The sequence below is a fragment of the Mesorhizobium sp. LNJC391B00 genome (genome assembly GCF_000502535.1).
Lineage (GTDB): Bacteria > Pseudomonadota > Alphaproteobacteria > Rhizobiales > Rhizobiaceae > Mesorhizobium.
Window position 1 is genome coordinate 114,527 of sequence record NZ_AYWI01000014.1, and the last position, 54,861, is coordinate 169,387.

Annotated in this window: 61 protein-coding genes and 1 pseudogene; 32 read left to right on the plus strand and 30 right to left on the minus strand. The window is 63.3% G+C overall.

The window, feature by feature from the left end:
- The first annotated feature begins 122 nt into the window (after positions 1-122).
- Positions 123-2,808, plus strand: a pseudogene (gene alaS / locus X750_RS01000000163375) (alanine--tRNA ligase).
- A 112-nt stretch (positions 2,809-2,920) separates the two neighbouring features.
- Here the strand turns inward: alaS and X750_RS139030 are convergent.
- The 3 genes from X750_RS139030 to X750_RS139020 are packed head-to-tail and all read right to left on the minus strand — an operon-like array spanning position 2,921 to position 5,356.
- Complete coding sequence (locus tag X750_RS139030; RefSeq protein WP_023748563.1) at positions 2,921-3,505, minus strand: demethoxyubiquinone hydroxylase family protein; 585 nt, start codon at positions 3,503-3,505, stop codon at positions 2,921-2,923.
- A gap of 14 nt (positions 3,506-3,519) precedes the next feature.
- On the minus strand, positions 3,520-4,134 hold the full coding sequence (locus tag X750_RS139025) for a glutathione S-transferase family protein (protein ID WP_023748564.1): 615 nt from the start codon (positions 4,132-4,134) through the stop codon (positions 3,520-3,522).
- A gap of 10 nt (positions 4,135-4,144) precedes the next feature.
- Positions 4,145-5,356: an NADP-dependent isocitrate dehydrogenase gene (locus X750_RS139020; protein WP_023748565.1), complete on the minus strand. Its 1,212-nt coding sequence runs from the start codon at positions 5,354-5,356 to the stop codon at positions 4,145-4,147.
- A gap of 217 nt (positions 5,357-5,573) precedes the next feature.
- Between X750_RS139020 and X750_RS139015 the strand changes: the two genes are divergently transcribed.
- The 3 genes from X750_RS139015 (at position 5,574) to murI (ending at position 8,046) form a co-directional block, all read left to right on the plus strand.
- A complete protein-coding gene (locus X750_RS139015; RefSeq protein WP_023684872.1) occupies positions 5,574-6,422 on the plus strand; it encodes an RNA methyltransferase in 849 nt (282 codons plus the stop codon).
- A gap of 81 nt (positions 6,423-6,503) precedes the next feature.
- Complete coding sequence (locus tag X750_RS139010; protein ID WP_023690201.1) at positions 6,504-7,112, plus strand: DUF805 domain-containing protein; 609 nt, start codon at positions 6,504-6,506, stop codon at positions 7,110-7,112.
- Between the two features lie 145 nt (positions 7,113-7,257).
- The gene (gene murI, locus X750_RS139005) at positions 7,258-8,046 is read left to right on the plus strand and encodes a glutamate racemase (protein WP_023748566.1); all 789 of its coding nucleotides are present in this window, start codon (positions 7,258-7,260) and stop codon (positions 8,044-8,046) included.
- Between the two features lie 88 nt (positions 8,047-8,134).
- On the opposite strand, the gene X750_RS139000 is transcribed toward murI, so the two are convergent.
- Positions 8,135-9,517, minus strand: coding sequence for an RNB domain-containing ribonuclease (locus X750_RS139000; RefSeq protein ID WP_023739393.1), 1,383 nt, complete (start codon positions 9,515-9,517; stop codon positions 8,135-8,137).
- Positions 9,518-9,678: 161 nt separating this feature from the next.
- Between X750_RS139000 and X750_RS138995 the strand changes: the two genes are divergently transcribed.
- Entirely contained in the window at positions 9,679-9,867 is a 189-nt protein-coding gene (locus X750_RS138995) for a DUF3008 family protein (protein ID WP_023684876.1), read from the plus strand.
- Between the two features lie 83 nt (positions 9,868-9,950).
- Here the strand turns inward: X750_RS138995 and X750_RS138990 are convergent, their stop codons facing one another.
- Entirely contained in the window at positions 9,951-10,151 is a 201-nt protein-coding gene (locus X750_RS138990; RefSeq protein WP_023690200.1) for a hypothetical protein, read from the minus strand.
- Between the two features lie 386 nt (positions 10,152-10,537).
- Here X750_RS138990 and rpsD point away from each other — a divergent pair, with 386 nt between their 5' ends.
- The 4 genes from rpsD to X750_RS138970 all read left to right on the plus strand — a co-directional run bounded on the left by rpsD (position 10,538) and on the right by X750_RS138970 (position 13,460).
- On the plus strand, positions 10,538-11,155 hold the full coding sequence (gene rpsD, locus X750_RS138985) for a 30S ribosomal protein S4 (protein WP_023669107.1): 618 nt from the start codon (positions 10,538-10,540) through the stop codon (positions 11,153-11,155).
- Positions 11,156-11,262: 107 nt separating this feature from the next.
- Positions 11,263-12,150 carry a tRNA 2-thiocytidine(32) synthetase TtcA gene (gene ttcA, locus X750_RS138980; RefSeq protein WP_023706452.1) on the plus strand — a complete coding sequence of 296 codons (888 nt, stop codon included), beginning with the start codon at positions 11,263-11,265 and terminating at the stop codon, positions 12,148-12,150.
- Positions 12,140-12,967 (plus strand): inositol monophosphatase family protein, encoded by an 828-nt coding sequence (locus X750_RS138975; RefSeq protein ID WP_023684879.1) that lies wholly within the window; start codon positions 12,140-12,142, stop codon positions 12,965-12,967. Before ttcA ends, X750_RS138975 begins: the two co-directional genes overlap by 11 nt.
- A gap of 85 nt (positions 12,968-13,052) precedes the next feature.
- Positions 13,053-13,460, plus strand: coding sequence for a hypothetical protein (locus tag X750_RS138970; protein WP_023706454.1), 408 nt, complete (start codon positions 13,053-13,055; stop codon positions 13,458-13,460).
- A gap of 57 nt (positions 13,461-13,517) precedes the next feature.
- Here X750_RS138970 and X750_RS138965 read toward each other — a convergent pair whose 3' ends face one another.
- Positions 13,518-14,786 (minus strand): multidrug effflux MFS transporter, encoded by a 1,269-nt coding sequence (locus tag X750_RS138965; protein ID WP_023684881.1) that lies wholly within the window; start codon positions 14,784-14,786, stop codon positions 13,518-13,520.
- Positions 14,787-14,904: 118 nt separating this feature from the next.
- On the minus strand, positions 14,905-15,240 hold the full coding sequence (gene grxD / locus X750_RS138960; RefSeq protein ID WP_023669102.1) for a Grx4 family monothiol glutaredoxin: 336 nt from the start codon (positions 15,238-15,240) through the stop codon (positions 14,905-14,907).
- A gap of 160 nt (positions 15,241-15,400) precedes the next feature.
- On the opposite strand from grxD, the gene X750_RS138955 reads away from it, so the two are divergent.
- Complete coding sequence (locus X750_RS138955) at positions 15,401-16,210, plus strand: phosphodiester glycosidase family protein (protein WP_023724201.1); 810 nt, start codon at positions 15,401-15,403, stop codon at positions 16,208-16,210.
- A 12-nt stretch (positions 16,211-16,222) separates the two neighbouring features.
- On the opposite strand, the gene X750_RS138950 is transcribed toward X750_RS138955, so the two are convergent.
- The 3 genes from X750_RS138950 to purL form a co-directional block, all read right to left on the minus strand.
- Positions 16,223-16,456 carry a BolA family transcriptional regulator gene (locus tag X750_RS138950; RefSeq protein ID WP_010909092.1) on the minus strand — a complete coding sequence of 78 codons (234 nt, stop codon included), beginning with the start codon at positions 16,454-16,456 and terminating at the stop codon, positions 16,223-16,225.
- A 99-nt stretch (positions 16,457-16,555) separates the two neighbouring features.
- The gene (locus tag X750_RS138945; protein WP_023706458.1) at positions 16,556-17,080 is read right to left on the minus strand and encodes a hypothetical protein; all 525 of its coding nucleotides are present in this window, start codon (positions 17,078-17,080) and stop codon (positions 16,556-16,558) included.
- On the minus strand, positions 17,077-19,308 hold the full coding sequence (gene purL / locus X750_RS138940; protein WP_023706459.1) for a phosphoribosylformylglycinamidine synthase subunit PurL: 2,232 nt from the start codon (positions 19,306-19,308) through the stop codon (positions 17,077-17,079). The genes X750_RS138945 and purL overlap by 4 nt, the downstream gene beginning before the upstream one ends.
- A 188-nt stretch (positions 19,309-19,496) precedes the next feature.
- Between purL and X750_RS1000000166550 the strand changes: the two genes are divergently transcribed.
- On the plus strand, positions 19,497-19,661 hold the full coding sequence (locus X750_RS1000000166550) for a hypothetical protein (protein ID WP_023669098.1): 165 nt from the start codon (positions 19,497-19,499) through the stop codon (positions 19,659-19,661).
- Between the two features lie 30 nt (positions 19,662-19,691).
- Here the strand turns inward: X750_RS1000000166550 and X750_RS138935 are convergent, their stop codons facing one another.
- Entirely contained in the window at positions 19,692-21,101 is a 1,410-nt protein-coding gene (locus X750_RS138935; RefSeq protein WP_023748567.1) for a PLP-dependent aminotransferase family protein, read from the minus strand.
- Between the two features lie 93 nt (positions 21,102-21,194).
- Between X750_RS138935 and X750_RS138930 the strand changes: the two genes are divergently transcribed.
- Positions 21,195-21,440, plus strand: a complete 246-nt coding sequence (locus X750_RS138930; protein WP_023748568.1) for a DUF1127 domain-containing protein — start codon at positions 21,195-21,197, stop codon at positions 21,438-21,440.
- A gap of 12 nt (positions 21,441-21,452) precedes the next feature.
- Here the strand turns inward: X750_RS138930 and X750_RS138925 are convergent, their stop codons facing one another.
- The 5 genes from X750_RS138925 to purC form a co-directional block, all read right to left on the minus strand.
- Complete coding sequence (locus X750_RS138925; protein ID WP_023748569.1) at positions 21,453-22,097, minus strand: Pr6Pr family membrane protein; 645 nt, start codon at positions 22,095-22,097, stop codon at positions 21,453-21,455.
- Positions 22,098-22,101: 4 nt separating this feature from the next.
- Complete coding sequence (locus X750_RS138920) at positions 22,102-22,512, minus strand: hypothetical protein (RefSeq protein WP_023697575.1); 411 nt, start codon at positions 22,510-22,512, stop codon at positions 22,102-22,104.
- A 41-nt stretch (positions 22,513-22,553) separates the two neighbouring features.
- Complete coding sequence (gene purQ, locus X750_RS138915) at positions 22,554-23,222, minus strand: phosphoribosylformylglycinamidine synthase subunit PurQ (protein ID WP_023711489.1); 669 nt, start codon at positions 23,220-23,222, stop codon at positions 22,554-22,556.
- 1 nt (position 23,223) lies between these two features.
- Positions 23,224-23,466, minus strand: coding sequence for a phosphoribosylformylglycinamidine synthase subunit PurS (purS, locus tag X750_RS138910; protein ID WP_023669092.1), 243 nt, complete (start codon positions 23,464-23,466; stop codon positions 23,224-23,226).
- An 88-nt stretch (positions 23,467-23,554) separates the two neighbouring features.
- Positions 23,555-24,349 carry a phosphoribosylaminoimidazolesuccinocarboxamide synthase gene (gene purC / locus X750_RS138905; protein ID WP_013532127.1) on the minus strand — a complete coding sequence of 265 codons (795 nt, stop codon included), beginning with the start codon at positions 24,347-24,349 and terminating at the stop codon, positions 23,555-23,557.
- A 275-nt stretch (positions 24,350-24,624) separates the two neighbouring features.
- Between purC and X750_RS138900 the strand changes: the two genes are divergently transcribed.
- Complete coding sequence (locus X750_RS138900) at positions 24,625-24,945, plus strand: DUF1476 domain-containing protein (RefSeq protein ID WP_023669091.1); 321 nt, start codon at positions 24,625-24,627, stop codon at positions 24,943-24,945.
- Positions 24,946-25,072: 127 nt separating this feature from the next.
- Positions 25,073-25,846 (plus strand): HpcH/HpaI aldolase/citrate lyase family protein, encoded by a 774-nt coding sequence (locus X750_RS138895; protein WP_023669090.1) that lies wholly within the window; start codon positions 25,073-25,075, stop codon positions 25,844-25,846.
- Positions 25,847-25,865: 19 nt separating this feature from the next.
- Here the strand turns inward: X750_RS138895 and X750_RS138890 are convergent, their stop codons facing one another.
- Complete coding sequence (locus X750_RS138890; RefSeq protein WP_023690188.1) at positions 25,866-26,420, minus strand: alpha/beta hydrolase; 555 nt, start codon at positions 26,418-26,420, stop codon at positions 25,866-25,868.
- Positions 26,421-26,614: 194 nt separating this feature from the next.
- Between X750_RS138890 and X750_RS138885 the strand changes: the two genes are divergently transcribed.
- The gene (locus X750_RS138885; protein WP_023706464.1) at positions 26,615-27,430 is read left to right on the plus strand and encodes a VOC family protein; all 816 of its coding nucleotides are present in this window, start codon (positions 26,615-26,617) and stop codon (positions 27,428-27,430) included.
- Between the two features lie 15 nt (positions 27,431-27,445).
- Here X750_RS138885 and X750_RS138880 read toward each other — a convergent pair whose 3' ends face one another.
- The 4 genes from X750_RS138880 to X750_RS138865 are packed head-to-tail and all read right to left on the minus strand — an operon-like array spanning position 27,446 to position 30,790.
- Entirely contained in the window at positions 27,446-28,174 is a 729-nt protein-coding gene (locus tag X750_RS138880) for a metallophosphoesterase family protein (RefSeq protein WP_023706465.1), read from the minus strand.
- A gap of 8 nt (positions 28,175-28,182) precedes the next feature.
- Positions 28,183-29,484 (minus strand): adenylosuccinate lyase, encoded by a 1,302-nt coding sequence (purB, locus tag X750_RS138875; protein WP_023706466.1) that lies wholly within the window; start codon positions 29,482-29,484, stop codon positions 28,183-28,185.
- A 59-nt stretch (positions 29,485-29,543) separates the two neighbouring features.
- Positions 29,544-30,008, minus strand: coding sequence for a hypothetical protein (locus X750_RS138870; RefSeq protein WP_023711485.1), 465 nt, complete (start codon positions 30,006-30,008; stop codon positions 29,544-29,546).
- Positions 30,009-30,064: 56 nt separating this feature from the next.
- Positions 30,065-30,790 (minus strand): DUF2259 domain-containing protein, encoded by a 726-nt coding sequence (locus tag X750_RS138865; protein WP_023706468.1) that lies wholly within the window; start codon positions 30,788-30,790, stop codon positions 30,065-30,067.
- Positions 30,791-30,927: 137 nt separating this feature from the next.
- Between X750_RS138865 and X750_RS138860 the strand changes: the two genes are divergently transcribed.
- Positions 30,928-31,182, plus strand: coding sequence for a DUF2171 domain-containing protein (locus X750_RS138860; protein ID WP_023711484.1), 255 nt, complete (start codon positions 30,928-30,930; stop codon positions 31,180-31,182).
- A gap of 7 nt (positions 31,183-31,189) precedes the next feature.
- Here the strand turns inward: X750_RS138860 and X750_RS138855 are convergent, their stop codons facing one another.
- A complete protein-coding gene (locus X750_RS138855; protein ID WP_023748570.1) occupies positions 31,190-32,209 on the minus strand; it encodes a P1 family peptidase in 1,020 nt (339 codons plus the stop codon).
- Complete coding sequence (locus X750_RS138850) at positions 32,209-33,285, minus strand: branched-chain amino acid ABC transporter substrate-binding protein (protein ID WP_023748571.1); 1,077 nt, start codon at positions 33,283-33,285, stop codon at positions 32,209-32,211. The genes X750_RS138855 and X750_RS138850 overlap by 1 nt, the downstream gene beginning before the upstream one ends.
- Positions 33,286-33,464: 179 nt before the next feature.
- On the opposite strand from X750_RS138850, the gene X750_RS138845 reads away from it, so the two are divergent.
- The 8 genes from X750_RS138845 (at position 33,465) to X750_RS138810 (ending at position 41,276) form a co-directional block, all read left to right on the plus strand.
- Positions 33,465-33,992, plus strand: a complete 528-nt coding sequence (locus tag X750_RS138845) for a flavin reductase (protein WP_023700848.1) — start codon at positions 33,465-33,467, stop codon at positions 33,990-33,992.
- Entirely contained in the window at positions 33,989-34,918 is a 930-nt protein-coding gene (locus tag X750_RS138840) for a MoxR family ATPase (RefSeq protein WP_023700847.1), read from the plus strand. Before X750_RS138845 ends, X750_RS138840 begins: the two co-directional genes overlap by 4 nt.
- Positions 34,919-34,922: 4 nt before the next feature.
- On the plus strand, positions 34,923-36,188 hold the full coding sequence (locus tag X750_RS138835; RefSeq protein ID WP_023748572.1) for a VWA domain-containing protein: 1,266 nt from the start codon (positions 34,923-34,925) through the stop codon (positions 36,186-36,188).
- A 57-nt stretch (positions 36,189-36,245) separates the two neighbouring features.
- Positions 36,246-36,584 carry an XdhC family protein gene (locus X750_RS138830; RefSeq protein WP_023700845.1) on the plus strand — a complete coding sequence of 113 codons (339 nt, stop codon included), beginning with the start codon at positions 36,246-36,248 and terminating at the stop codon, positions 36,582-36,584.
- 2 nt (positions 36,585-36,586) lie between these two features.
- Positions 36,587-37,291 (plus strand): XdhC family protein, encoded by a 705-nt coding sequence (locus X750_RS138825; protein WP_023748573.1) that lies wholly within the window; start codon positions 36,587-36,589, stop codon positions 37,289-37,291.
- Positions 37,288-38,898, plus strand: coding sequence for a molybdopterin-binding/glycosyltransferase family 2 protein (locus tag X750_RS138820; RefSeq protein WP_023748574.1), 1,611 nt, complete (start codon positions 37,288-37,290; stop codon positions 38,896-38,898). The genes X750_RS138825 and X750_RS138820 overlap by 4 nt, the downstream gene beginning before the upstream one ends.
- A gap of 186 nt (positions 38,899-39,084) precedes the next feature.
- Positions 39,085-39,996 (plus strand): alpha/beta hydrolase, encoded by a 912-nt coding sequence (locus X750_RS138815; protein ID WP_245259854.1) that lies wholly within the window; start codon positions 39,085-39,087, stop codon positions 39,994-39,996.
- Between the two features lie 74 nt (positions 39,997-40,070).
- Positions 40,071-41,276, plus strand: a complete 1,206-nt coding sequence (locus tag X750_RS138810; RefSeq protein ID WP_245259855.1) for an epoxide hydrolase family protein — start codon at positions 40,071-40,073, stop codon at positions 41,274-41,276.
- A gap of 36 nt (positions 41,277-41,312) precedes the next feature.
- Here the strand turns inward: X750_RS138810 and X750_RS138805 are convergent, their stop codons facing one another.
- Positions 41,313-42,371 carry a DUF1176 domain-containing protein gene (locus X750_RS138805; protein WP_023748577.1) on the minus strand — a complete coding sequence of 353 codons (1,059 nt, stop codon included), beginning with the start codon at positions 42,369-42,371 and terminating at the stop codon, positions 41,313-41,315.
- 124 nt (positions 42,372-42,495) lie between these two features.
- Here X750_RS138805 and X750_RS138800 point away from each other — a divergent pair, with 124 nt between their 5' ends.
- The gene (locus X750_RS138800) at positions 42,496-43,002 is read left to right on the plus strand and encodes a DUF1993 family protein (protein ID WP_023690171.1); all 507 of its coding nucleotides are present in this window, start codon (positions 42,496-42,498) and stop codon (positions 43,000-43,002) included.
- A gap of 75 nt (positions 43,003-43,077) precedes the next feature.
- Here X750_RS138800 and X750_RS1000000165115 read toward each other — a convergent pair whose 3' ends face one another.
- On the minus strand, positions 43,078-43,242 hold the full coding sequence (locus X750_RS1000000165115) for a hypothetical protein (RefSeq protein ID WP_023690170.1): 165 nt from the start codon (positions 43,240-43,242) through the stop codon (positions 43,078-43,080).
- A gap of 330 nt (positions 43,243-43,572) precedes the next feature.
- On the opposite strand from X750_RS1000000165115, the gene X750_RS138795 reads away from it, so the two are divergent.
- The 3 genes from X750_RS138795 to X750_RS138785 all read left to right on the plus strand — a co-directional run bounded on the left by X750_RS138795 (position 43,573) and on the right by X750_RS138785 (position 46,617).
- Positions 43,573-44,115, plus strand: a complete 543-nt coding sequence (locus tag X750_RS138795) for a hypothetical protein (RefSeq protein WP_023706484.1) — start codon at positions 43,573-43,575, stop codon at positions 44,113-44,115.
- A gap of 119 nt (positions 44,116-44,234) precedes the next feature.
- Positions 44,235-45,302, plus strand: coding sequence for an aldo/keto reductase (locus X750_RS138790; protein ID WP_023745986.1), 1,068 nt, complete (start codon positions 44,235-44,237; stop codon positions 45,300-45,302).
- 52 nt (positions 45,303-45,354) lie between these two features.
- A complete protein-coding gene (locus tag X750_RS138785; RefSeq protein ID WP_023748578.1) occupies positions 45,355-46,617 on the plus strand; it encodes a cysteine desulfurase-like protein in 1,263 nt (420 codons plus the stop codon).
- A gap of 4 nt (positions 46,618-46,621) precedes the next feature.
- On the opposite strand, the gene X750_RS138780 is transcribed toward X750_RS138785, so the two are convergent.
- The 5 genes from X750_RS138780 to X750_RS138760 all read right to left on the minus strand — a co-directional run bounded on the left by X750_RS138780 (position 46,622) and on the right by X750_RS138760 (position 52,312).
- Positions 46,622-47,650 (minus strand): histone deacetylase family protein, encoded by a 1,029-nt coding sequence (locus tag X750_RS138780; protein WP_023748579.1) that lies wholly within the window; start codon positions 47,648-47,650, stop codon positions 46,622-46,624.
- On the minus strand, positions 47,647-48,150 hold the full coding sequence (locus X750_RS138775) for a GNAT family N-acetyltransferase (RefSeq protein WP_031196820.1): 504 nt from the start codon (positions 48,148-48,150) through the stop codon (positions 47,647-47,649). Before X750_RS138775 ends, X750_RS138780 begins: the two co-directional genes overlap by 4 nt.
- A 209-nt stretch (positions 48,151-48,359) precedes the next feature.
- Positions 48,360-49,289: a 3-keto-5-aminohexanoate cleavage protein gene (locus tag X750_RS138770; protein WP_023748580.1), complete on the minus strand. Its 930-nt coding sequence runs from the start codon at positions 49,287-49,289 to the stop codon at positions 48,360-48,362.
- Between the two features lie 10 nt (positions 49,290-49,299).
- Complete coding sequence (locus tag X750_RS138765; RefSeq protein WP_023748581.1) at positions 49,300-50,673, minus strand: aspartate aminotransferase family protein; 1,374 nt, start codon at positions 50,671-50,673, stop codon at positions 49,300-49,302.
- A 1-nt stretch (position 50,674) separates the two neighbouring features.
- Complete coding sequence (locus X750_RS138760) at positions 50,675-52,312, minus strand: N,N-dimethylformamidase beta subunit family domain-containing protein (protein WP_023748582.1); 1,638 nt, start codon at positions 52,310-52,312, stop codon at positions 50,675-50,677.
- A gap of 169 nt (positions 52,313-52,481) precedes the next feature.
- On the opposite strand from X750_RS138760, the gene X750_RS138755 reads away from it, so the two are divergent.
- The 4 genes from X750_RS138755 (at position 52,482) to X750_RS138740 (ending at position 54,705) form a co-directional block, all read left to right on the plus strand.
- A complete protein-coding gene (locus tag X750_RS138755) occupies positions 52,482-52,730 on the plus strand; it encodes a ParB N-terminal domain-containing protein (protein ID WP_008875526.1) in 249 nt (82 codons plus the stop codon).
- A gap of 118 nt (positions 52,731-52,848) precedes the next feature.
- A complete protein-coding gene (locus X750_RS138750) occupies positions 52,849-53,805 on the plus strand; it encodes an alpha/beta hydrolase (protein WP_023748583.1) in 957 nt (318 codons plus the stop codon).
- 187 nt (positions 53,806-53,992) lie between these two features.
- Positions 53,993-54,391, plus strand: a complete 399-nt coding sequence (locus X750_RS138745; protein ID WP_023684918.1) for a GFA family protein — start codon at positions 53,993-53,995, stop codon at positions 54,389-54,391.
- Positions 54,392-54,507: 116 nt separating this feature from the next.
- Complete coding sequence (locus X750_RS138740; RefSeq protein WP_023711466.1) at positions 54,508-54,705, plus strand: hypothetical protein; 198 nt, start codon at positions 54,508-54,510, stop codon at positions 54,703-54,705.
- Positions 54,706-54,861 lie beyond the last annotated feature (156 nt).

The window sequence follows — 54,861 nt, forward strand, 5'->3', positions numbered from 1 at the left end:
GCCCAATTCCGTGTTTCTGGACAGGGTGGGGCGTGCCCGCTAAAAGGCCAAGTCAATCTTCTAAAAAGCAGAGACCAGTGTCCGCCGGCCGTGCCGGCGGTTTTCGCGAAAAGGCAGCACTCATGAGTGGCGTGAACGAGATCCGGTCGACATTCCTCGACTATTTCCGCAAGGAGGGCCACGAGGTCGTGGCCTCGAGCCCGCTGGTGCCGCGCAACGACCCGACGCTGATGTTCACCAATGCCGGCATGGTGCAGTTCAAGAACGTCTTCACCGGCCTGGAGAAGCGGTCCTATTCGCGCGCCACCACTGCGCAGAAAAGCGTGCGCGCCGGCGGCAAGCACAACGACCTCGACAATGTCGGCTACACCGCGCGCCATCTGACCTTCTTCGAAATGCTCGGCAATTTCTCCTTCGGCGACTATTTCAAGGAGCGCGCCATCGAACTGGCCTGGAACCTGATCACCAAGGAGTTCGGGCTGAACAAGGACAAGCTGCTGGTCACCGTCTATCACACCGATGACGAGGCGGCCGGCTTCTGGAAGAAGATCGCCGGTTTCTCCGATGACCGCATCATCCGCATCCCGACCTCCGACAATTTCTGGGCTATGGGCGACACCGGACCGTGCGGGCCGTGCTCGGAAATCTTCATCGACCGTGGCGAGCACATCTGGGGCGGCCCTCCCGGCAGCCCGGAGGAGGATGGCGACCGCTTCCTTGAATTCTGGAACCTGGTGTTCATGCAATATGAGCAGGTCACCAAGGATGAGCGCATCGACCTGCCGCGGCCGTCGATCGACACCGGCATGGGCCTGGAGCGCATGGCCTCCATCCTGCAAGGGGTGGAGAGCGTCTTCGAGACCGACCTGTTCCGTCATCTGATCGATGCGGCCTCGTCAGCGCTCGGGCAGGGCCCGGACAAGGAGACGGTCGCCTCCTTCCGCGTCATTGCCGATCATCTGCGCTCGTCCTCCTTCCTGGTTGCCGACGGCGTGCTGCCGTCGAACGAAGGCCGCGGCTATGTGCTGCGCCGCATCATGCGCCGCGCCATGCGCCATGCGCAGTTGCTCGGCGCCAAGGAGCCGTTGATGTGGAAGCTGGTGCCGGCGCTAGTGCGTGAGATGGGCCAGGCCTATCCCGAACTGCCGCGCGGCGAACAGCTGATCACCGAGACGCTGAAGCTCGAGGAGACCAGGTTCCGCAAGACGCTGGTGCGCGGCCTCGGCCTGCTCTCGGAGGCGACGGAGACGCTTCATGCCGGTGACATGCTGGACGGCGAGACTGCCTTCAAGCTCTATGACACGTACGGCTTCCCGCTCGATCTGACGCAGGACGCACTGCGCCAGCGCAGCATCTCGGTCGACCTTGCCGGCTTCACCCATGCGATGGAGCAGCAGAAGGCCGAAGCGCGCAAGCATTGGGCTGGCTCCGGCGACGCGGCCACCGAGACCATCTGGTTTTCTGTACGCGAGAAGGCCGGCGCCACNGCGCCACCGAATTCCTCGGCTACGAGACCGAACAGGCGGAAGGCCTCATCCAGGCCCTGGTCAAGGACGGCAAGACCGTCGACAGCGCGATCAAGGGCGACGTGGTGGCGGTGGTCGTCAACCAGACGCCGTTCTATGGCGAGTCCGGCGGCCAGATGGGCGACACCGGTATCATCTCCGGCGAAGGTTTCTCGATCGAGGTTTCCGACACGCAGAAAAAGGCCGACGGCCTGTTCGTGCATCTGGGCAAGGTGACGAACGGCACGGTCAAGCCAGGTGCAGCCGTCGAGCTGAAGGTTGACCATGCGCGCCGCACCCGGCTGCGTGCCAATCATTCGGCAACGCATCTGATCCACGAGGCGCTGCGCGAGGTGCTGGGCACCCATGTCGCGCAGAAGGGCTCGCTGGTCGCGCCCGAGCGCCTGCGCTTCGACATCTCGCACAACAAGCCGATCTCGGCCGAAGATCTCGAAGAGGTCGAGCGCATGGCCAACGAAATCGTCGTCCAGAACAGCCCGGTGACGACGCGGCTGATGTCGGTCGACGACGCCATCGCCGAAGGCGCCATGGCGCTGTTCGGCGAAAAATACGGCGACGAGGTGCGTGTCGTCTCGATGGGCACCGGCGTGCATGGCGCCAAGGCCAATAGACCCTATTCCGTCGAACTTTGTGGCGGCACCCATGTCCGGGCGACCGGCGATATCGGCCTGGTCCGTGTCGTCTCCGACAGCGCAGTCGCCGCCGGCGTGCGCCGCATCGAGGCGCTGACCGGCGAAGCCGCACGAAAATATCTCGACGAGCAGGACAGACGCCTGAAGGCGACGGCGGCTGTGCTGAAGATCTCGCCGGCCGACGTGCCGGCGCGTGTCGAGACGCTGCTCGAGGAGCGCAAGAAGCTCGAGAAGGAGCTGAGCGAAGCCCGCAAGAAACTCGCGCTGGGCGGTGGTGCCGCGGCCGATGCTCCGGCCACCACCGAAACCGTCGCCGGTATNTCGCCGGTATCGGCTTCCTCGGCAAAGCGGTTTCCGGCGTGTCGCCGAAGGATTTGAAGCCGCTGGCCGATGCCGGCAAGACTTCGCTCGGCTCAGGCGTCGTTGTCTTCGTCGGTGCGGGCGAAGACAACAAGGCAAGCGTCGTGGTCGCAGTGACGGACGATCTCGTCGGCCGCTTCAGCGCTGTCGATCTTGTGCGCGTTGCCTCGGCCGCATTGGGCGGGCAGGGCGGTGGCGGACGGCCCGACATGGCGCAAGCCGGCGGCCCGGACGCCTCGAAGGCCAATGATGCGATCGCCGCGGTGAGGGCGGCGCTGGAGGCAGCCTGAAAGCCACCCTTTGTCGTATCTGGTTTGTGTGCGGCTTTCCGGCCTTCGCCGCCGTGCTTGCCATTCTGTGGCTGATAGTGGCAAGCCGGCAATCAGCTCTTAGACGGTCCGTCTAGCTAGTTCTTTTCGCCGCCTTCAGGGCGCGCGTCATTCTGCTGGAATCGCCCCAGGTGGACAGCCAGATCAGCACGTCCGTGGCGATCGAAATCAGCGACCGTAAAAAGTTCAGCGCCGGGCCGGGCGATTTCAGCTGCTCTTCGGCGTGATGGAGATGGGCGAGCTCTTCCTCGCGGATCGCCAGGATGATGCCGTGCAAGTCGTGGTCGCGATTGGCGAGGAAAAACAGCTGATCGTCCAGATGGCGATGCACCGCCGCTTCAACCGCCGCCGTGCAGGCCCAGATGCCTTGCGGACCGAGCAGGGCGGTGACAGAACCCAGCACCCAGCCACCCCAGCTCCAGAACTGCATCACCCGGCACGGTCGCGACCGCCGCGCCGGCATGGCGGCGCGGAACGCAGCGCAATGCGTGCGCTCGTGCCCGAGCATCTCCGACAAGGATGGCACGCAATCCGGCCATAAGCGCCTGGCGACAAGAATCTGCGCCGAATAGATCCTGATCGCACCGAACTCACCGGCGTGGTTGACCCTGACAATTCTGGCGACGGTGAGCGCGTCCTGGCGAGATGGGTCAGCCATGGCCCGAACCCATATCAGCCCGCCGCCAGGCTCGGACGTTTTGCGATGCCCTCCCACCAGGCCTGGATGTCGGCCAACGCCGCAAGCAGCTTTTGCCCGTCGGCGACCTTGACGAAATAGGCGATGATGGATGCCGCATGCAGGTCGGCCAGCGTCAGCTGGTCCCCGAGCAGCCACGGCCCGGGAGGCTTGAGTGCGGTGAGCACCCGCAGCACCGTTTCCGCCTGGCGCAGCCCGTTGGCGACCAGTGCCTCGTCTGGCGCTTCCTTCTCAAGCCGCTCGACCGCGACGTCCCAGACCATCGATCTGTAGGCATAGGCGTCGAGCATGCCGATGATCTGGTTCATCGTTGCGCGGGTGCGGGCGTCTTTTGGCTGCAGTGCCGGGCCGTCGAACGCCTCGTCGACATAGCGGGCGATTGCGCTGGTTTCGAACAGGCGAAACCCGCCGTGCTCGAAGGCCGGAATGCGGCCGAAAGGGTGATGCTCGGAGTACCAGGCGGGAGTGCCCTCGGCGGCAAAGACATCGACCGGCACAAGGTCGTAGTCGATGCCTTTTTCCGCCAGCACGAGGCGGACGATGCGCACATAGACGCTGTAGTCCGCCCCGTAGACGACCGGCTTGGCCATGGCTGCCGGCTTACGCCATCGCCTTCTGCAAATTCTCGTCGATCTTGTCGAGGAAGCCGGTGGTCGACAGCCATGGTTGGTCGGGACCGATCAAGAGCGACAGGTCCTTGGTCATGAAGCCGCTCTCAACCGTCTGGATGCAGACCTTCTCCAGCGTGTCGGCAAATCGCTTCAACTCGGCATTATCGTCTAGCTTGGCGCGGTGGGCGAGGCCGCGCGTCCAGGCGAAGATCGAGGCGATCGAATTGGTCGAGGTTTCCTCGCCCTTCTGGTGCTGGCGATAGTGGCGCGTCACGGTGCCGTGCGCGGCCTCCGCTTCCACCGTCTTGCCGTCCGGCGTCATCAGCACGGAGGTCATCAGGCCAAGCGAGCCAAAACCTTGCGCCACCGTGTCGGACTGGACGTCGCCGTCATAATTCTTGCAGGCCCAGACATAGCCGCCAGACCATTTCAGGGCGGAGGCCACCATGTCGTCGATCAGCCGGTGCTCGTACCACAGCTTCTTCGCCTTGAACTCGGCCTCGAATTCAGCCTCGTAGACCTCCTGGAAAATGTCCTTGAAGCGGCCGTCATAGGCTTTGAGGATGGTGTTCTTGGTCGAGAGATAAACCGGATAATTGCGCAGCAGGCCGTAATTCAGCGAGGCGCGGGCGAATTCGCGGATGGAGTCGTCGAGATTGTACATCGCCATGGCAACACCGGCGCCGGGTGCGTCGTATACGTCGTGCTCGATCACCTTGCCGTCCTCGCCGACGAACTTGATGGTCAGCTTGCCCTTGCCGGGGAAGCGGAAGTCGGTGGCGCGATACTGGTCGCCGAAAGCATGACGGCCGACGATGATCGGCTTGGTCCATCCCGGCACCAGACGCGGCACGTTCTTCATGATGATCGGTTCGCGGAAAATGGTGCCGCCGAGAATGTTACGGATGGTGCCGTTGGGCGACTTCCACATCTTCTTCAGCTTGAATTCCTCTACGCGCTGCTCGTCGGGCGTGATCGTCGCGCATTTCACGCCGACGCCCCATTTCTTGATGGCATTGGCCGAATCGATGGTCACCTGGTCGTTGGTGGCGTCGCGGTGGCCGACGCCGAGGTCGTAATATTCGAGCTTCAGGTCGAGATAAGGGTGAATCAGCTTGTCCTTGATGAACTGCCAGATGATGCGGGTCATCTCGTCGCCGTCGAGCTCGACGACCGGGTTCGCCACCTTGATCTTCGCCATGAAAAGAATGCCTCGCTTTTGGGGAACTAAACGGCCTTGCCCGCATGGCTTCGGCCGGGGATGCGGAGCGTATATCAAAGCCTATTTGGCCGCGCAAACGCCGATCCGTGCAGAATGGGTCGTCTGTGCCGCGACCGGTGTTTTGCAAAAGCTTCATTTTGCCGAGCGGATGTGGCAGGGAACGCTGAAATGCCGCAAACAGCAGTTCATTGAGATCATGTCCGCCGTCGATCATCCTGAAATCGCATCCGCCGCCGGGCCGGCGATCATCCTGGTCGAGCCGCAGCTCGGCGAGAATATCGGCATGGTTGCGCGCGCCATGGCCAATTTCGGCCTTGCCGAACTGAGACTGGTCAACCCGCGTGACGGCTGGCCGAGCGAGAAGGCGCGCGCCGCCGCCAGCCGCGCCGACCATGTCATCGATGCCGTAACAGTGTTCGGCGACCTGGCGTCCGCCGTCGCCGACCTCAACTTCGTCTTCGCCACCACGGCGCGGGAGCGCGACGGCTTCAAACCCGTGCGTGGTCCGGTCGAAGCGGGCAGGGCGCTGAGGGCGCGTCAGATGGCCGGCCTGCGCACCGGCATCTTGTTCGGCCGCGAGCGTTTTGGGCTCTACAATGACGAGGTCGGGCTGGCCGACGAGATCGTCACCTTCCCGGTGGATCCCGGCTTTTCGTCGCTCAACATCGCCCAGGCCGTGCTGTTGATGTCCTATGAATGGATGAAGTCGGGCCTGGAAGACGAGACGGCGACCAATTTCTCCAGCCCTGAAATGAAGCCGGCAAGCAAGGAAGAGTTGCACGGGCTGTTTGCCTATCTCGAAGGCGCGCTCGAAGCGCGCGGCTATTTCCGCCCGGCGCCCAAGAAACCCAAGATGGTCGACAATCTGCGCGCCGTCTTGACGCGCGCCGGTTTCGCCGAGCCGGAACTGAAAGTGCTGCGTGGCATCATCTCGTCGCTCGACCGGTTTTCGCCGGCCATGCCGCGCGGTGACGGCTCGCCGGGAGACGATCCAAGGCGTTTGCCGGCCGCTGCGCGAAAACGCCAGGCAGACAAAGAAGATTAGAAATCGCTAAGCTTCGAACGGCTGAAGTAACCGAATTTTATTTGCCTCTCGTCCATTGTTGTCAAAACGGTGGGGTGGCAAATGTTCACGTCCAAAATCGGCCGTATGCGCTTCTTCTTCTATTCGCTCGGCGTAGCCCTGCTCGAGGCCGTTCTTGCTGTGCTGTGCATCGTTGGCACGATCGGCTTTGAGGGGCTGGTCAACTCGGCGCCCGGTCCATCGCGGCAAGGCATGGCAGGCGCGGTTCTGGTCGTTTCCCTCCTGGCCGTGGTCATGCGTGCCAACATCGCCTGGCGACGCAGCCGCGACGCCAACGGCAAAGCCTGGATCCTGTGGTCCTACATCGTGTTCTGCGCCATCTACGCCTTTCTGCAGGCAGGCACGCTGCTGGTCATCGATTTCAAGAACCCGGAAAGCACGTCCAGCGGTTTGAACCTGCTGGCGCTGTCGATCTTTGGCCTTTGGTGCACGATCCTGGTGGCTAAGCCGGTGGCGGGCATCAATATCGACGAACTGACATCGGTTTTCGATTTCGATGGCGATACGCCCATGCCTGCGGGATCCGGTCGGATGGCCAGCAGCACGGCACAGTCTTCCATGCGCAACGCCACACCGGCCACGCGCTCGGTTCCGTCCGCCCAGCCTATGGGCCGCCCGAGGCCCGCCGGCTTCGGCAAGCGCGGGCTCTAGACCGAGGCAAGGTCGTCTTCGCCGGCTTTGCATAGAACTTGCTGACATTCGCCACTTCAAGACCATGATGGTTGCAGATAGAAGAACGGCATTGGCCAATGACCGCCAAGCCTTCTGATCCAGCCTCTTTCATGGTCCGATATCAATGAGCCACCGTCCGATCCTGATGTTCGATTCCGGCGTTGGCGGATTGACCGTGCTGCGCGAAGCGCGCGTGCTGATGCCCGACCGGCGCTTCGTCTACGTCGCCGATGACAGGGCCTTTCCCTACGGCGCGTGGGAAGAGCCGGCGCTGCAGGCCCATATAGTCGAGCTCTTCGCCAAGCTGCTCGACCGTTTTGATCCGGAAATTTCGGTCGTCGCCTGCAATACCGCTTCGACGCTGGTGATCGATGCCTTGCGGGAAAAATTCCCTGGCCATCCCTTTGTCGGCACCGTGCCGGCGATCAAGCCGGCGGCCGAGCGCACCCGGTCCGGGCTGGTCTCGGTGCTGGCGACGCCGGGCACGGTGAAGCGCCAGTACACGCGCGACCTGATCGGCAAATGGGCGCAGAAATGCCATGTCCGGCTGGTCGGCAGCAACAATCTCGCCGGACTGGCCGAGGCCTACATGCGCGAGGGCTTTGTCGACGAGGAGGCCGTGCGTGCCGAGATCGCACCGTGTTTCGTCCAGCATGACGATTTGCGCACGGACATCGTCGTGCTCGCCTGCACGCACTATCCGTTCCTGGCCAATCGCATGCGCAAGACCGCGCCCTGGCCGGTCGACTGGATCGACCCGGCCGAAGCGATTGCGCGGCGTGCTCTGTCGCTGCTTCCGGCTGTCGACGGGCCATTGCCGCAAAGCGAGCCCGACATCGCCGTCTTTACCTCGGGAAAGGCGGACTTCGCCATCAGCCGGCTGATGCAGGGTTTTGGATTGAGCGCGCGCTAGACTAATGCATGTCGCCCAAAAGTGCGCAGCGGTTTTGGGACAACGACATGCATAAAACGAAAAAACTAAAGCGCGTCGCCGACGCGCTTTAGGCAGGCTCGAAGACAATGACGCGCCGATCCGGATCGGCCGAAACAAGCCTTAGCGTCAGGCCATCGCCCTGCCTGAACCCTGAGGCCTTCACATTAGCAACGACAGGCATGTCCGAGAGCTGAACGCGCACACGCTGATCACCGACGTCGGTGACGACGGCCTTGAATGTTTCACCCATGCGCCCCCTCAGCATCACCGCCTCGGCAAGGTCGATGGCCGCGTGGTTGATCTGCGAGGCGCGGGCGCCTGCGCGGCCCATCACCTTCGGCAGTCTGGAAAACGCCTCGGTAACGGCTTGCGGCACCGGCTGGCCGTTGGCGATGGCCAGCACGCAGCGCACGACGTAGCGATCGGCCAGCCGCCTCAGGGGCGCGGTGGCGTGGGCATAGGTCGCGGCCATCGCCTCGTGCCAGGGGACAACGCCTTCCTCATAGGGTTGGTAGGACGCACCGGAGCCGGCGCGGCGGATTTCCAGCATCAGCGCTGCCTGTTGCCTGTTGGTCGGATCGAGGGTTCGCTGATAGTCGGGCAGGCTGGTCGAAGGAGGCCAGGACAGGCCTAAGGCCCGTGCCGCGCTGCGCAGTCTTTGTACTTTGGAAGCATCGGGCGGCGCCATCACCCGGAACAAGCCGGTCCTGTGTGCCAGCATGGCGTCGGCAATCGCCATGTTGGCGGCCAGCGAAAGTGCTGCGTTGTCTTGCTCGGATTGCAGCAGCGGTCTGAACGCAAGCTGGAACGTGCCATCGGCAAGCTGTTCCACCTCCTGCTCGGGCGGGTCGACGCGCGAAGCGCCGCGACGCTCTTCGGCCGCCGCCATGCGCCGCGCGATTTCGGCGAAGCCGACTGGGACGTCGGCGGCCTGCACGCTGTCATAGGCGAGCTTGGCGCGGCTTTGAATGATTGCCCGCTCCGCGCCATCCAGCCTTACCGCTCCGTCGTCGGCGATCCGGACCGTGAAGATGACAGCCGGACGCGGACCGCTGGGCAGCAAGCTCGCGGCGCCCTCGGCAAGCACCCGGGGATAGAGCCCGGCCTTGCCGTCCGGCAAATACAGGGTTTCGCCCCGCGCCCAGGCTTCGCGATCCACCGCGTCGCCGTCCGCGACGAACCAGGCTACGTCGGCAATCGCATAGTGCAACAGAAGGTCGCTACCGCTCGCTTCGATCGAAAACGCTTGGTCAAGATCGGTGGAAGCCGCGGGATCGAGCGTCACGAAGGGCATCGCGGTGCGGTCGGCATGCTGGTCGGGCACGCGCCTGGCCGCCGTCTGTGCCATGGCCATTACATCAGGGGGAAATGCCTCCGGCACATGGAACTCGGTGCGGATTTTCGCGAGGCCGGTAGCGAGTGCCTGCGAGGGATCGTTCAACGATTTCATGGCGCCGTCCTACACCGGCGTTGCGGGCACGGGAAGGTGGTTTGCCGGCAGTGCCGGCCGACCATGGGCAGGCATGAGCGCGGAACGGAAGTTGACCGCCAGCGCTGGAACCGTCGCCGGAGCGCAACGTTTCTTCCTCTGGCAGCAAAGGAGAAGCCGATATGCCTGCAACCTCAAAAGCACAGCAAAAGGCCGCGGGCGCAGCCCTGTCGGCCAAGCGCGGCGAGACCAGGAAGAGCGAACTTCAAGGCGCGTCGAAGTCGATGTACAATTCGATGAGCGAAAAGCAGCTCGAGGAATTCGCAGAGACCAAGCGCAAAGGCCTGCCGGAGAAGAAATCGGCAGACTGAAACCTTGAACCGAGTCGATAAACAAAGCCCGTGGCCGAAACCACGGGCTTCTTCGGTTCAGGCCAAGCCCGAAACCCCTGACGTCACCAGCAGCGCTTCACCTTGTAGCGGATGACCTTCTTGTGGCCATGCCGCCAGATGACCTTCTTCTTCACCACGACATGGCAGGTCTGACGATGCTTGTGGCCCTGCCAATGCTTGGCCATCGCTGGCTCGGGCACGGCGATCGACATCGTCCCGGCCAGGACGGCCGCACCGACCAACGAGAGGAAAAACTTCTTCATGCGACTTCGGGCTCCTTTGGCTCCAGTCCCTTCCTAAATGCCGTCGGCGCAACAACCTCCCGCCGCATCCGGCACGGCACTCAACGCCAAAGACGTGATATGGTTGCCGGGCCCAGCGCCAGCGACGCGCTTGACTCTGCTCAAATCTCCGTTTAACGAGCGCACCAACACCGGGCCGCAATGCCCGGTTGTTTCTTTTGCATGGCAAGCCCGGGAAAGCAGGTTTATCGTTTCCTGGGTTTTGTCTAGACTGACGTGTCCCGTGGGTTTTCCGCCGCGTTGCGTGGGAAAACCCTGTCAGGCCTCGAAAACGGAGGCCAGAGGAGGGCGCGTTTCCTTCACCCGGACCATGAGGCTCCGGGTGGTTTGTTTTGAAAGGGAATGCGATGAGCAAGCGCGAATCCGCGAAGTACAAGATCGACCGCCGTCTCGGCGAAAACATCTGGGGCCGCCCGAAGTCCCCGGTCAACAAGCGTGAATACGGCCCCGGCCAGCACGGCCAGCGCCGCAAGGGCAAGCTTTCCGATTTCGGCCTGCAGCTGCGCGCCAAGCAGAAGCTGAAGGGTCACTATGGTGATGTCTCCGAAAAGCAGTTCCGCAAAGTCTATGAAGAGGCTGATCGCCGCAAGGGCGACACCTCCGAGAACCTGATCGGCCTGCTCGAGTCGCGTCTCGACGCGGTCGTCTACCGCTCCAAGTTCGTGCCCACCATTTTCGCGGCTCGCCAGTTCGTCAACCACGGCCACGTCAACGTCAACGGCAAGCGCGTCAACATCGGCTCGTACCGTTGCAAGCCGGGCGATGTCGTCGAAGTGCGCGAAAAGTCGAAGCAGCTGGTCATCGTGCTGGAAGCGGTCGGCCTCGCCGAGCGCGACGTGCCGGACTATATCGAAGTCGATCACAACAAGATGGTCGCGACCTTCTCGCGCATCCCCGGCCTGGCCGATGTTCCGTTCGCCGTGCAGATGGAGCCGAACCTGGTCGTCGAATTCTATTCGCGCTAAGCGATCGCTTTTCTGCGATACTGGAAAGGGCCGCCCGTCGAGGCGGCCTTTTCTTTGTCGGCCATGTCCGCTAATCCGGCACTCTCGGCTATGGAAAGCGACAAGCCATGAACATGCTGGCAGACATCGAAACAGTTGAACCGATTGCTGAAGGCGGCTTCCATCCGCTGTTTGCCGAAGTGCCGTCTTCCGTCGAGTTCAACAAACTGCGTAAGCGGCTGTTGCGGTTAACCCGTCAGGCGGTCGAGGATTTCGCCATGGCGAGGCCCGGCGACCGCTGGCTGGTGGCCTTGTCCGGCGGCAAGGATTCCTACGGGCTGCTGGCCGTGCTGCTCGATCTCAAATGGCGCGGGCTGCTGCCGGTCGAGCTGCTGGCCTGCAATCTCGACCAGGGCCAGCCGAATTTTCCGAAGCACATTTTGCCCGACTACCTCGATGCGCATGGCATTGCCCATCGCATCGAGTATCAGGACACCTATTCGGTGGTCACCGACAAGCTGCCTCAGGGCAGCACCTATTGTTCGCTGTGCTCGCGGCTGCGGCGCGGCCATCTCTATCGCATCGCGCGCGAGGAGGGCTGTTCGGCGCTGGTGCTCGGCCACCACCGCGAGGACATTCTCGAAACCTTCTTCATGAATCTGTTCCATGGCGGCCGCCTTGCCGCCATGCCGCCAAAGCTGCTCAACGACGACGGCGACGTCATGGTGCTGCGGCCGCTGAGCTACTGCGCCGAGGTCGATCTGGAAAAATTCGCCGCCGCTATGAAATTCCCGATCATTCCCTGCGATCTCTGCGGCAGCCAGGAAGGCCTGCAGCGCAACGCCATGAAGGCGATGCTGGACGATATGGAAAAGCGCATGCCGGGCCGCAAGGATACGATGCTGCGCGCGCTGTCCAACACCAGGCCGTCGCATCTGCTCGACAGAAAGCTGTTCGACTTTGCCGCCCTCAATGGCAGCCTCAGCACAGGACAAGACATTTCCGATGATATTTGACGACCAAGCGATCGACTGGCTGGCCGAGCTTCTCGCCGATGCAGCCAGGGCCGAAATCATGCCACGCTTTCGCCGGCTGGGCGAGGGCGACATCAGACAGAAGACCTCGGCTGCCGACCTGGTGACCGAGGCCGACATCAACGCCGAGCGGCTGATCACGGCCAGGCTGCGCGAGCGCTATCCCACGGCGATGATCGTCGGCGAGGAAGCCTGTTCCGACAATCCGGCGCTGCTTCAGGGGCTCGGCGATGCCGACCTCGCCTTCGTCGTCGACCCGGTCGACGGCACCTTCAACTTCGCCTCCGGCGTGCCGCTCTTCGGCGTCATGCTGAGCGTCGTCGTCAAGGGCGAAACCGTCGCCGGTATCATCCATGACCCCGTAGGCCGGGACTGGCTGATCGGCGCCAAGGGCGCCGGCAGCCATATCCGCCATGCGCATGGCGCGCTGGAGACGGTGCACGTCGCCGATGCCGTGCCGATCTCGCAGATGACCGGCTCCGTCTCCTGGCAATATCTGGCGGAACCGCAACGCTCGCTCCTGGCGCGCAACCAGACCAAGACCCTGTCGCAGTTCGGCTATCGCTGCGCGGCACATGAATACCGTCTTCTGGCCAGCGGCCATGCCCATTTCGTCGTCTACAACAAACTGATGCCGTGGGACCATCTGGTCGGTGTGCTGATCCACGCCGAGGCCGGCGGCTACACCGCGCGGATCGACGGTAGCGCCTATCTGCCCTCGCATATCGACGGCGGCATTCTTGTCGCCCCGGACAAGGAAAGCTGGCAGGAGTTGCGCAGGGAACTCTGGGCGCAATAGTCGGTCCAACTGCCGGTAGACGCTTTCGTCAAGTATATTGGCTCTGTTATAGTGGTCCAATCTCTCGCGAAGCCGGAGCCGCGAAATGAAACATCGGTCCGCAATTGTCGCAACGGCACTTGCACTTGCCCTGGTCGCCTGCGCCACTGAGGCACGATCGCAGGAGCGCGCGTGTCGTAGCCCCGATCCCATCGACACCATCGACGAAATGTTCGACGCGATCTTTGCCTGTTGGCAGCCGCCGCCTGGAAGTGCTGGCCTGACCCTGACGCTGAGTTTTTCAATTCGCAAAAACGGCACGCTGATGGGCAAGCCGCGCGCCACTTTCTCCCATATGGGAGATGATGCCTCGCTCAACCGGGTCTTTGTGTCATCCGTGCTCGAAGCGCTCGACAAGGCTCTGCCGATGCCGCTGTCGGACAGCATGGGTGGCGCCATCGCAGGGCGCCCGCTGTTCCCTCGTTTCACGGCAGTGATTGGCGGCGCATCCTGAAACGCGTCGCATAAAGGTGGATGCGGTTTTGAGACCAACAATCTCAAGGCGCGTCGCTCAATGCAGGTCGGTGACGTGCCCTGAAATGGGTGGGTTGTGCGGCTGGAACATCTTGCCGCGCTCGGCGATCAGGATCATCAGCAGGGCCGCGACCGAGACGCTGCAGAAGCCGGCGGCAAGCGGCGTCACCGTGCCGTTGAAGGCCTGGCCGATCAGCGTGCCGAGGATGCCGCCGAGAAAAGTCTGCATGAAGCCCAGGATGGACGACGCGGTGCCCGCCAGTTGGCCGAGCGGTTCCATCGCGAGCGCGTTGAAATTGGCGCCGAGCGCGCCGAACGGGAGCATCGCACTGGCGAAGAAGGTGATGAACAGCCAGAGTGGCATCTTCATTTGAAGCGAAACGGTGAGCCAGGCAAGGCTGATCACCAGGAACAACAGCAGTGCGCTCTGCGACAGGCGGCGCATGCCGATGCGGCCGACCAGGCGCGAGTTGAGGTAGTTCGAAAAAGCGAGAACGCCGGCGACACCCGCGAAGATGACAGGAAACAATTCGCCGACATGAAAAATGTCGACATAGATCTGCTGTGCGGAGGCGATGAAGCCGAACATGGCGGCGAAAATGAAGGTGCTGGCAAAGGCGTAGCAAAGCGCCATGCGGTTGGTGAGCACGATGCGGAAACCACCGACGACGGATGAGACTGTCAGCGGCCGGCGGTACTCCGGATGCAGCGTCTCCGGCAGCCGCAGCAGCGACCACGCCGACACGATCAGCGCTCCGACGGCCATGGTGACGAAGATCCAGTGCCATGTTGCGAACAGCATGATGAACTGGCCGATCCCAGGCGCGATCACCGGGATGGCCATGAACACCATGAAGATCAGAGACATCACCTCGGCCATGCGCCGACCGTCGAACGTGTCGCGCACGATCGAGACGGCGATGACGCGGGTCGCCGCCGCACCGATGCCTTGCACCAGCCGGCACAGCAGCAGGACGGCGAATGACGGGGCGATGGCGGCAGCTGCCGCCGCCACGACATAAATCGCCAGCCCGGCAACGAGTGGCGCGCGGCGCCCGAACCGGTCCGAGATCGGTCCGAAGAAAAGCTGTCCGCCACCGAAGCCCAATATATAGGCGGTGATCACATACTGGCGGTGGTTTTCATTCTCAACGCCAAGCGTGGCGCCGATTTGCTGCAGTGCCGGCAGCATGATGTCGATGGCCAGCGAGTTCAACGCCATCAGTGCCGCGCAAAGCGCGATGAATTCCCAGCGCGGAATAGGCAATTTGCGTGCCTGTTGCGGCGCTTTTGCTGGCTGGTCCACGGCGGGTCCGATCTTCAAAACGAATATGCGCCGGCATGCCGGCGCATAAGTTCGTCCTCACTCCGATAGGGGGAGGTAACATTTTGCCGGGGCGGGGCTGCCCCGTCTCAACTCAGAATCAGGCTGTCGCTTTGACGCTGACGCCCTTGTCGACGAGCAACGTCTGCAGCTCGCCCGCCTGGAACATTTCGCGGATGATGTCGCAGCCGCCGACGAATTCGCCCTTGACGTAAAGCTGCGGGATCGTCGGCCAGTTCGAATATTCCTTGATGCCTTGGCGCAGTTCGGCCGAGGTCAGCACGTCGACGCCCTTGTAGTCGGCGCCGATGTAATCGAGGATCTGGACGACCTGGCCGGAAAAGCCGCACTGCGGAAAACCGGGCGTGCCCTTCATGAAAAGGACGACGTCGTTGCCCTTCACTTCGCTGTCGATGTAGTCGTTGATGCCGCTCATGAGATATCCTTTCACGCCTGTGGGAGTCAGGCTCGAAGCATAGCCATCAAATAAACCCATAGATGGGCCGAAACAAGATGTTTGCGCCGCCGTCGCGGAAATGGCGCAAAGGATCGCCTGTCTTGGGCCAAGCATCCCTGCCGATTGCAGCCTCCGGGACATGATGAAAAGACGATATGGCGCCGCCCTTCCGATCGCCATCCTGCTGGCCGCGATTGCCGTTGTCTGGTGGCCGAGACGCCCGGAGCCGCCGCCGCTGGTCATTGGCGGTGACCTGCCCGCGCCTTGCCGGAATGTCGCCTTCGAGGCGGTGACCTATGTCGTCTGCACGGTCGACCTGCGGACCTACAACCTCGCTGTCTTTCACGTCGGTGCCGACGGCAAGCCCTTCGGCTCGCTGGAGGCCTTCGGCAAGGCGGTTGCGGGCGAGGGGAGGCCGGTGCTGCTCGCCATGAATGGCGGCATGTATCACGAGGATTTGTCGCCGGTCGGCCTGCTGGTCGAGAACGGCAGCGAAAAGTCGCCGCTCAACCTTGCCGATAGCGAAGGTAATTTCTTCCTGAAGCCGAACGGCGTCTTTCTGGTCGGCAAGGACGGCAAGGCGGCTGTCATGGAAAGCAACGCCTATGCCGCCGCCAAACCCGATGTCGCCTTCGCCACGCAGTCGGGCCCGATGCTGGTGATCGATGGCCAGATTCATCCACGCTTCGAGCCGAACGGAACCTCGCGCTACGTCCGCAACGGCGTCGGCGTGCGCGATGAAAACACCGTTTTGCTGGCGATCTCGCGGTCTGAGGTAAGTTTCGGCAGCTTTGCGCGGCTGTTTCGCGACGCGCTACAATGCCGCAACGCGCTGTTCCTCGACGGCGCGGTCTCCGCGCTGTCGGATGGCGACAGGATGATTGTCGGCGGAAGATATCCGGCAGGGCCGATCATTGCCGTGTTGGCAAGCCAGCCGCCGACGCGCTAGGCCAGCCTGGCGTCAGTCCGGCACACTGGTCTGCAACGCCAGCGCGTGCAGCACGCCGCCCATATTGCCCTTCAGCGCATCATAGACCATCTGGTGCTGCTGGACGCGGCTCTTTCCGCGGAAGCTTTCGGCCACCACTTCGGCTGCATAGTGATCGCCGTCACCGGCGAGGTCGCGGATCGTCACCTTGGCGTCCGGAATGCCGTCCTTGATCAGTTTTTCGATGTCGTGGGCATCCATTGCCATGGCAAAATCCTGTTCTGGGCGGCTAGGCACGAGTGACTCGGACGGCAGCCTAAAGCCTTTCTGGTCCGGGTTGAAGCCGTTCTGTCGGCGACGCAGTGTCTAAGGGCCATCCTGCCGCGGGTGAACCACACCATCTTCTGTAATGTCGTCGCGGGTCGAGAACCCCCGGCCAAGGCTGAACACCAGGACATAGAGCGGGATGTTGAGCGCCAGGGTGATAATCGGGAGATAGCTGGTCATCTGCCACAAGGGCGAAAAGAATGGTTGGCCATAGCCGTCGCAGATCAGCGATGACCCGTATTCCCACAGCGCGCCGGTAATGACCGCAATGGCAAATAGCTTGATGCAGGTGGCGACATGCCTTGCGCGCGCCGGGTTCGGCAAAAGGCGGCTCCACAGCACCAGGCAGACGATGGGGATCGCATAGATCAGACTTTGCAAGGCCAGCATCTGCAGTGTGCCATTGGCCGCCTCAAGGAACTGGTCACGCCTTTCCAGCAGCGGACAGACCTCGCTCGAGGTCGTCGACAGCAGGAAAAAGACGAACGGCCCGAGGAACCAGAAGAAGAACAGCGACGGCCAGAAGACGACTGCGATCAGCGTCCGGGCTGCCAGGCTGGTCAACTGGACTTGTCCATGAAGTTCGGGAACCAGCCTTCGTGGGCAGCGGTCAATTCGCTGACCGGGATCGCCCTGGCATCGCCGAGCTTCACTTCGTTTCCACCGGTCGAGCCGATCCATGGCGCAAAGATGCCGAGCCTGCTCTGTTCGTCGCGGATGGCGTCCCATTCCTTGCTCTGCGGATCGACGGACAGCGTCAGGAGGTAGCGGCCCTGGTCCTCGCCGAACCAGACCGGGATCGGGTCGGTGCCGGCGAGCCCCGGAATGGTGGCGCCGATGCCGGACGCCATCGCCATTTCGGCCAGGGCTATCGCCAGGCCGCCATCGGAAAGGTCATGCGCCGCGGTCACGACGCCCGACGCGATCAGCGCGCGCACGTGGTCGCCGACGCGCTTTTCATGGGCGAGGTCGACGGGTGGCGGCGGCCCGTCGGTCCGACCGTGAATGTCTCTGAAATAGGCGGACTGGCCGAGATGGCTGCCCCAGCTTGGGGGCGCGCCGACCAGCAGGATCATCTGGCCCTCGGCGGCAAAGCCGATACGGGTCATCTTCGACCAGTCGGCAATCAGCCCCACGCCGCCGATGGTCGGCGTCGGCAGGATACCTTGGCCATTGGTTTCGTTGTAGAGCGAGACATTGCCCGACACGATCGGGAAGCCGAGCGCCCGGCAGGCATCGCCAATGCCTTTCACCGCGCCGACCAGTTGGCCCATGATCTCAGGCCGTTCCGGATTGCCGAAATTGAGGTTGTCGGTGGCCGCCAGCGGCAGCGCGCCGGTGGCGGTGAGGTTGCGCCAGCATTCGGCCACCGCCTGCTTGCCGCCTTCGTACGGGTCGGCCTCGCAATAGCGCGGCGTGACGTCGGAGGAGAAGGCGAGCGCCTTGGTCGGATGGCCTTCGACGCGCACCACGCCGGCGTCGCCGCCGGGAAGCTGCAGCGAATTGCCCTGGATCAGCGTGTCGTACTGCTCCCACACCCAGCGGCGCGACGACAGGTTCGGCCCGCCGAGCAGTTTCAACAGCGCATCGGCAACGTCGGCCTTCGGCGCATCGCCGGCTGCGAGCGCCGCCGGCTTCTTCGGCTCGACCCAGGGGCGGTCATATTCCGGCGCCTTGTCGCCAAGGTCCTTGATCGGCAGATTGGCGACCTCGTCGCCCTGATGGATGACGCGGAAACGCAGATCGTCGGTGGTCTTGCCGACGATAGCGAAGTCGAGGCCCCATTTGTGGAAGATCGCCTCGGCTTCCTTTTCCTTCTCGGGGCGCAGCACCATCAGCATGCGCTCCTGACTCTCCGACAGCATCATCTCATAGGCGCTCATGCGCTCTTCGCGCACCGGCACCTGGTCGAGGTGAAGCTCGATGCCGAGGTCGCCCTTGGCGCCCATCTCGACCGCCGAACAGGTGAGGCCGGCCGCACCCATGTCCTGGATGGCGATGACGGCGCCAGACGCCATCAGCTCAAGACAGGCTTCGAGCAGGCATTTTTCGGTGAAGGGATCGCCGACCTGCACGGTCGGGCGCTTCTCGTCGATCTTGTCGTCGAACTCGGCCGAGGCCATCGTGGCGCCGCCGACGCCGTCGCGCCCGGTCTTGGCGCCGAGATAGACGACCGGCAGGCCGACGCCCTTGGCTTCCGACAGGAAGATCGCATCGGTCTTGGCGAGGCCCGCGGCAAAGGCGTTGACCAGGATGTTGCCGTTGTAGCGGGCGTCGAAATTGACCTCGCCGCCGACGGTCGGCACGCCAAAGGCGTTGCCGTATCCTCCGACGCCGGAAACCACGCCGCTGACCAGGTGCCTGGTCTTGGGATGGTCCGGTGCGCCGAAGCGCAAAGCGTTCATCGCCGCAATCGGCCGCGCGCCCATGGTGAAGACGTCGCGCAATATGCCGCCGACGCCGGTCGCCGCACCCTGGTAGGGCTCGATGTAGGAGGGATGGTTGTGGCTCTCCATCTTGAAGACGACGCAGTCGCCGTCGCCGATATCGACCACGCCGGCGTTCTCGCCCGGACCCTGGATGACCTGCGGCCCGGTGGTCGGCAGCGTGCGCAGCCATTTCTTCGAGGATTTGTAGGAGCAGTGCTCATTCCACATCGCCGAGAAGATGCCGAGTTCGGTAAAGCTCGGTTCGCGCCCGACCAGATCGAGGATGCGCTGGTATTCGTCGGGCTTCAGCCCATGCGCGGCTATGAGTTCCGGGGTGATCGGCACGGAATTGGAAATGGTCATGGGCGGCGATTGATGTCCATGGGAGAGGGGAATTTGAGTCCCCTCATATCGCAAGCTTTGGCGTGATACACCCCATTGGATGACGAAAAACGCCGGAAAACCACAGGGCGACGATGGTAGCGGGGAGCCGCTGGGGAACGCTATGGCATCCCGGCCGTTAGGCCTCAAACCAATCAGGAGATTTCGACATGGCCACCAAGCAAGGCAAGAAAGACAATCGCCTCTCCGACAAGGAGGCCATGCATATTGCCGAGACCACCGACGTTTCGCCCAAGCAGGCCAAGGACCTGGCCGAGAAGCACGGCAAGGACAAGGGCGCGAAAGAAGCCAAAAACTTCAAGGCAGAGGGCTGAACCTGAAGATCGGGATACAGGAGGATCGAGTCAGGACGAACTGTCGTAGCCGGCGCGGCCTTCCTCCAGCAGCCGCCGGATCACCGCGACGCCGCCGGTGATGTCCTCGCGCCGCCTTGGCTGCGAGACGCCGAAACGCACGCCGTGAAAAACCTGCTCGGAACGCCCCGCCTTGAACTCGTCCTCGTCGTCGAGGAGCACGCCATTTTCGAGGCATGCGCTCCTGAAAGTGCCGGACAGCCAGGGATCGGGCAGCGTCAGCCAGACGAAGGGCACGCTGCCGTGTGACTTGAAGGCGAAACCGGCCAGTGTCTCGCGCACGATGGCGATCCGGGCGGCAATTTCGGCAATGCTGCGTTTGCGGATATCGCCAGCCTGCCCTGACAGCACCAGCCGCGCATTCACCTCCGCCAGCAGGAACGGCATTCCGCCGGTCATCATCTTGTGGGCGACGCGGATGCGATGGCGATAGGCGGGCGGGCAGGAGAGCCAGCCGCCGCGAACACCTGCCGCGACCGATTTCGACAGACCGCCGGCGACAATGGTGCGCTCGGGCGCATATTCGGCGATGAGCGGCGTCGGATCTTCGGTCAGGCCGCCATAGAGATCGTCCTCGATGACGATGACATTGTACGCGCGCGCGACGCGGGCGATCGCCTCGCGGCGCGAAACCGACAGGATCGCCAGCGTCGGGTTCTGCACCGTCGGCATCAGGAAGATCATCTTCGGGTGCTTCTGCGCGCAGACGCGTTCGAAATCCTCGGGATCGAGGCCTTCTTCGTCCGATGCCACCAGTGCTATGCGCCGCCCGATCAGCCCGGCGCTGCGGGCGATCTGCGAATAGGTGAGGTGCTCGAAGACGACATAGTCGCCCGGCGTGGTCAGTGCCGCAATCGCCGCCATCACCGCGGCATGCGTGCCAAGCGTGGGAACGATGGTGTCGGCCGCCGGACGGAACGAATTGCGCGACAGCCACCGGGCGCCGGCCTCGAACCAGCGCTCCGGAAAATCCCTGGTGTAGCTCGAAATCTCGTGCGGGTGTTCCTGCACCGTGCGCGAGAGCATGTCAGCGACAATGGCGCCCTGGCCGATGTCGGGCGCGGCAGTGCTGTCGAAACGCAGTTTGCCGGGCGGCGCATCGACATAGCGCGTGCCTTGCACGGCAGGCTCGGCGAATTCGGGTGACGCTTCCGATTGCTGCGCCAGCACATAGGTCCCGCGACCGACTTCGCCGCTCACCAGGCCGCGCTCGCGCAGCAGCTGATAGGCTCGGCCGATCGTGCCGACCGTCGTGCCGATATCATAGGCGAGATCGCGCTGCGGCGGCAATTTTGCCCCGGCATCGATGACGCCCTTGTCGATGTCCGACTCGATGCTGTCGGCAAGGCGCTGGTAAAGCGGGCCGGAACCGATGGTGAGGTCAGGGAGCCAATTTGTCATGGTGACAATTCTGTATATTGCACCAGATCGGGTGTCAATGCATATCAGAACCGTACCAAGATGGGTACAATTTGCAAGGTTGGCAGAAAGACAATGGATACAATCGAGACAATTCGCTGCGCGGGCATTGAATTCGTCGGGCCTTGCCCGTCCAGCCGGCGAGGCTTTGTCGGCCGGATCGTGCATGTGGTCAGATCGCTGGCGCGATGGATCGACGTGCTGATCGAGCGCCGTCGCGGCCGCCTGGCTTTGCTCGAAATGACCGACGAGCAGCTCAGGGACATCGGTGTGTCGCGTGACGACGCTCACCGCGAAGGCATCAGGCGATTCTGGGACTAACTTGTAGTCTGGTCAGCGGCGTGTGCCCGGAGCCCTGAGGCGTGAGACGCCCTTATCGGCAAGCACGGCGAGGATGCACAGCACCAGGAAAACACCGGTGACGGCCAGCGCCGCAAGGGCGACGTTGGCCGCGCCGTTTTTCGCAACGTCGAGGAACGGGTAGGGCACTTCGCCTGCGATCGGTGCGCGCGCCAGCGCATAGGCGAGATAGGCGATCGGATAGGCCATCCACCACGAAATGTCGCTCCAGCGTGTCCTGCCGTCAGCGCCTGCAATAAGCCACCACAGCACGAACAGCACCGGCGTCACATAGTGCAGCAGCACGTCACAGAGCAGGAACAGCCCCTGCGGCTGCCAGAGCTGCGCCAGAACCGTCGCATAGACGATGAAGACAAGCGCGATGGACACGGCGACGCCGGCCCGCATCCGCGGTCCGGCAAAGGCGGGCAGCCAGGCGTAGCCCGAAGGCGACAGCAGCGAGACATGGACCAGCACCGCACCGATGTTGGTCAGGATGGTGAAGAAGCTGAACAGAAAGACGATGGAGCCGAGAAAACTGCGGCCGGCCTCCATCGATGCCGGGATGGTGATGCACGCTTGCAGGACAAGCCCGGCCAGACCTATGACCAATCCCGCAAACTGCAGGAAGCGGCCCATGGCGTCAGGCGGCCGCGTTGCAGGAGGGGTTGCCCGTTTGCCAGCGCGCAATGTCGGATCCGATGCGCGCGCCGAGCGGATCGTCCATCAGCGGACCGAACACGTCGACGCGGCTGGAATTGCCTTGCGCCTGGACGACCAGCAGCGGCTTGCCGCCATAATGCTTGGCCGGCACCAGCAGGAAGCGGGGCGTGCCGCTGAACGAATTCAGCTCATTGGCCATCTGATAGGATTTGAAGGCGGGATCCTTGCTGGCGATCCAGCATTTGTGGGCCGATATCGCTACCTGTTCCATGGCCAGCAGCGAAGCGCTCTTGCCCGTGGGGACCGGCGCGCTCTTCGGGCTGGACTGGCAGGACGCCAACGCCAAGCCGGCAGCAGCCAGGGGACCTAGGCGAACAATCATCAGTCTCATGGTCAACCGCCCCCGCGTTTTGAAAGGAATTCGAAGAGATATCAGGCGGCGATGCCGAGCGCGCCTTCGAACAGGGCGCGGCCGTCGCTTCCGCCATGCGCTGCCTCGATCAGGTTTTCGGGATGCGGCATCAGGCCGAGCACATTGCCCTTCTCGCTGACGATACCGGCAATGTCGTTCATCGAGCCATTGGGATTGCTGCCCTCGGCATAGCGAAACACCACCTGTCCTTCGCCTTCGAGACGGGCAAGCGTGTCGGCGTCGGCGAAATAATTGCCGTCGTGATGCGCCACCGGCGTGCGGATGATCTGACCCGGCTGGTAGCGGCGGGTGAACATGGTGTTGGCGTTGGCGATTTCGAGCTTCACCTCTCGGCAGACGAATTTCAGCGAGGCATTGCGCATCAGCGCGCCGGGCAAAAGGCCAGCCTCGACCAGGATCTGGAAGCCGTTGCAGACGCCGATGACCATGACGCCCTTGGCCGCCTTTTCCGCCACCGCCCGCATGACCGGCATGCGCGCGGCAATGGCGCCGCAACGCAGATAGTCGCCGAACGAGAAGCCGCCGGGAATGGCGATCAGGTCGACATCGGGGATTTCGGTGTCGGTCTGCCAGACGGTCGCCGGCGCCTGCCCGGAGATCTTGGTCAGCGCCGCAATCATGTCGCGGTCGCGGTTGAGGCCGGGGAGAAGAACGACAGCTGATTTCATATCAAGCGATCTCCACCGCGTAATTCTCGATCACCGTATTCGCCAGCAGCTTGTCGCACATGGCTTTCAGATCGGCTTCAGCCTTGGCCTTGTCGGTCTCCGAGAGCTCGAGGTCGAAGACCTTGCCCTGCCGCACCTGGCCGACGCCGCCGAACCCCAGTCCGGACAGAGCGTGCTCTATGGCTTTTCCCTGCGGGTCGAGCACGCCGTTCTTGAGGGTGACGGTGATGCGGGCCTTGATCATGCTGGACAGGTTCCTGTTCGAAGACTTAGCAATTCCAGGAAAAGTCTGAAGCGGTTTTTCGTCCGGAATTGCGTCAAGAAATGAAGACTTAGTGCGGCTTGCCTTTGAGGCCATCGGTCGAGGCGACGAGCACCGGGCCGGTCGGGCGCGGCGGCTCGTTCTCGTTCATGATGCCGAGGCGGCGGGCAACTTCCTGATAGGCTTCGACGAGGCCGCCCATATCGCGGCGGAAACGGTCCTTGTCGAGCTTGTCCTGCGTTGCCACGTCCCACAGCCGGCACGAATCCGGCGAGATCTCGTCGGCAACGACGATGCGCATCATGTCGCCCTCGAACAGGCGGCCGCATTCGATCTTGAAATCGACGAGTTGGATGCCGACACCCATGAACAGGCCGGAGAGGAAGTCGTTGACGCGGATGGCCAGCGCCATGACGTCGTCGATCTCCTGCGGGCTTGCCCAGCCGAAAGCGGTGATGTGCTCTTCCGACACCATCGGATCGTCGAGCGCATCGGCCTTATAATAGAATTCGATGATCGAGCGCGGCAGAACGGTGCCTTCCTCGATGCCGAGGCGCTTGGACAGCGAGCCGGCGGCGACATTGCGCACCACCACTTCGAGCGGAATAATCTCGACTTCCTTGATCAACTGCTCGCGCATGTTGAGCCGGCGGATGAAGTGGGTCGGAATGCCCATGCGGTTCAGATGGTTGAAGATGTACTCGGAAATGCGGTTGTTGAGCACACCCTTGCCGTCGATGACCTCATGTTTCTTCTTGTTGAATGCGGTCGCATCATCCTTGAAGAACTGGATAAGTGTGCCCGGTTCCGGTCCCTCATAGAGGATCTTGGCCTTGCCTTCATAAATGCGGCGGCGATTTTTCATCTGATTTTTCTCTGGATTTGCGGGCAGGCGGCAAGCGACCAGTTCCTGTCCGTCTGCCTAAATTGGTGCGGCGACGGGTGGGGTTCAATGCCGGGTCTATCCCAATCACAGCGTTTGCTCAATCGGCAAATCCTTTCCATCGACCGCTTTCAGGAATGAAATGCCGCAGCGCAGCAAGCGATGTAGCATATTGACCGGCCCGCGCCCTTTTGGTTTGTGCTGCGGCAGCACACATATCCATCACCAACGCGAATCGATTTCATCGGAGGGAAGCCATGAGCAGCATGAAAGACCGCGAAGAGGGTTTTGAGCGCAAATTCGCCTTCGACGAAGAACTTCGCTTCAAGGCTTCGGCACGCCGCAACAAGGCGCTTGGCCTGTGGGCAGCCGAAAAGCTGGGCAAGTCCGGCACTGACGCCGACGCCTATGCCAAGGAAGTTGTGGTTTCCGACATCGAGGAAGCTGGCGATCACGACGTATTCCGCAAGATCCGCAAGGATTTCGACGCCGCCGGCGTCGACCAGTCGGATCACCAGATCCGCCGCACCATGGACGAATTGATGGCGCAGGCGATCGAGCAGATCAAGAACACCTAGAGCGAGTAGCGCTGGACCAATCGACCGCCCGGTCCAGCCGGGCGGTTTTTCTTTGCCTTTTCAGCCTTTTCCGGCTGAAACTGTGCGTAGGCCTGTTACAAGGCTCTACCCAACGAGGAAAGCACCCATGTCCCTGAAGTCACGCCTGGCGGCGGATGAAACGCTGTTCACCGCCTGGTCCGGCGTTCCGGACGCTTTGACGGTCGAAATCATCGCCAAGCAGGGTTTTGACGCCGTCACGCTCGACATGCAGCATGGCGGACACCACGAAGACTCGGTCTTGCGCGGCCTGGTGCCGGTGCTGGCCGCCAACAAGCCGGCGCTGGTGCGCATTCCGGTCGGCCGCTTCGACATGGCCAGCCGCGCCCTCGATTTCGGTGCCGAGGCGGTGATTGCACCGATGGTGAATTCGGTGGCCGATGCAAAACTCTTTGCCGCGGCGATGAAATATCCGCCGATGGGCGAGCGCTCCTGGGGCCCGACCTATGCTTTTCCGCGCCATGGCAAAGGCGACCACGCCGAATGGCTGCGCGACACCAATCAACGCACCATGGCCTTTGCCATGGTCGAAACGCGCGCCGCACTCGATGCGCTGGACGGCATCCTCGACACGCCGGGCATTGACGGCATCTTCCTCGGCCCATCGGATTTCTCCATCGCCTGGTCGAATGGCGCCACCGTCAATTCGACGCTGGAAAGCATGATGGAAACCGTCGCCTCCATCGCCGAGCGGACGCGCAAGGCGGGCAAGCATGCGGCGATCTACGTCGTTGAGCCGGCGATTGCCGGCCGCGTCGTGGCGATGGGCTACCGGCTGCTGGCGATGGGCTCGGACCATGCGCTGATTTCGCTCGGCGCAAAGATACTCATCAAAAGCATGAACGATTCGATAAAGGGCTGAGGCGTGGTGCCTTGCCCGGTCAGGCCTTGAGGTCGGTCAGGAACTTGGCGAAGGTCATCGACCCTTCCGGCCACGGGCCGAAGCCGGCATCCTCATTGAGGTGACCGGTTTCGCCGGCATCGATGAACAGCGAACCCCAGGCAGCGGCAATGTCCTCGGCAACCTCGAAGGCGCAGAACGGATCGTTGCGGCTGGCGATGACGATGGACGGGAAGGGCAGCGGTTCGCGCGCATAGGGACCAAAGGTCATCAGGTGACGCGGCCTTATCTCCGGGTTGGCGACGTCGGGCGGCGCGACAAAAAACGCGCCGGCGACCGGCTTCCTGAACTGCGGAATGGCCTGCACCGCGGCCGCCACACCGAGCGAATGGGCAACGATCACCACCGGCCGCTCGGCCTCGTTGACAGCGTTCGCCACGCTCGTCGTCCAGTCCTCGCGCACCGGCTTCGACCACTCCGCCTGCTCGACCCGGCGCGCCGTCGACAGTTTCGACTGCCAGCGTGTCTGCCAGTGTTCGGGGCCGGAATTGGTGTAGCCCGGCACGATCAGAATATCTGCGTCTTTGACTTTCATGGCGCTGAGATAGCGAGCGGCCGTGTCTCGTGCAACCCGCGCTGACGCATGCGGTGCATCACAATCGTGAACAACCTGTTCGATTCTTTCCATCTTGTGTGAACGATCAGGATCGACGATTTGAGGCAGGAAGAGATCGACAACAGAATAGACTGGTGGCGCGGCCTGGGATAATGCGCTGAACGGAGAGTTTTATGAGCGAACTGCCTTTTGCCGCGACGACCCCCGTCAGCGTTTCACGCGTGGGCCTGAAGGCGCGCGACGCCGAAGGACTTGCCGATTACTACCGGGCTGTTGTCGGCCTGCAGGAATTGAGCCGCGCCGATGGCGCCATCACGCTGGGCGCTGCAGAGCGCCCGCTGCTGGTCATCGAGCCTGACGCAGCGGCCAAGCCCGACGATCCGCGCAGCGCCGGCCTTTTCCACACCGCTTTCCTTCTGCCCAGCCGCGCCGATCTCGGCCGTTGGATAAACCATGCCGCCGCCAACAAGATCCGCATCGAGGGCGCCTCCGACCATCTGGTCAGCGAGGCTTTGTACCTGACCGACCCCGAAGGCAACGGCATTGAAATCTATAGGGACCGTCTGCCGCAGGAGTGGAAGTGGAACGGCGACAAGATCGCCATGGCGACCGAGCGGCTGAATCTGGCCGCCGTGGTTGGCAGCGTGCCGGCCGGTGACGCCGGCTGGCAGGGCGCGCCGCAAAACAGCATTATCGGCCATGTCCATCTGCGCGTCGGCCGGCCGGAAGATGCCGAGGCCTGGTGGCACGACGAATTTGGCTTCGACACGGTCGCTAAGTATGGAGGGCAGGCGGTGTTCCTGTCGTCGGGAGGCTACCACCATCATATCGGTGGCAATTCGTGGCACAGCGCCGGCGCCGGCCGCCGCGATCCGTCCCGCTCGGGGCTGGCCTGGGTCGAGATGCGCTCGGACAAGGCAACCGAGGAAACGAGCCGTGAAGATCCGTGGGGCACGGTTATCCGCACCGTGCCGGGCACCGCAGGCTGAGCGGCGGTTCGGGTCCTACACCGAGCCGGCGGCGTAGCCCGTCAGCAGCCCGTGCGCCCAGTTGTCGAATCCGGTCGCCGTGGCGCGGCCGGATGCTTCGGTCCAGTCATAATTGACCACGTGATGGCTGAACGACCATTGTCCGTCCTTGCGCGTCGCGATGGCGTAGCGGGCATGCGGACTGCCGGTCACGGTCAGGCCGGGGAATGCCTGGACGCCGACGCTGCCGGGATTGAGGATTGTCCGGTTGTCCGACAAGCGCACAAGGCGCGGCGTATGTGTATGGCCGCACAAGGTCAGCCCGGCGCCGGCGCTGCCGAGCTTGTGCCTGATCTGCTTTTCATTGGACGGGTGGAAGTGGCTGCCTCCATCTTGCTCGAGCAGGAACACGTTGTCGTCACTCGGGCTGCCGTGGCAAAGCAGGATGTCCGGGGCAGGCGACAGGGCGACCGGCAATGCCGAGAGCCAGGTCAATGACGCCTGGGACAGGCGTTGGTGAGTGAAAGCATCGACGTCTTCCAACCCGGAAGCAGGCGGCTCGACCAGCACACGGTCGTGATTGCCGCGCACGGTCGGCCAATTCTGTGCAATCAGATATTGCGCGGTTTCTTCAGGCCATAGCGGCCCGGAGAGACAATCGCCCAGATTGACGATGATGTCGGGAGAAGCGTCTTTGATCTGCGCATGAACCGCCTCAAGCGCGCGCAGATTCCCATGGATGTCGGAAAGGACATCCAGCCGCATGGAAGATCCTATCCGAAAACCCGCTTGAAGATCGTATCGACATGCTTGGTCTGATAGCCCAGGTCGAATTTCTCGCGGATCTCGGCTTCGGGCAGCGCTGCGGTGACTTCCTTGTCGGCCAACAATTCCTCAAGGAAATCAGCGCCATGTTCCCATACCTTCATGGCGTTGCGCTGCACCAGGCGGTAGGCGTCCTCGCGGCTGACGCCGGCTTGCGTCAGCGCCAAAAGCACGCGCTGCGAATGCACAAGGCCACGGAACTTGTTCATGTTCTTCAGCATGTTGTCGGGATAGACCAGCAATTTGTCGATGACGCCGGTCAACCGCGACAGCGCGAAATCGAGTGTTATCGTGGCGTCCGGGCCGATCATGCGCTCGACCGAGGAATGCGAAATGTCGCGCTCGTGCCAGAGCGCGACATTCTCCATCGCCGGCAAGGCCATGGAGCGCACCATGCGGGCAAGGCCGGTGAGGTTTTCGGTCAGCACCGGGTTGCGCTTGTGCGGCATTGCCGACGAGCCCTTCTGGCCCGGCGAAAAATACTCTTCCGCTTCCAGCACCTCGGTGCGCTGCAGATGGCGGATCTCGGTCGCCAGCCGCTCGACCGACGAGGCGATGACGCCGAGCGTGGCAAAGAACATGGCATGGCGGTCGCGAGGGATGACCTGCGTCGACACCGGCTCCGGCTTCAGCCCAAGCTTTTTCGCCACATGTTCTTCGACATAGGGATCGATGTTGGCGAAGGTGCCGATCGCGCCCGATATGGCGCAGGTGGCAATATCCTCTCGCGCGTGCACCAGCCGCTCGCGGCAGCGTGAGAACTCGGCATAGGCCTGCGCCAGCTTGACGCCGAACGTGGTCGGCTCGGCATGAATGCCGTGGCTGCGGCCGATGGTGACGGTGTCCTTGTGCTCGAAGGCCCGGCGCTTCAGCGCGGCGAGCAGGCCGTCGAGGTCGGCCAGCAGGATATCGCTGGCGCGGCCGAGCTGCACCGCAAGGCAGGTGTCGAGAACATCCGATGAGGTCATGCCCTGGTGGATGAAACGCGCATCCGGCCCGACGAATTCGGCGAGATGGGTGAGGAAGGCGATGACGTCGTGCTTGGTGACGGCCTCGATCTCGTCGATCTTGCCGACGTCGAATTGGGCGGCGCCGCCTTTTTCCCAGATGGTCTTGGCGGCTTCCCTGGGAATGACGCCGAGCTCGGCCAGCGCATCGCAGGCATGGGCCTCGATCTCGAACCAGATGCGGAAGCGGGTTTCCGGCGACCAGATGGCGACCATTTCCGGCCGGGAATAGCGAGGGATCATCCGTCAGTCCTGATATGTCGGTGGTTAAGTGCGCCTCCTATCAGAGGCGGACCGAATGCTCAACGCTGCTGGCGTGCAAACCACACGCTGGCGGCGGCAAGCGCGATGAATCCGAGCGGAAAATAGAGCCTGATACCCAGCACCACGAACTGGTAGAGCGCCGTCAGCGAGGTGAAGACCAGTTCGAACGCCCACCGGGCGGTGAAGGCCTCCGCGTGCCATTCGGCATAATAGGAGCGGTATTGCAGCGCAAACAACCCGCCGGTGAAGGCGAGCGTCGTGGCAAGCAGGCAGACGAAGGCGGCGGCGAACGCCACCTCCCAATGCCGGTCGAGCGAGACCAGCCGCGCCGCGAACAACCCGACGGGAAAGGCCAATGCCGCGCCGGTCGCAAACAGCAGGACGACGAAGCGGATCTTTTCCGGGGTCTCCCAACTGTCGAGCCAAAGACCGGTCAGCGCGCTGGCGCCCATGGCCATCGCCCACAGCAAGGCGCCGACAAGCGCCGCGCCCGTCGATGGTATGGCGCGGCTGACGCGATTTCCGGCGCGCTTGCGCCAGCTGGATTGATCGAGCGCTGTCACAGGCGTCCGGTCACGGCGATCCAGCGAAAATCCGGCCCTTCGAAGCCGTATTGGCGCACCGCGATCAGCACCGCATAGGCGCTGATGCTGTCCATCGAGAACGTCTGCACCGCGCCGATCCTGTAGCCGTTCGGGCAGCCACGGCTTTTCGGGATCGATTTATCCTCATGCAGCAGATGGGTCTGGCCGCCATCCCTGGCCTCGATCCGCAGCAGGCGAAAACCGTTGACCTCGCCCTGGCTCTGACAGCTTTCGGTGTCATTCATGCCGATCTCGTCCAGCCGGAATTCCAGCGGCGGGTCGACCGGCGAAAAGATCGGCCGTGGGTTCACCACCATGCGGAACGGGTCGGCCGACAGTTCGGTCACCGGGTTGAAGCCGGCGGTGATGCCGCGGTTGGCGGTAAGCTCGGCCTGGGCAATGATTGCTTCGCCTTTTTGCCTGGCTTGCTGACGGGCCGTCTCGAGCGAGGCGGTCTCATCCTCCAGCCGGACCCGGATTGGCGTGCCCTTCAGGAACGTGTCGTCGGCGGTGTTGATGTAGTGGCGATTGGCATAGGGAAAGCCCGAACCGTCTGCCACACCATATTCCTCGAAGGCGAAGACGCCGCCATCCTTGCTGAAGCCGAGGATTTCAAGCTCGGCGACATCGCCCGCTCGGGCGGCGATGGCGGATGCCAGATGGACCAGCAGGCAAACGCCAATCAGGACGAGATTTCGCATCGGGGTTCCGCTCCGCCTGCCGTGGTTCGATCGTTCCCTATCACGAGACAGTCAAAACATCGTGCCATTCAAAAGGCGATGCATCCAATTTCGCCTCTGTTTGTTATCGTCGATCGTTTTCAAAAGGAGAACACCCCATGAATGAGGCCAGCAAGATTCGCGAGCATATGGAAGTGATCGGCGCCGACGGCGTTCACATCGGCACCGTCGACCGGGTCGATGGCGAGCGGATCAAGTTGACCAAGGCCGACAGCGGCGAGGGCGCCCATCAGGGGCATCACCACTACATTCCCTTGAGCCTGCTTGCCGAGGTCGAGGGCCAGAAAGTCTGGCTGTCGGCGAATTCGGATGTCGCGGTCAGCTTCGAGGAAGAAGAGTCCGACCCGACCTGATTGAAAGTCAGCGCGACGACCACACCGCAAACAGATCGCCTTCGGCCGGCGTCGCGGCATGGATGCCGCGGCTGATGGCGCGCGCCATGGTGGCGCCGGCGGCGGCAAAGAAATCGACGGCATCGTCGGCACTGAGTTCTATGCCGCTCTTCCCCGTCGCCAGCGCGAACACCAGATCGCCGTCGGCCGGCGTGTGCACCGGCCAGATGGCGCGCACGAAGCCGTCATGCGCTGAAATGGCCAGCCGCTTGGCTGCTGCCTTGGACAGCACGGCATCGGTGGCGATGACGGCGATGGTGGTGTTGCCACCGGCCTCGGCTTGTCCACCGACACGCTTGTCGCGGTATTTCAACAGGATCCGCCTAGCATCGTCCGGCATTGGCGAGGGATAACCAAGCCCGCCGAACTCATCGCCGATCTCGAAGGGCGCCGCCCAGAAATAGCGTGTACGGGCAATCGTCACCGAGCCGGTCGGGTTGGCGGCGGCCAGCGCGCCGATGGTGATGCCGCTGTCGAGCACGGTCGAGGCCGAGCCGAGGCCGCCCTTCAGCCCGGAGCTTAGCGCGCCGGTGCCGGCGCCAATTGTGCCGAGCGGAAATTCGACTGTTGCCGCCTGGGCGGCTTCGTAGCCGAGGTCGCGGTAGGGAGGATAACGGCCCCAATCCTTGTCGCCGCCGTTGCGCAGGTCAAACAGGATCGCCGCCGGCACGATCGGCACGCGAAAGCCGCCGACATCGATGCCTATGCCGTTTTCACGCAACGCCGCCTGCACGCCCGATGCGGCGTCGAGGCCGAAGGCCGAACCGCCCGAAAGAACCACGGCATGGACCGCCTCGATGGAATTGTGCGGTTCGAGCAGGTCGGTCTCGCGCGTGCCCGGCGCGCCGCCGAGGATCTGCACGCCACCGACCGCCGGTTCATCGCACAGCACGGTCGTGACGCCCGATTTCAACCTTGCGTCCGACGCGTTGCCGACGCGCAGGCCGGCGACATCGGTGATCAGATTGCGCGGCCCGGTGCGAAACATCAATTCGTCTCCGCCGGCACGAAACGCGTCCCGTCGAAGCGGAAGGCGCGATAGAGGTTTTGGCTCAGATCGCCTTTGTCGTCGAACCGCAGCGGGCCGATCGCGGTGGTGAAATCATGCCCGGTTAGCGCGTCGGCCAGCCCCTTGCCCGAGGTCTCGGGCGCGGCCGGGGCCGAGGCCGCCTTGGCAATCTCCACCGCCGCATAGGCCGGCAAGGCATAGCCATCCGGCGCGATGTTTTTGGCCGTAAACGCCGCCAGCACCGTGGGATCGGCGACATCGGCCCATTCCGGCGGCGCGATCATCAGCGTGCCGACGGCGTAAGGCACATCGCCGGGTGGCGTGCGCAAATTCTCGCCGCCGGCAAAGACGATGCCGGCCTCGAGCTGGCCGGCGTCGCGGCCCATAATGGCGATGTCGTCGCCGTCGCCACCAGCAAAGACATGCGTGGCGCCTGATTTCTTAAGCCGGCCAATCAGCCCGATCTGGTTGTCGAGCTGCGGCCGGAACGTGTCTGTGAAGACCGGCCTCAGCGCCGCCTGTTCGGCCGCTGCGCGCAGCGTCTCGGCGATTTCGCGGCCATAGATGGTCCCGTCATCGACGATGGCGAACAATTCGCTCTGCCACAGCCGGGTCAGGATGCCGGCCACCGCATTGCGCTCGTCGTCGCCGCGTGGCCCCAGCCGGTAGACCGGCCAGCCGGTTTTGGCGCGGCGGTCGGTCAGGCTTTCGGTGCGCACGCCAACGGTGATGACCGGTATGTTGGCGTCCTTGAGGATCGGCAGCGCCGCCTGGATCGCCTCGGTGCAGAGGAAGCCGACGACGATATCGACCTTCGCAGCGGCGAATTCCCTGGCGGCGGCAGCCCCGCCATCGGCGGTGCAGGCATCGTCGACCGTCTTGATCTCGGCGCCGTTGGCTTCTGCTGCCAGGGCAGCACCCGCCTCGATCTGCTTGCCAAGTATCGCCGACGGACCGGACAGGGGTGCGGCGACGCCGACAAGCAAAGTCTGCGCGCCGGCGCTTGCCGGCAGCAGCCAGAGCAGTGCCGCTATTACAGCTGTTAGGGGTCGCATTCTGACGACGAATTCCTCCGTGCCGGTCGCATGCTTCCAGCGTCTCTTGTGCCAAGACCTAAAGGCTGCCCGCCCCAGGCGCAACACGGGAATTGCGGATTGGCGTCAACCACTTCGCTTGTGGCCTATTGTGTGCCGCCATATATAACGCTTGGGTTCCCGCTTATGGAAAATCATCGGTGTTGAAGTTGAACGACATAGGGCCTCAGGCCTATCGCGACGCGATGGCGCATTTTGCCGGCCACGTCCATGTGGTGACCACCGACGGGCCCGCCGGCAAACGCGGCACGACGGTGATTGCCGCCTGTTCGGTGTCGGACACGCCGCCGACGGTTCTCGTCTGTCTCAACCGCGAGAATGCCAAGAACGAGCTGTTCGTGCAAAACGGCCGGTTTGCGCTGAACACGCTGGCTTCGCACCAGCAGCCGCTATCAGTGGCGTTTTCAGGCCTGACCGGGCTGTCGGCCGATGAGCGTTTCGCGCTTGGCGAGTGGGATGTCATATCGACGGGCGCGCCTACCCTGAAGGGCGCTCTTGCGGTTTTCGACTGCGAATTGATGGACACCAAGGATCTCGCCACCCATCGTGTGCTTTTTGGCAAGGTGACAGGCCTGCGGATGGGCGATAATTTGCGGCCGCTGATCTACCACGCCCGCGACTACCACGTGCTGCAGAGCGGAGCAGAGGCGGCAACGGAGAAAGAATGACCGAGCTGAAACCGCGCCCCGCGCCGCGGACGATCGACGAAACGCTCGATCTCCTGACCGGCGCGGACTATGTCGCGGACCGCTCGCTCGCAACGGTGCTGTTCCTGTCGCTGCGCATGCAGCGGCCGCTCTTCCTCGAGGGCGAGGCCGGCGTCGGCAAGACCGAGATCGCCAAGGTGCTGGCGCAGGCACTCGGCCGCCGGCTGATCCGCCTGCAATGCTATGAAGGGCTCGACGTCTCGTCCGCTGTCTATGAGTGGAATTACGCCGCGCAGATGATAGAGATCCGCATGGAGGAGGCGGCAGGCTCGGTCGACCGCTCCGACATGGAGCGCAATGTCTTTTCCGAAAAATACCTGATCCGCCGGCCGGTGCTCGATGCGCTGACCGGCAAGGCGGGTGCGGCCCCGGTGTTCCTGATCGATGAGCTCGACCGCACCGACGAAGCCTTCGAGGCGTTCCTGCTCGAAATCCTGTCCGATTTCCAGGTGACGGTGCCCGAGCTTGGCACGATCAAGGCGGAGGAGCCGCCGATCGTCATCATCACCACCAACCGCACCCGCGAAATCCACGACGCGCTGAAGCGGCGCTGCCTCTATCACTGGGTCGACTATCCCAATGCCGAGCGCGAGCTGGAGATCGTGCGCCGCAAGGTGCCGCAGGCCAACAGCCGACTTTCCGCGGAAGTGGTGTCGTTCATCCAGAAGCTGCGCCGGGTCGAGCTGTTCAAGGCGCCGGGTGTCGCCGAAACCATCGACTGGGCCGGCGCGCTGACCGAACTCGACAAGGTGGCGCTCGATCCCGAGACCGTCTCCGACACGATCGGCGTTTTGTTGAAATACCAGGACGACATTGCCCGCATCGGCGCGGGCGAGGGCCGGCGCATCCTCGATGAGGTCAAGGCCGAACTGGCGGCGGCGGAGTAGGGCAGTGAAGGCGCCGGGTGCTTACCCCAAAGAGACCGACCCCAGAGAGGCGACGGAAGACGGGCGCATCGCCGACAACATTGTCTATTTCGCCCGCACGTTGCGCAAATCCGGCATGCGGGTCGGGCCGGCTTCGGTCAAGGATGGGATCGAGGCGGTGCTTGCAGCCGGCATCGGTTCGCGCGACGATTTCTACTGGACGCTGCATGCCGTGCTGGTGTCGCGGCACGAGGATCACCCTGTTTTCGACGAAGCCTTCCGGCTGTTCTGGAAATCGCGCGAGCTGATCGAGAAACTTCTGGTGATGTTCTCGCCGGTGGCGCCCGACACCAGGGAGAAGCAAAAGCCGCGCGCGGCAGAAAACCGCGTCAGCCAGGCCATGTTCGAAGGCCACGAGAAGAATCGGCCGGTCAGGGAAATCCCGGAGATCGAAGTCGACGCCCGGCTAACCTTCTCCGGGAATGAAGTGCTGCGCGGCAAGGACTTTGCCCAGATGAATGCCGACGAGATGGCAGACGCCAAGAAGGCGATTGCCCGGCTGCGGCTGCCGTTCGACATGGTCCGTACCCGACGCTTCAAGGCAGACCTGCATGGCCGCCGTATCGATCCACGCGCCATGATGCGCTCGGCCGCGCGCACCGGCGGCGAACTGATCCTGCCGAAATTCCGCTCAGCCCGCGAAGTGCATCCGCCGCTGGTGGTTCTCGCCGATATCTCCGGTTCGATGAGCCAGTACACGCGCATCTTCCTGCACTTTCTGCATGCGCTGACCGAAAAACGGCGGCGCGTGCACACCTTCGTCTTCGGCACGCGACTGACCAATCTCACGCGGCAGATGCGCCATCGCGACCCCGATGCCGCCCTTGCCGACTGCTCGGCGGCGGTGAAGGACTGGTCGGGCGGCACCCGCATCGGCGATACGCTGGCGGAGTTCAACAAGCACTGGTCACGCCGCGTGCTCGGGCAGGGCGCGGTGGTGCTTTTGATCACCGACGGTTTGGAGCGCGACGATGTTTCCGGCCTGTCGGAGGAGATGGATCGCCTGCACAAAACCTGCCGGCGGCTGATCTGGCTGAATCCCCTATTGCGCTTCGACGGTTTCGAGGCCCGCGCCCGCGGCGTCAGAGCGATGCTGCCTCATGTCGACGAGTTCCGCTCGGTGCACAATCTCGATGCGCTGGCCGACCTCTGCGCCTCGCTGGACAAGAAATCCGCCGCTTCGGTCGATCCGCGTCGCTGGCTGGACGCTGGTGTCAGGCGCGCCGCATAGCCATATTGGATTCCGAAAACAGGCTCCCAGAGAAAACAGACTTTGAGGCAAGCGATCATGGACAACAGCATCTATCTCGATGAGGCCCGCGACCCCTTGATCATCGCGGAAGGTTGGATGAAGGACGGCAAGGATGTTGCCATCGCCACGGTGGTCGAGACCTGGGGTTCGGCGCCGAGGCCGGTCGGCAGCCACTTGGTCATCGACGCCGAAGGCAATTTCCACGGCTCGGTCTCGGGCGGCTGCGTCGAGGGTGCTGTGGTGAGCGAGGCGATGGACGTCATCGACTCGGGGAAAGCGAAGATGCTGGAGTTCGGCGTTGCCGACGAAACCGCCTGGCAGGTCGGCCTGTCCTGCGGCGGCCGCATCAAGGTCTATGTGGAGCGGCTTGGTTAGGCATGGATCCCTACGCTCTCAAAACGCTCAATGCCGAACGCCGGGCCCGCCGCGCCGCGATCCTGGTCACCGATCTCGGCGACGGCCGCGACCGCATCGTGCGCGAAGGCGACCAGGTTGCCGGGGAACTCGGGCAAGCGATCGCCAAGGCATTTCGCACCGGCAATTCCGGTTCGGTCGAGGCTGAAGGGCGCACCTTCTTCCTCAACGCGCATTTGCCGCAGCCGCGCCTGGTGGTAGTCGGCGCCGTCCATATCAGTCAGGCGCTGGCGCCGATGGCCAGGATCGCCGGCTATCCCTTGGAGATCGTCGATCCGCGCACCGCCTTCGCCACCCCGGACCGTTTTCCCGATGTAGCCCTGCATGCCGAATGGCCGGAGGATGTGGTGAAGCGCCAGCCGCTCGACAGCTATACGGCGCTCGCCGCCGTCACCCATGATCCGAAGATCGACGATTTCGCACTGAAGGCCGCGCTCGACGCCAACTGTTTCTATGTCGGCGCACTCGGCAGCCGCAAAACACACGCCAGGCGCGTCGAGCGCCTGCTGGCGCTCGGCGCCAGCGCCGACCAGATCGCCCGCATCCACGCACCGATCGGTATCGACATTGGCGCGGCGAGCCCGGCCGAGATCGCCGTCGCCATCCTGGCGCAGACGATCCACGCCTTTCGCTCGCGCGGTCTCGAAGCCAAAGGCGCGGCGGCGTGAAGTTCGGGCCGATCGCGATCGATCAGGCGCAAGGCGCGGTGCTGGCGCATGCCACGACGGCGGGCGAGCGGCGTTTCCGCAAGGCGCACAGGCTGAGCACGCAGGACGTGGCGGTGCTGAAGGCGGCCGGCATTACCGAGATCGTCGTGGCGGTGCTTGCCGCCGATGACCTCAGCGAGGATGCGGCGGCCGAAAAGATTGCTGCCAGCATGGCCCACCGCAACATCGAGGCAAAACCGGCCGCGACCGGCCGCGTCAACCTCCATGCCAAGGCCGCCGGTCTCTTCACCGTCGATGCCGCCATGATCGACGCCATCAATGCGGTCGACCCGACCATCACCATCGCCACGCTGGCGCAGCACGCACCTGTCGAGACGGGGCAAATGGTGGCGACGGTCAAGATCATCCCGTTCGCTGTTGCCACGGCTCTGGTCGACAAGGTGACGAAGATCTGCGCCGGCGGCGAGATCTTCGCCGTCAACGCCTACCATCCGGTGCGCATCGGCGTCATTCAGACGATGCTGCCCGGCATCAAGCCCAGCGTGCTCGACAAAACGCTGCGCGTCACCGAAGCGCGGCTGGCACGCTCCGGCGCCCGGCTGACGACGGAGCGCCGCACGCCGCACGAGATTGCGCCCGTCGCCGATGCAGCGGCCGCGCTGGCGCGCGACAACGACATGGTGGTGATCTTCGGCGCCTCGGCGATGAGCGATTTCAACGATGTCGTTCCGGCGGCGATCGAGGCAGCAGGTGGCACGGTGATCCGCGCGGGCATGCCCGTCGATCCCGGCAATCTGCTGGTGCTGGGCACGCTCGACGGCAAGCGCGTCATCGGCGCGCCCGGTTGCGCCCGCAGCCCCAAGGAGAACGGTTTCGATTGGGTGCTCGACAGGCTGATCGCCGGTCTCGACGTCACCGCCAAGGACATCGCCGGCATGGGCGTTGGCGGCCTCTTGATGGAAATCCCGACCAGGCCGCAGCCGCGCGAGCCGCTGCCGGCGAGAGCCGGGCTGAAGGTCGAGATCGTGCTTCTGGCCGCCGGTCGCTCCAGCCGCATGGGCGGGCCGAACAAGCTTCTGGCGCTGTTCGACGGCAAGCCGCTGGTGCGCCGCACCGCTGAACGGGCGCTCGATTCCAAGGCTTCTGCCACCGTTGTCGTCACCGGCCATCAGCGCGAGCGGGTGCACGCCGCTCTCTCGGGCCTCGACGTGATCTTTGCCGACAACCCGGATTTTGCCGACGGCCTGTCCTCGTCTCTAAAAGCCGGCATTGCCCGCGTTGGAGCCGAGGCGGCCGGCGCCATGATCGTCCTCGGCGACATGCCGGGTATCTCATCGGCCGATCTCGACCGGTTGATCGAGGCCTTCCGTAGGGACGGCGGCCGCTCAGTGGTGCGTGCCGCCCATGACGGCCGCCGCGGCAATCCGGTGCTGCTGCCACGCGCGCTGTTTGGAGGGATCGCTCACCTCGAGGGCGACACCGGCGCCCGCCATCTGGTCGAGGCCGAGGGACTGGATGTCGTCGACGTCGAGATCGGCGACGGCGCGTCGATCGATGTCGACACCCGCGAGGCGCTGGAAGACGCCGGCGGCGTGTTGCAGGATTGACAAAGCGAAGCCGAAAAACGCATGCCATGCAGTATGGCTCTCTCTTTACTTGCCTTAGCGCTTCTACCCCCCTCTGGCCTGCCGGCCATCTCCCCCTCAAGGGGGGAGATCAGCAGCCTCGATGGCGGCGTCTATCCTGCAGCTTTGAAGATTGGCGGAAGGCGGCGTGATATCCAATCTCCCCCCTTGAGGGGGAGATGGCCGGCAGGCCAGAGGGGGGCGGCCGCGCTCCATAGCCTTCTGATTTCGCTCTTTTTCCTGTTCTCCGCCTCTCACGCCGACGCCCTCGAACTAAAACCCTACAAGGATGACCTCTTCGCCTATCCGGCGACGCTCTCGTCCACGGACAAAGGCGCCTACACCGTCATCGACTATCGCGAGATGCGCGACATCAACGACCGCGACGAAGTGCCGGAAAAGCGCGTGCAGGCTAAGTATACCGACACCGGCGTGCGCAAGGTGCAGCGGGATTTGATGCTGAAAACCGATGCCGGCGATGTCAGGCATGTCGCCGTAGGCAAGACCGAAGGCGCCGGTATCATCGTGCTTTACCTGCACGGGCAGGGCGGCAGCCGCAAGCAGGGCGTCGACGACTTCACCTTCGGCGGCAACTTCAACCGAATCAAGAACCTGATGGCCGGCAATGGCGGCCTCTATCTCTCACCCGATTTCACCGATTTCGGCGACAAGGGCGCGGCCCAGGTCGCGGCGCTGATCGGCCACTATGCCGAGGCCTCGCCGGACGCGAAAATCTTCGTCGCCTGTGGCTCGATGGGCGGCGCGCTGTGCTGGAAGCTGGCCGGCCGCAGCGATACGGGACGGCGCATCAACGGGCTGCTGCTGCTCGGCTCGCTGTGGGATGACAGTTTCCTGTCGAGCCCGGCCTACAGGCGCCATGTGCCGGTGTTCTTCGGCCAGGGCAGCAAGGACCCGGTCTTTCCCGTGGAGAAGCAGGAGGCCTTCTTCCGCTCCATCATTGCGAACTCGAAAGCCTATCCGACCCGGTTCGTCCGGTTCGAGACCGGCACCCATGGCACGCCGATCCGCATGGTAGACTGGCGCCAAACGTTGAACTGGATGCTGTCGAAAGCGCCCTGAGGCATATGGCCCCGAGGTGCCCGTTGGTTTTGGCGATCATGGTTCGGCCGATATCCTTACTGGGGTAGGCTGATATGATCCAACAGATCGGAAGCACAGCGATGGACGCCCACCCCTTCAAGATCCAAATTCCGAACGAACAACTTGAAGATCTCCAGCGCCGGCTTAGCGCAACACGATGGCCAATTCCGCTAAGCGAAGCGGGCTGGAGCGATGGGGCCGAGCTGCCGTTCATCAAGCGCCTTGCGGATTACTGGCGAGACCGCTTCGACTGGAGAGTGCAAGAGGCGCGGCTGAACCGGCTGCCGCAATATCTGACGAGGCTGAACAACCTAGATGTCCACTTTGTCCACCAGCCAGGCAACGGACCGGCGCCGCTGCCGCTGATCATAACGCATGGCTGGCCCGGCTCGTTCATCGAAATGGAACACGTCATTCCATTGCTGGCAGACCCAGCTGCCCATGGTGGTGACCCGGCCGACGCTTTCCACGTGGTAGTTCCCTCCTTGCCCGGATACGGCTTTTCCCAGGCGCCGACGGAACCAGGCTTCCATTCCGGCCGTATCGCGGAGTTATGGGTACAGTTGATGCGGGGGCTCGGCTACGACCGCTTCGCTTCCCAAGGAGGCGACATCGGCGCGGGCGTTTCCGCCTGGATGGCACGGCTCCATTCCGAAAGCGTGCTTGGCGTCCACGTCAATTACATTCCCGGGAGCTATCGGCCACCCTTGGGTGCAGGTCTGCCACCTGTCACCGTTGAGGAGCAGGCCTTTCTGGAAAAGGCCGCGGCCTGGACGGCAACGGAGGGCGCCTATGCCCATCTGCAGGGCACGAAGCCTCAGACGCTTGCTTATGCTCTGACAGACTCGCCGATCGGTCTCGCAGCCTGGATGATCGAGAAGTTCCGTAGCTGGAGCGATTGCGACGGTGACGTGGAGCGCACCTTCGGCATGGACACGCTCCTTACGGATGTTTCTCTCTATTGGTTCAGCAACGCGCTCACCTCGTCCTTGCGACTCTACAAGGAGAATCGACTGTTCCCTCTTGCGTTCGAGACGCTGGAACGCGTTTCGCCGCCATTTGGGGTAGCGCTTTTCCCTCGCGAGTTGCCGATGCCGCCTCGATCCTGGGTGGCGCGGGTCTTTGACGTTCAGCGATGGACATCGATGCCGCGAGGCGGCCATTTCGCTGCGCTGGAGGAACCGAGTCTTCTGGTCGAGGACATTCGCGCCTTCTTCCGGCCGATGCGTTCCCGGCCTGAAACGAGAAGGCGAATGTGAAGGACTGCTTGAGCGCGGCGGTTCCTGGTAAGATCCCTACGGCGCGGTGTTGTAGTCGACCACCGTCTGCGGGTTCTCCTCGCCATCGTAAGACGCGTCCACATCATATTGGACGAGGGAGAAATCGCCGTTACGGAACAGGTATATCCCCTTGTCCGAGGCGTCGCCGATGCCGCGCCATTTGTTGAACGTGGTCAGCGTCTTGGCGTCTTCGTCATATTCGGAATTGGCCGCCCAGCCGGTTGTGCGGAAGCCCATGATATCCATGCCCAGCAGTTTGCCGTCGCTGTCATTGTTCTCGTAACGGATATCCATTTCGGGCTCGGTGAACTGCAACTGCCGCACGCCCGATACTTCGTCGGTCATGTAGTAGACCGAACTTGCGTTATAGGCTGCCGCTTGGCAGTAGAACTCGAAAAGCCGCGTTTCCTTGTCGGGATCGCTGGCAGCCGCGTCCTTTGCCTTGTATTTGATCGAAAAGATGTTCGGCTCCTCGCCGAGAAACTGCTTGTCACACTGATCGCCATAATCGGCGGCGAACAGTTTCTTCACCTGCTCGAGTGCGGTGTCCTTCTTCGGTGGCGGCGGCCCGTCACCACAGCTTGGCGGCAGCGCCTCCTCGAAATCGGCCTTGGACGGCTTCAGCGCGCCCTTGTCGATGAAGATCGGGCGGAATGGCGGGGCCTGGATCTGAGCGCTGACCTGGCGCAGCGTGTAGCAGCCGGCGAAAACTGCTTCCTTGCCGTCCTTGTCGGTGGCGCGGATGGCGACCGGAACGCTGTAATAGATGCTGCCGGCCGCACCTTCATCGGAAATGGCGCCGGTTTCCACGTCGACCTTGTCGGTGCCGTCATAGCCCTTGACGAAGGTATCGAAATCCTTTGCCGGCTTGGTGTCGCCGTAGTAAGCCCAGGCGCGGGCGAATTCGTGCCGGTTGATGGCGCTGTAGAGCGAGCGGATGACGGCTGCGGCATCCGACCTGTCATCGACGTAAGGGGCTTGGTCATCGGCTGCCGGTTCATCGTCGGCGAACACAGCCTGGCCGGATGCGGCAAGGGAGCAAAAGGCGGCCGCTGCCAGAAAGACGCGTCTCATCGGAGAATCTCCACCACGAAAGGAGCCTATCATAGAGATTGCGGCGACGTGGTGACGCTTGAAGAATCGCCCGGGAAGGCGCTACGTCCCGCGGTCGGCGCTTCAGCCGCAATGGAGATTTGACGTGACACTATCGATGTATGAAGCCTCGGTGCCGGTGTTTTCGGCCAGGCTGAAGGCGCTGTCCGGCGTGCTGTCGGCCGCCGAACAGAATGCAACTGAACGCAAGATCGACCCGCAGGTGTTTTTGACCGCGAGGTTGGCGCCCGACATGTACGCACTGGTCAGGCAGGTGCAGGTTGCCACCGACCACGCCAAGGGCGCGCCATCACGGCTGGCCCGTCGCGAAGTGCCGAAATACGAAGACAATGAAGCGACCTTCGCCGAGTTGCAGGCGCGCCTGACCAAGACGCTCGATCTGCTGGCGTCATTCTCAGCCGCCGAATTCGAGGGTTCGGATGAAAGGGTGGTCGAACTGAAGTTTGGCCAGCGCGAAGCCTCGATGCCAGGCATGCAGTATCTGCTGCATGTCGCCATGCCCAACTTCTATTTCCACGTGACCACCGCCTACGACATCCTGCGCCACAATGGCGTGCCGCTGACCAAGGGCGCCTATCTCGGTAATCGTTGACGAATTGCGCGTTGCGAGGTTTCCCGGCCGCTGCCGGGAAACCTCGTATGACGCTGGTTCAGCGCCAAGGCTTACTCAACGCAGTGACATTTCGCGCGCGATGCGTGGGAAATCGGCCGGCTTGACGCCGATGTCGGCGCGGTCGGCATTGCTCATCGAGTGCAGCAGTGCCAGGGCGGAACGATAACGCTGATGCTCCTGCGGACGCGGACGGGCAAACATTTCAGTGAAGAACCCCATGATTCGGCCCCTTGTTGATCCTCCACGGCGCCGAGTATAGGAAAATTGTGAAGATTGTGCAGTGCAGCATTTGCATGGCAGCCATGCCAAGCGATTTTTTTTCGGCACAATTGCCGCGTGCGCTGAAACTTGTGGCGCATCCCCACCGTATGCATAGACGCTGGCACATGGCCGGCTTTTCCTCGCCACTCCTGGCGAATTTCCGGACTGCATGCAAATGCAGTCCGGCTTTTTGTTGGGTCTTGCGCATCGCCAACCGGGCCCGCCCAAACCTCGCAAACGCCTAAACTGGTTAAGATCAGCGGCATTCATTTTTAACGAGCCGGTTCTATGCTGCGACCGGCTCTGTTCGCACGCTTAAACGAGGGGGAGGCTGACATCGGCGCCAAGCGGGATTTCGCTTCCTTGCTCGACGATCTGTTCGTTGCCTCCGACAAGGATGAGGCGGCGGAAGAGACGAGCGCCCGGCCGTCGATCCCGTTCGACTATCTCTCCGTGGCCGACGAGCTTCATTCCGGCCGCATCAAGGTCTCGGGCGAAACATTCGCCGCCGAATACCGCGAGGCGGGAGCCGATCTGGCCGCAGAATTCGCGGCCCTTCTCGATCATGCCAAGCTGGCGCTGGCCGGCGAGGAGGCAAAGCCCGAGGAAAAGCTGCCGCCGATCGACCCTGACGCGATCGCCGTCGAGCTCGGCCTCGATCATCCCGTCAAGAACGCCGATCTCGGCCGCATGCGCCGCAGCTTCGCCTTCGCCAACCACCCCGACCGCGTCGCGCCGCATCTGCGCCAGCGCGCCATGATCCGCATGCAGGTGGCCAATATGCTGATCGATGAGGCCAAGCGGCGCGCGCTGGCCGGCGTCCGGCGCTGACTTTTCCAGGGTTCACGCAAAAGTCGGGTTCCCTGAGGGTTGGAGAGCGGCGCCGCTTTCCCTATACATGCGGCTTCCTTCCCGCGCTGTCCGCGCAAACCTCCCGCCGGAGAAACCCCATGCACAAACGCCGTCTCGGTCGGACCGATCTTCTTGTTACCCAGATCTGCCTGGGGTCGATGACCTGGGGCGAGCAGAACACCGAGGCCGAAGGCCATGCGCAGATGGATCTGGCCTTTGAGCGCGGTGTGAATTTCATCGACACCGCCGAGCTCTACCCGATCCCGCCCAAAGAGGAGACTCAAGGACGGACGGAGAAGTTCATCGGCAGCTGGATGAAGGCCAACGGCAACCGCGACAAGGTCATCCTGGCCTCGAAAGTGGTCGGCCGCACCGCCAACAGCTGGTTCCGCGGCGGCCGTCCGTCGAAGCTGGTGCGCGCCGACATCTTTGACGCCATCGACAAATCGCTGGCCAAGCTCGGCACCGACTATCTTGATCTCTATCAGATCCATTGGCCGGAACGTGACATTCCCTGGGGCGCCAATCCGACCCGCGTGGGTGCTGTGCCGCGCCGTGCCGACGCCGTTGGCGCGCCGGCCGGCGAGACGCCGATCGCCGAGACACTCGCCGTCTTCGAGGAGCTGGTGAAGGCGGGAAAGATCCGCCATCTCGGCCTGTCGAACGAGAACTCCTGGGGCGTCATGCGCTTCATTGCCGAGGCCGACAAGGGCGTCGGCCCGCGCATCGTTTCGCTGCAGAACGCCTACAATCTGGTCAACCGCACCTTTGAGGTGAACCTCGCCGAAGTCTGCGACCGCGAAGAGGTTGGCTTTCTCGCCTATTCGCCGCTGGCGCAAGGCTATCTCACCGGCAAATACGACCATGGCGCGCGACCGCAAGGCTCGCGCTCGCAGCTGTTCAACCGCGGCCAGCGCTACGAGACGCCGAATGCCGCGGAAGCGCAGCTCGCATACAACGAACTGGCGCGCTCCTTCGGCCTTGAACCTGCGCTGTTTGCCAACGCCTATGTCGCCAGCCGGCCGTTCGTCACCTCCAGCATCATCGGCGCGACGACGATTGCCCAGCTTGAGATGGCGCTGTCGTCAGCCGACGTGACCTGGACCGACGAGATGCAGAAGGGCGTGGATGCGATCCACCAGCGCGTCGGCAATCCGTGCCCATAAGCAGACCGTTTGGCCGGGATTGCCGAGCAAAGACAAGGGGAAGGGGACAGCCATGGATTTTCCGATCGAGACCGTCAGGGGAAAATTTCCGGCGCTGGACCTGACCGACAAGGGCCGCCGGCGCATCTATCTCGACAATCCGGCCGGCACCCAGGTGCCGCAAGCGGTTGCCGACGCGGTGGCGCGCTGCCTCCTCACCACCAACGCCAATCTCGGCGGCTATTTCGAAACCACGCGTGCCGCGCAAAAGGTGTTCGACGACGCCCATGCGGCGATGACCGATTTCCTGGGTGCAGCGAGCGCGGAGGAAATAATCATCGGCGCCAACATGACGACGCTGACCTATCACATGTCGCGCACGCTCGGCCGCGGCTTCAAGCCGGGCGACGAGATCATCGTCACCCGCATGGATCATGAGGGCAACGTCTCGCCCTGGCTGCAGCTGGCCGAAGATCTTGGCCTCGTCGTGCGCTTCCTGCCCTTCGACGAAAAGAGCTGGCAGGTCGAGGAGGCGGCGCTCAGCGCCCTGCTCACCGACAAGACTCGGCTCGTGGCGCTGAACTATGCCTCGAACCTCACCGGCTCGATCAATCGGGTGAAAGCGCTGACGGCCATCGCCAAACAGGCCGGCGCGGTGGTCTATGTCGACGCCGTGCAGTTCGCGCCGCATGGGCTGGTCGACGTGCAGGACCTCGGCTGCGACTTCCTGGTTTGCTCTGCCTACAAGTTCTTCGGCCCGCACATGGGCATTTTTTGGGGCCGCCGCGACATCATCGATGCGCTGCAACCCTACAAATGCCGTTGCTCGTCCAATGGCCTGCCGGAGCGCTTCGAACTCGGTACGCCGCAGATCGAACTGATGGCCGGACTTACCGCAGCGGTCGATTACTTCGCCGAACTCGGTGCTGCGGCCGGCGAGGGCGGTTCGCGAAGGCAAAAGATCGCAAAGGCATACGAAGTGTCGATCGCCTACGAAAACCCGCTGGCGCTGAGGCTGATCGATGGGCTGTCCGCCATTGAGGGCCTGACCATCCGCGGCATCACAGATCAGAAGCGTGTCATTGAGCGCGTGCCGACCGTGTCCTTCACCGTCGACGGCATCGTGCCAGAGACGATCGTGCGGCAGATGAATGCCGAGAACATTTTTCTATGGTCGGGTCACAACTACGCCTGGGAGATCGTCCACCATCTCGGCATTCCGGCCGAGCAGGGAGTCGTGCGCATCGGTATTGCGCACTACAACACGGCGGCAGAGATCGACGAGACGTTGGAAAGCGTGCACCGGGTGATCGCCATGCTGAGGCAGCAGCGCTAGTCAGCTATCGCTGTTTGCCGCCGAAACCGGTGAGGAACGCCGTGAGATTGTCGCCGAGCGCGTCGCAGAGATAGCCGCCTTCCTGAACGATAATCGTCGGCAGGCCAAGCTTGGCAATTGCCTCGCCGATCCGCGAGAAACCGGGCGTGGTCACCGAAAGCCCGCCGAACGGATCGCCCTCGAACGCATCGAGACCGAGCGCCACGACCAGCGCGTCCGGCGAAAAGGCGCGGATACGCTGGAACGCCACTTCGAGCGCCTCCAGAAACGCCGCGTCGGCTGATTTGCGCGGCAATGGCAGGTTGAAATTATAGCCGAGGCCCGGACCTTCGCCGCGCTCATCGGCATGGCCCCAGAAGAACGGATAGAAGCGCACCGGATCGGCGTGCAGCGACACCGTCAGGACGTCGGAACGCGTATAAAAGATGCCTTGCGTGCCGTTGCCGTGATGCAGGTCGACATCGAGGATCACCACCCGCGCTGCCTGCTTGCGCAACACCTGGGCCGCGACCGCTGAATTGTTGATGAAGCAGAAGCCGCCGGCGACATCGGCAAAGGCATGATGGCCGGGCGGCCGGCAGAGCGCATAAGCGGCAGGCGCGCCCGATATCACCGCTTCGGCTGCCTCGACTACACTCCAGGCGCTCCACAGCGCGCTGTGCCAGGTTTCGGCCGAGATCGGGCAAGCGGTGTCGGCCATGTGGTAGCCGGCCTGGCCGACCGCCGAGGCCGGATAGGACCCTGTGCGGGCCAGTGGATGGATGTTGGGGATGACTTCCGCGGATGCGCCCTCGATGCGCTGCCAGCGCGCAAAAATGTGTTCGAGGAAGGCGAGATACTCCGGCGTATGCACGGCCGCCACCGGGCCTAGGCCATGTTCCCTGGGCCGCTCGATCATCAATCCGGCGGATTTTGCGCCGGCTAACAATCGCTCTACCCGCTCCGGCTGTTCGGGATTGGGCTGCGGCGCACCGCTGGACAGAAAGGCCTTCGGGTCGTGGCGTTTCTGCTCCTCGGCAAAGAAGGCTTTCATTCCGCGTCCCCATCCTGCGCTGCATCGGCAAAGGCGAAAAAGGCATCGCCAACAATCTTCTGCGTCTGCTCGTAGCTCGACCAGGCGATGCCCAGTCTCTCATAAAAAGCCTTGGCGCCGTCATTGTCGGTGTCGACGGACAGCCTGAGATAGGCGCCGCCATCCCGGCGGCAGTCGCGCGCGACCCGGCGCAGCAGTCTTTCGCCGATCTTGCGGCCGCGAAACCGGTCCTCGACATAGAGGTCCTGGATATAGACGCCGGGCCGCCCCATCCATGTCGAGAAGATCGGGAAATGCAGGCAGAGCCCCGCAAAATCGCCGCCGATCTCGGCGATCAGGGTGGAGAAGGCGGGTTTGTCGCCAAAGCCGTAGCGGCGGAGATCGTCGGCAGTGGACGTGATCTCCTGATGCGCGCCGATATGGGTGCCGAGCTTGAGCAGCGCGGCATGGATGGTGTCGACGTCGTCGATGGTGCCGGGGCGGAGGGTGACTGTACTCACGATAGGCAAGGCGCCCAGGCACCCCCCTCTGTCCTGCCGGACATCTCACCCTCAAGGGGGGAGATTGGCAGCTTTGGCGCTGCCATCCATTTTGCAACGATTGAGATTGGCGAAGGCCGCAGTGACATCCGATCTCCCCCCTTGGGGGTGAGATGTCCGGCAGGCCAGAGGGGGGTGTGCCAGAACGCCATCATCGCAGATCAATCATCTCAAAACGCCACCCGGTCCCCACCCTTCAGCGCCAGCATCTCCCGCGCCTCCGCCGGTGTGGCCACCTCCAACGACAGGCCATCGAGAATGCCACGTATCCTGCGCACCTGGTCGGCGTTGGATTTCGCCAGCTGGCGTCCGTCGTAGAGACTGTCCTCCAGCCCGACGCGGACATTGCCGCCCATCGCCGCTGCGATCGAGATCAGCGGCATCTGGTGGCGGCCGGCGGCGAGCACCGAGAACTGGTAGCTGTCGCCGAACAGCTTGTCGGCAATGCGCTTCATGTGGATGAGATTGTCGGGATCGGCACCGATGCCACCCAGAATGCCGAGCACGAATTGAATGAACAGCGGCCCCGACACCAGCCCGCGGTCGCGGAAATGCGCCAGCGAATAGAGATGGCCGACATCGTAGCATTCGAACTCGAAGCGCGTGCCGCAGCCCTTGCCGAGCTTTTCGAGCACGCCTTCCATATCGGCAAAGGTGTTCTTGAAGATGGTGTCGCGGGTGGCTTCGAGCAGCTTTGGTTCCCACTCGTGCTGCCATTCCCTTGGCTTGTCGAGCATCGGGAACAGCGCGAAATTCATCGAGCCCATGTTCAGCGAACACATTTCCGGCTCGGCCCGCAGTGATGCCGCCAGCCGCTGGTCGAGCGTCATCAGCGACGAACCGCCGGTGGTGATGTTGATCACCGCATCGGTCGCTTGCTTGATGCGCGGCAGGAACTGCATGAACACCTCAGGATCGGCGGTCGGCCGGCCGTCTTTGGGATCGCGGGCGTGGAGATGCAGGATTGAGGCGCCAGCCTCGGCCGCCGCGATGGCGTCGGTCGCGATCTGGTCCGGCGTCACCGGCAGATAGGGCGACATGGACGGGGTGTGCACCGAGCCAGTGACCGCGCAGGTGATGATGACTTTCCTCGGCGCCATTCTTTAGCCCTCAGCCTTCGACCGGCAGGTCGAGTTCGGCGGCCAGAACTTCCAGCGAATCGCCGATGATGGAAATGATCTCGCCGACCTCTTCAGCCGTGACGATCATCGGCGGCGCCACCATGAAATTGTCGCCGTCGACACCGCCCTTGACCCTGCGGCCGTAGATGATCAGCCCGCGCTCGTAGGCGAGGTCGAGCAGGCGCTGCGTGGCTTTCTTGCCCTGTTCGATCGGCCGTAGAGTTTCGGGATCGGCAACCATCTCGGCGCCGGTGAGCAGGCCTTTGCCTCGGACATCGGCGATGAACGGAAAACGCTTCGCCAGCGCTTTCAGCCCGTCCATCAGCACGTCGCCCATCGCGGCGGCATTGGCGATCAGGTCGAGGCGGTCCATCTCGCCGAGCACGGCGAGCCCGGCCGCGCAGGCGAGCGGATTGCCAGCATAGGTGTGGCCATGCTGGAAGCCGCCCGACGCCAGCAGCGGCTCGACCAGCCGCATCGGGGCGGCCAGCGCGCCGAGCGGCGCATAGCCGGAGCCAAGCCCCTTCGACAGCGCGACGATGTCGGGCTTGCAGTTCCAATGGTCGCCGCCAAGGAATTTTCCGGTGCGGCCGGCGCCGCTCATCACTTCATCATGGATGAGCAGGATGCCGTAGCGGTCGCAGATCTCGCGTATACGCGGATAATAGCTGTCCGGTGCGACGAGGGCCGAAGTCGCCGCACCGCCGATCGGCTCCATGATGAAGGCGAGCACGCTGTCCGGGCCCTCGGCCTGGATCTTCTCCTCCAGCATGTCGGCATAACGGACGCCGCGCTGCTCCATCGAAAGATTGTCGCGGTCGCGCCATGCCGTCGGCGCCGGCACGGTCGGCATCACCCGCATCATCGGTGTGAACGTTTCGGCCAGCGCATCGTCGCCGGTTATCGAAAGCGAACCCAGCGTGCCGCCATGATAGGAGGGAAAACGCGTGATAACCTTCCAGCGCTTCGGCTGGCCGGTCGCGACCGCCCATTGCCGCGCCAGCTTGATGCAGGATTCCGTCGCCTCCGAACCGCCGGAGACGAAGAAGATTCGGTCCATGCCCTCCGGCAGTTTGCCGGCGAGCTCCCGCGCCAGTTCTTCCGCCTGCTCGTTCTCGAAATGCAGCCGGTAGGCGAAGGTGGCGCGGTCCATCTGCCGCTTCATGGCGTCCAGCACATTGCGGTTGGAGTGACCGATATTGGCGACCATCGGCCCGCTCGATCCGTCGATGAAGCGGCGGCCGTCCTGCGTCCACATATAGATGCCTTCGGCGCGGTCGATCAGCGGCCGGCGCAGGCTGGAGAGGTAGAACAGGTGCGATGGCGCGCGCGTTTCTGAACCAGTTGATGGGGGCTTCTGCATGTCAGGACTTTCCGAGGTAGCGATCGATTACATTCCTGGTCACGCGCTCGACCATCGGATCCTGCCTGAGCAGGCCGGCCACCCATTCGCAGCTTCCGGCGTGGAAAACCTCGCCCTTGCCGCGCGGGAAATTGACGATCATGCCGTTGCCGCGTTTGACTTTTTCCAGATTGGCGTCGGTCGCCTCGCCAAACAGCGTTTCGGCCGTAAAGCGGCCATCCTCGTCGGTGAGAAACTGGTCCTCGATCGGGATGTCGGCGCTTTCCTCGACCTGGCTCGCCATGCCGACGGCCAGCACCTGCAGCCCGTCAGGCGCACCGCTGTCCGGTGTCGGATAGGGCAGGCCGCCGCGGATCTCGAAATCGAGCCCGTCGACCTCATAGCCATAGACATGGCTGTCAGCGCCGAGCAGGTCGCCATAGTACATGCCGGTGCCGGCAAAGGCCCAGTGCTCGGGCCGATAGACCGGAAAGCCGCGCACGCCGCGCGGTGCGCATCCGCCCCAGCCGGCATAGACGCCGCGCGTCGCGTTGAGGCCGAACGTCATTGCGCCGGGACGACCGATCTCAGGCGCTTCCCAGGAGTTGGTGGCGCGGGTGACGTCGCCGCCTCGGAAGTAGGCTGGGTCTTCGGCGCGCGCCCGGTATTTGTAGCAGACCTGCCGCCGGCCTTCGTCCTCGAGCCTGGTCTGCCACATGAAATTGCCGGCAAAGCGCGCCGCATGACCGCCGCGCTCGACGTAGCTGTCGACGCCGTCCCGCATCTCCCAGGTCCAGTACTCGTCATGGCCGACGAAGACCACACAGTCGTAGCCGTCGAGGATCTCGGGCGAGAAGTGCAAATCGTGCTGGCTGGCGAGATCGACGCCATAGCCGGCGCGCTCGGCAAAGCGGAAGAAGTGGCTGTCATAGCTCGCCCAGCCGGAGGAGGTGTATTTCTTCGAATGTCCGGTGGCGTACGCCCATTCCATGTGCGGATAGCGCGGCACTGTTTTCGGCGGCACCGCAACCTCCAGCGGCACGCGCGGCGCATCCTTGGGCAGCACCACGAAGCCGCGGCACCAGGGCCGCTGGGTCGACACCATGCGCGCATATTGGTCGCGGCCCGGGCCGGTGATGCCTTGATAGGCGTTGGAGCCGCCCCATGTGTTGTAGGACAGCCAGGTGCCGGTCGCCGCCACCTGCAGCACGCGACCGGGTTTTCTGCCGGGCAGGGGCGCGACGATGATGAGGTGATGGCAATGGATGGGCTCGCGCCCGTCCGCCGTCAGCGTCAGCCGATAGGCGCCGGATGGCCAATCGTCGCTGATGCGAAATTCGAAAGACGCCTCCCAGCCGCAGCCTTCGACCGAGCACTGGTCGGGCGTATCCTGCCAGCGCGCCGAAAGCCCCGTTTGCTCGAAGACCTTTGTCTCGCTGCCGCCGTCGCGGACAATGACAATGCTGAAGCGCGGCGCCGTCGAGCTGACATGCAGCGTCACGGTCTCGCCGGCGCGGTAGGAAAAGCGGTTGGAATAACACCAGATCTCGCCGCGCTCGCCGTCCATTCCCGGCCGTTCATAGTAATGGCCGCGCACTGCCTCGCGGCGCTGCTCGGGCGTCAGTCCGAAATCGGGAAATTCGGTCGGCAGTTGGGTCATGAACACCGGAAAAGTGACAGGCCGCCATTTCGGCCATCTGCCGGCCAAGCGTCAAATGGAAACGATCGGGCCAGCAATTGCATACGACACAATTGCTTGGCCGCTCTTGGCCGCACCTGGCAAACCGACTATCTCAGGCGAGGCGGCATTTTCCGCCTCGGGAGCCGGTATGCTGAGAGTGCAGAAGGTCAAGGTCGATGACATCTACGTGCCGACGGCGCGCAAGAAGACGCTGCATCCCGAAACGGTCCGGCACCTGGCCGAAGACATACTGGAAAACGGCATGAAGACGCCGATCCAGGTTCGCCATGACGGCAAGCGCCACATCCTGGTCGAGGGCCTGCACCGGCTGGAAGCCGCCAAATGGCTCGGCGAGACCGAGATCGACGCCTATCTGGTGCAGGCCAAGCGCCACTGAGGCGCGCGACCCGATCGACAAACAGCCAAACCGGTCATTCCTCCGCGGATTTTTTCGCAGGGCATGTCGGCACGCGGCGTGCTTGCTCGTCCTTGGGGCGGAACCCGAGGAGACCGACATGTCCAGACCAATCTATTTCGCCATTCTTGCCTCGGTCGCTGCCTTGTTCGTAGCGCCCGGCCCAGCCAATGCAGAGGAGACGACGCCCGCCATGACCACCGAAGCAACAGCCATGCCGAAGCCGGAAAAGTCCGGCCTGCTGCCGATCGACGGCCTGAATTACTACTATGCCGTCTACGGCAAGGGCGAACCGCTGCTTCTGCTGCATGGCGGCCTTGGCACGTCGGACATGTTCGCGCCGCTGCTGCCGAAGCTGGCGGAAAACCGCACCATCATTGCCGTTGACCTGCAGGGCCATGGCCGCACCGCGCTCGGCGAGCGACCCTTCAGCCTGGAGGGGATGGGCGACGACATGGCTGGTATCGTCAAGGCGCTCGGCTATGACAAGGTCGACGTGCTTGGCTATTCGCTGGGCGGCGGCGTCGCCTTCCGTATGGCCGTTCAGCATCCCGAGACGGTGAGACGTCTGGTCCTGGTCTCGACCGGCTTCGCCGCCAATGGCTTCTATGACGAGATGCGCGGCCAGCAGGGGCAGGTGAGCGCGGCCGCCGCCGATTTCATGAAGGACACGCCGATGTACAAATCCTACGTCGCCGTCGCCCCACGTCCCGACGATTTCCCCAAACTGCTCGACGCGCTGGGCAATTTCATGCGCAAGGATTACGACTATTCCGCCGATGTGGCGAAGCTGAAGATGCCGGTCATGCTGGCCTATGGCGACAGCGACATGTACAAGCCCGAGCACGAGATCAAGTTCTACCAGATGCTCGGCGGCGGGCTGAAGGATGCCGGCTGGATGCGTGAGAACCTGTCGCAGAACCGGCTGGCCATCATTCCCAATCGCACCCACTACGACGTATTCTTCGCACCGGAGCTGACGGCCGCGGCACTGCCCTTCCTCAATGGCGAAACCAAGGTGAAGACCTGGGACGAAGTCCTCAGCGAAACGAAATAGCTTGCCTGAAAATACATGCCGGCCGTCTCGAAGAGGCGGTCGGCTTTTTTGTGCCTGCGAAGCTACGGAGCCTTGGCGCAGCCATTGGTCCTATCGGCGCAATCGATGGCGCCATCAGGGCTTTTCAATTGACCGAAAGGTACCTGTCGATATCATCAAGAGACCTTCAGTGTGATGAGTTCGAATGATGACGAAATACCAGGGCGGATGCCATTGCGGGGCAGTGCGCTACGGCACTGAGGCGGCGCCGCTCAATCAGCGCGTCTGCCATTGCCGGCGCTGCCAGAAGGTGATTGGCGCGGCCTTCAACGCCCGCCTTTTGTTTCGCATCGACGATGTCACGGTCGAGGGAGAGGTGGCGACGGTCAACACCTCTCCGGACCTCAAGCGCGGCTTTTGCGCCGCTTGCGGCACCACGCTGTTTTCCCGACGCGACTCCGCCGGCATCGTCGGCATCACCACCGGCTCGCTCGACGATCCCTCGCTGTTCAAGCCGGAAATGCATATGTGGACCGCCTCGAAGCAGCCCTGGCTGCAGCTCGATGACGGCCTGCCGCACCATGAAGGCGCGCCGCCTCCGAACTGACGCCGGCCTTACCGGAAATTAATCCCGAAACCACGACATAGCCGGCAAAGCGTCATTGGCGGGCCATGATTGCCTGCCTATCTGTCGTCTGCGGGCCGGTATCGAGGAGACGACCGATGAGCGACAGAATCAGCACCCTGGACGAGCTTTTGAGCGATCCGATGGTCCTCCTCGTCATGGAGCGTGACCGCGTGCGCCCCGAACAGGTTCGCCTGCTGCTCGAACGTGCCCGCCGCCCGGCCGCCGACGAACCGTCGGTGCCGCCGGCGCATGTGGTGGCCAAGACTTGTTTGCAGCAATGGCTGGGAAGGTAAGGCTATGATCCTTCGTCGTCCTCGGGCTTGACCCGAGGATCCACGCCGTGACGTCGGCCGAAGTATGTCGCGGTCGAGAATGGCTTCCTTGCTCGACCCGTTTCGCCCAAACTCAATCTTGAACCGTCTTCATGCCATGGATGCAACGGCATGGAT

Bases quoted from the DNA above. Each gene is read 5' to 3' on its own strand.
- X750_RS139030 (WP_023748563.1), bottom strand. From the start codon at position 3,505: ATGGCTGACCCATCTCGCCAGGACGCGCTCACCGTCGCCAGAATTGTC.
- X750_RS139025 (WP_023748564.1), bottom strand. From the start codon at position 4,134: ATGGCCAAGCCGGTCGTCTACGGGGCGGACTACAGCGTCTATGTGCGC.
- X750_RS139020 (WP_023748565.1), bottom strand. From the start codon at position 5,356: ATGGCGAAGATCAAGGTGGCGAACCCGGTCGTCGAGCTCGACGGCGAC.
- X750_RS139015 (WP_023684872.1), top strand. From the start codon at position 5,574: ATGTCCGCCGTCGATCATCCTGAAATCGCATCCGCCGCCGGGCCGGCG.
- X750_RS139010 (WP_023690201.1), top strand. From the start codon at position 6,504: ATGTTCACGTCCAAAATCGGCCGTATGCGCTTCTTCTTCTATTCGCTC.
- murI (WP_023748566.1), top strand. From the start codon at position 7,258: ATGAGCCACCGTCCGATCCTGATGTTCGATTCCGGCGTTGGCGGATTG.
- X750_RS139000 (WP_023739393.1), bottom strand. From the start codon at position 9,517: ATGAAATCGTTGAACGATCCCTCGCAGGCACTCGCTACCGGCCTCGCG.
- X750_RS138995 (WP_023684876.1), top strand. From the start codon at position 9,679: ATGCCTGCAACCTCAAAAGCACAGCAAAAGGCCGCGGGCGCAGCCCTG.
- X750_RS138990 (WP_023690200.1), bottom strand. From the start codon at position 10,151: ATGAAGAAGTTTTTCCTCTCGTTGGTCGGTGCGGCCGTCCTGGCCGGG.
- rpsD (WP_023669107.1), top strand. From the start codon at position 10,538: ATGAGCAAGCGCGAATCCGCGAAGTACAAGATCGACCGCCGTCTCGGC.
- ttcA (WP_023706452.1), top strand. From the start codon at position 11,263: ATGAACATGCTGGCAGACATCGAAACAGTTGAACCGATTGCTGAAGGC.
- X750_RS138975 (WP_023684879.1), top strand. From the start codon at position 12,140: ATGATATTTGACGACCAAGCGATCGACTGGCTGGCCGAGCTTCTCGCC.
- X750_RS138970 (WP_023706454.1), top strand. From the start codon at position 13,053: ATGAAACATCGGTCCGCAATTGTCGCAACGGCACTTGCACTTGCCCTG.
- grxD (WP_023669102.1), bottom strand. From the start codon at position 15,240: ATGAGCGGCATCAACGACTACATCGACAGCGAAGTGAAGGGCAACGAC.
- X750_RS138955 (WP_023724201.1), top strand. From the start codon at position 15,401: ATGATGAAAAGACGATATGGCGCCGCCCTTCCGATCGCCATCCTGCTG.
- X750_RS138950 (WP_010909092.1), bottom strand. From the start codon at position 16,456: ATGGCAATGGATGCCCACGACATCGAAAAACTGATCAAGGACGGCATT.
- purL (WP_023706459.1), bottom strand. From the start codon at position 19,308: ATGACCATTTCCAATTCCGTGCCGATCACCCCGGAACTCATAGCCGCG.
- X750_RS1000000166550 (WP_023669098.1), top strand. From the start codon at position 19,497: ATGGCCACCAAGCAAGGCAAGAAAGACAATCGCCTCTCCGACAAGGAG.
- X750_RS138935 (WP_023748567.1), bottom strand. From the start codon at position 21,101: ATGACAAATTGGCTCCCTGACCTCACCATCGGTTCCGGCCCGCTTTAC.
- X750_RS138930 (WP_023748568.1), top strand. From the start codon at position 21,195: ATGGATACAATCGAGACAATTCGCTGCGCGGGCATTGAATTCGTCGGG.
- X750_RS138925 (WP_023748569.1), bottom strand. From the start codon at position 22,097: ATGGGCCGCTTCCTGCAGTTTGCGGGATTGGTCATAGGTCTGGCCGGG.
- X750_RS138920 (WP_023697575.1), bottom strand. From the start codon at position 22,512: ATGAGACTGATGATTGTTCGCCTAGGTCCCCTGGCTGCTGCCGGCTTG.
- purQ (WP_023711489.1), bottom strand. From the start codon at position 23,222: ATGAAATCAGCTGTCGTTCTTCTCCCCGGCCTCAACCGCGACCGCGAC.
- purS (WP_023669092.1), bottom strand. From the start codon at position 23,466: ATGATCAAGGCCCGCATCACCGTCACCCTCAAGAACGGCGTGCTCGAC.
- purC (WP_013532127.1), bottom strand. From the start codon at position 24,349: ATGAAAAATCGCCGCCGCATTTATGAAGGCAAGGCCAAGATCCTCTAT.
- X750_RS138900 (WP_023669091.1), top strand. From the start codon at position 24,625: ATGAGCAGCATGAAAGACCGCGAAGAGGGTTTTGAGCGCAAATTCGCC.
- X750_RS138895 (WP_023669090.1), top strand. From the start codon at position 25,073: ATGTCCCTGAAGTCACGCCTGGCGGCGGATGAAACGCTGTTCACCGCC.
- X750_RS138890 (WP_023690188.1), bottom strand. From the start codon at position 26,420: ATGAAAGTCAAAGACGCAGATATTCTGATCGTGCCGGGCTACACCAAT.
- X750_RS138885 (WP_023706464.1), top strand. From the start codon at position 26,615: ATGAGCGAACTGCCTTTTGCCGCGACGACCCCCGTCAGCGTTTCACGC.
- X750_RS138880 (WP_023706465.1), bottom strand. From the start codon at position 28,174: ATGCGGCTGGATGTCCTTTCCGACATCCATGGGAATCTGCGCGCGCTT.
- purB (WP_023706466.1), bottom strand. From the start codon at position 29,484: ATGATCCCTCGCTATTCCCGGCCGGAAATGGTCGCCATCTGGTCGCCG.
- X750_RS138865 (WP_023706468.1), bottom strand. From the start codon at position 30,790: ATGCGAAATCTCGTCCTGATTGGCGTTTGCCTGCTGGTCCATCTGGCA.
- X750_RS138860 (WP_023711484.1), top strand. From the start codon at position 30,928: ATGAATGAGGCCAGCAAGATTCGCGAGCATATGGAAGTGATCGGCGCC.
- X750_RS138855 (WP_023748570.1), bottom strand. From the start codon at position 32,209: ATGTTTCGCACCGGGCCGCGCAATCTGATCACCGATGTCGCCGGCCTG.
- X750_RS138850 (WP_023748571.1), bottom strand. From the start codon at position 33,285: ATGCGACCCCTAACAGCTGTAATAGCGGCACTGCTCTGGCTGCTGCCG.
- X750_RS138840 (WP_023700847.1), top strand. From the start codon at position 33,989: ATGACCGAGCTGAAACCGCGCCCCGCGCCGCGGACGATCGACGAAACG.
- X750_RS138830 (WP_023700845.1), top strand. From the start codon at position 36,246: ATGGACAACAGCATCTATCTCGATGAGGCCCGCGACCCCTTGATCATC.
- X750_RS138825 (WP_023748573.1), top strand. From the start codon at position 36,587: ATGGATCCCTACGCTCTCAAAACGCTCAATGCCGAACGCCGGGCCCGC.
- X750_RS138810 (WP_245259855.1), top strand. From the start codon at position 40,071: ATGATCCAACAGATCGGAAGCACAGCGATGGACGCCCACCCCTTCAAG.
- X750_RS138805 (WP_023748577.1), bottom strand. From the start codon at position 42,371: ATGAGACGCGTCTTTCTGGCAGCGGCCGCCTTTTGCTCCCTTGCCGCA.
- X750_RS1000000165115 (WP_023690170.1), bottom strand. From the start codon at position 43,242: ATGGGGTTCTTCACTGAAATGTTTGCCCGTCCGCGTCCGCAGGAGCAT.
- X750_RS138795 (WP_023706484.1), top strand. From the start codon at position 43,573: ATGCTGCGACCGGCTCTGTTCGCACGCTTAAACGAGGGGGAGGCTGAC.
- X750_RS138790 (WP_023745986.1), top strand. From the start codon at position 44,235: ATGCACAAACGCCGTCTCGGTCGGACCGATCTTCTTGTTACCCAGATC.
- X750_RS138785 (WP_023748578.1), top strand. From the start codon at position 45,355: ATGGATTTTCCGATCGAGACCGTCAGGGGAAAATTTCCGGCGCTGGAC.
- X750_RS138780 (WP_023748579.1), bottom strand. From the start codon at position 47,650: ATGAAAGCCTTCTTTGCCGAGGAGCAGAAACGCCACGACCCGAAGGCC.
- X750_RS138770 (WP_023748580.1), bottom strand. From the start codon at position 49,289: ATGGCGCCGAGGAAAGTCATCATCACCTGCGCGGTCACTGGCTCGGTG.
- X750_RS138765 (WP_023748581.1), bottom strand. From the start codon at position 50,673: ATGCAGAAGCCCCCATCAACTGGTTCAGAAACGCGCGCGCCATCGCAC.
- X750_RS138760 (WP_023748582.1), bottom strand. From the start codon at position 52,312: ATGACCCAACTGCCGACCGAATTTCCCGATTTCGGACTGACGCCCGAG.
- X750_RS138755 (WP_008875526.1), top strand. From the start codon at position 52,482: ATGCTGAGAGTGCAGAAGGTCAAGGTCGATGACATCTACGTGCCGACG.
- X750_RS138750 (WP_023748583.1), top strand. From the start codon at position 52,849: ATGTCCAGACCAATCTATTTCGCCATTCTTGCCTCGGTCGCTGCCTTG.
- X750_RS138745 (WP_023684918.1), top strand. From the start codon at position 53,993: ATGACGAAATACCAGGGCGGATGCCATTGCGGGGCAGTGCGCTACGGC.
- X750_RS138740 (WP_023711466.1), top strand. From the start codon at position 54,508: ATGAGCGACAGAATCAGCACCCTGGACGAGCTTTTGAGCGATCCGATG.